The following is a 55597-nucleotide window of genomic DNA, read 5'->3' as shown; positions in this document are numbered from 1 at the left end:
TGCGTGGCGGCCACGCTGACCCAGCCGTCGTGTTCCGGCCGGCCGCGTTCCCGCGCCAGCTGGGCCAGCGCCAGCGCGAAGCGCTCGGCCGCGCTCTGGTGGCGAGCCGCCTGCAGCAGCCGCAGCGTGCCGTCGTAGCGCCGCGCAAACTCGGCCAGCAGCGCGCGGGCGAAGCCGGGCGCCTCGTCCATCAGCCGCGTGTACGGCACGCGGCCGAACACCAGCACCTCGGTGGGGCCACGGGCGACGGCCTCGTACTCTGCCGGCTGCCCTGCCGCGAACGCCGCGAGCCCGAACAGCCGCGGCGGTGCGACGTTCTCGATGACCGACACGCCGCCGTCGGTGCCGGTGAAGCGCGTCTCGATCTCGCCGGCGGCCACCGCGTAGAACGCGGCGGGGCGCTGGCCTTGCACGAACAGGCTGCGCCCGTCACCCAGGCGCCGGCGCGGCACCAGCGCCGGCAACTGCGCGGCCAGGTCGGCAGGCAGCGTCAGGCCTGGGAAGTTGGCGGCAAAAACCCGCCACAGCGCGTCGTCGTCGGGCATGCCGCATTGTCGGCTGGCCGACACAAGCCCGGTGCCTGCCTGCCTATGCTGGCCGCATGGATGGTCACGCTCTTCAGACGCTGCTGCGCCGTTTCGGCGCCGAGGAATGCAGCCAGGAACCGCTCTACATCGCGCTGTGCGCCGTGGCCGCGGACGACGACCGCGCGCTGGCGCTGCTGGCCGAGGCGCCGCCCGAGCAGCGCAAGGCCAACCTGCTGCTGGCGGCGCTGCACGAGCGCGTGCTGGCCGGCGCCGCGCCCGAGCTGGCGGCCTACTACCCCAGCGCCGGCGGCGGGCGCCAGCCCGATGCGGGCCTGGCCGCCGCGCTGCGAGCCTGCCTCGACCGGGAATGGCCCGCGCTGGTGCAACACCTGCGCCACGGGGCGACGCAGACCAACGAGATCGGCCGCTGCGCGGTGATCTGGCCGGCACTGGGGGCGGCGGCGCAGGCGGCCGGGGCGCGACATCTCGCGCTGCTGGACTTCGGCTGCAGCGCAGGGCTCAACCTCGGCGTGGACCGCTACCGGCTGCGCTGGCGCACGGACGACGGCGCCTGGCATGAACGCGGCGGTGCGTCGGTGGCGGTCGAGTCACGCTGGCTGGGCGCGGCGCCGCCGCCGGCCGAGGCCGGCTGGCGCCTTGCGCTGCGCCACGGGCTGGACCCGGCGCCCGTGGATGTCACCGACCCGGCCCGCCTGCGCTGGCTGCAGGCCTGCCTGTGGCCGCACGATGCGCGCCGCCGCGAGCGGCTGGCCGGCGCAGCCGCGCAACTGGCCGACCTGCCCGTGACGCTGACGCAGGCCGAGGACTGCATCGCTGCCATCGAGCCGTGGCTGCGGGGCCTGCCGGCGGGTGTGCAGCCGGTGCTGCTGACGAGCTGGGTGCTGTACTACCTGAACGCGGACGACCTCGCGCGGCTGCGCGCCACCGTCGACCGGCTGGCGTTGAGCCACGGGCTGGCCTGGATCTGCGGTGACCTGCCGGCCCTGAGCGCGCGGGCCGCGCCGCCGCCGATGCCGGTGCTGCCGGCGGGCGAGGCGCCGTCGTCGCTGACGCTGTGGACGCTGCGGCATGCCGAGGCCGGCCGCGCCGCCGAGCGCCCGCTGGCCTGGAGCCACCCGCACGGGCGCTGGGTTTCTTGGCTCTGAATGCGGCTGCCGGCCACGCCCGACAGCCACGTTCAGGGCCTGCTCGGATAATCCCGCCTCCACAAGGAGACACCCCATGTTCCAGCACGTTGACGCCTATGCCGGCGACCCCATCCTGAGCCTGAACGAGGCGTTCCAGAAGGACCCCCGCGCCGGCAAGATCAACCTGTCCATCGGCATCTACTTCGACAACGACGGCCGCATTCCCATGCTGCCGTCGGTGCGCGCCGCCGAGCTGGCCGTCGTCGAGTCCGCCGGTGCACGCCCCTACCTGCCGATGGAAGGCGCGGCCAACTTCCGCAGCGCCGTGCAGGGCCTGCTGTTCGGCGCCGACCACCCGGCCATCGCCGCCGGCCGCATCGCCACCATCCAGGGCGTGGGCTCCAGCGGCGGCCTGAAGGTGGGGGCCGACCTGCTCAAGCGCTACTTCCCCGACAGCAAGGTCTACCTGTCCGACCCGACCTGGGACAACCACCGCGCCGTCTTCGAGGGCTCGGGCCACGTCTGCGAGACCTACCCCTACTACGACCCCGCCACCGGCGGCCTGCGCTTCGACGAGCTGCTGGCGTTCTTCCAGACGCTGCCGCAGCGCAGCGTCGTGCTGATGCATGCCTGCTGCCACAACCCCACCGGTGTGGACCTGACGGCCGACCAGTGGCGCGCGCTGGTGCCCGTCATCCGCGAGCGCCAGCTGCTGCCCTTCCTGGACCTGGCCTACCAGGGCTACGGCGACGGCATCGAGGAAGACGCCTTCGCCGTGCGCCTGCTGGCGGACGAGGGCCTGAGCTTCCTGATCGCCAACAGCTTCTCCAAGAGCATGAGCCTGTACGGCGAGCGCTGCGGTGCGCTCAGCGTCGTCTGCCCCGACGCCGACCAGGCCGCCCGCGTGCTGGGCCAGCTGAAGTTCATGATTCGCCGCAACTACTCCAACCCGCCCATGCATGGCGGTCAGATCGTCGCCAAGGTGCTGACCGACCCCAAGCTGCGCGCGATGTGGGAGGCCGAGGTGGCCGAGATGCGCGGCCGCATCCAGTCCATGCGCCAGGAGCTGTACCGCGTGCTGGCCGCCAAGCTGCCCAACCGCGACTTCAACTACTTCCTGACGCAGCGCGGCATGTTCAGCTACACCGGCCTGACCGCCGACCAGGCCGAGCGGCTGAAGACCGAGTTCGGCGTCTACATCCTGCGCTCGGGCCGCATGTGCGTGGCGGGGCTGAACACCCGCAACGTCGAGGCCACCGCCGAGGCCATTGCCGCCGTGCTCGCCTAAATCTGCCGAGGTTCGGGCCGAGCGCCGGGCCTGCCATGGACCGGAGGCCCATGGCGTTCCGTAGTCACAAGCAGTCCGCAGGGACTGCTTGTGTCCGACTCCACTCCGCAAGCCGGCCCGCCCTGGCGGTGTGCGAGCGGCTTGATGCCGCGAGCATCGCCGCCCCCTCGGGGGGACGACTGGCCTCGCCTGCGTTCAGCGGGGCGAGGCCGGGCGGGGGCACCTCATAACGCGCGGTGATGGCCGCCGCTGCCGGTTTCATTGGCAGCGGCTTCCCCGCGTCCTTACCCTGCCGGCCAGTACAAGAGCCCAGGGTCAGGATGAAGCATTGCGTGGTGATCGGCGGCGGCGTCGTCGGCCTGACGACGGCCTGGGCGCTGCTGCAGCGCGGCCATGCGGTCACGCTGGTCGAGCAGGAGACAGGCGTGGCCCAAGGCGCCAGCCGGGCCAACGGCGGCCAGCTGAGCTACCGCTACGTGTCGCCGCTGGCCGATGCCGGCGTGCCGCTGAAGGCGCTGCGCTGGCTGCTGGACCCCGACGGCCCGCTGCGCTTCAGGCCCGAGTTCGACCGGGCGCAGTGGTCGTGGCTGGTCGCCTTCCTGCGCAACTGCCGCGGCCCGGTCAACCGGCTGGCGACCGAGCGCCTGCTGGCGCTGGGCGCCTTCAGCCAGGCCGCCTTCGCGCGGCTGTGCCACGAGGCGCAGCTGGGCGACGTGATCGCGCTGCGCGCGCCGGGCAAGCTGGTGGTCTACCGGCAGCCCGCCGAGTTCGCCCGCGTCGCGGCGCGCGCGAGCGGCGGTGTGGAGCAGGCGCTGTCGCACGACGACTGCGTGGCGCTGGAGCCGGCGCTCGCTGACACCGAGGCCACGCTGGCCGGCGGCATCTTCACGCCCGGCGAGGCGGTGGCCGACTGCCACGCCTTCTGCGGCGCGCTGCATGAGCGGCTGGCCGCGCACGAACACTTCCGCGGCCGGCTGGGCGCGCGGGTCGACAGCTTTCTCACCGACCGGGCCGGCGTCGTATTCGGCGTTCGCACGACGGCCGGCGATGTGACGGCCGACGCCGTCGTGCTGGCCGCGGGCCTGCACAGCCGCGCGCTGGCCGCCACCGTGGGCGTGCCGCTGCCGCTGTACCCGCTGAAGGGCTACAGCCTCACGGCGCCCATCGGGCCGGGCCACCGTGCGCCGGAGGTCAGCGTGACCGACTTCGAGAAGAAGATCCTCTACGCCCGCATCGGCACCGACCTGCGCGTGGCGGCCATGGTGGACCTCGTCGGCGACGACCTGACGCTGGACCCGCGCCGGCTCGCGTCGCTGCAGCGTTCGGTGCGCGCCACCTTCCCGCACGCGGCCGACTACGACCGCGCCACGCCCTGGGCCGGCCTGCGCCCGGCCACGCCCAGCGGCGCGCCCATCGTGGGCGCCAGCGGCGTGCCCGGCTTGTGGCTCAACGTAGGCCATGGCGCGCTGGGCTTCACGTTCTCGTTCGCGACGGCGGACATCGTGGCCGAGCTGGTGTCGGGCCGCGCCAGCCCGCTGCCGCTGGACGGCCTGTCGCGGTGACCGCCGAGGACCTCGCCCAGGCGCTGCGCGCCGCCGTGCAGGCGCAGCGCTTCGAGCAGACCGCCGATGCGCTGCAGGGCGGGGCGCCGCTGGGCGTCATGCCCAGCATCGACCTGGCCGTCGCCGTGTTCGGCGGCGCCGCGCCGGTGGCTGCCAACGTGCTGTTCTCGCGCGAGCATCCGCAGGGGCTGGTGGCACGCTTTGACGGCGACTCCGGCGCCGTCCACAACATCGCCTTCCAGGCCGATGTGCGCAACGCGGCCGGCGACTCCTTCGCGTGGCAGCCCGGTGCGGACTGGTCGCGCATCGCGTTCCCGCCGTGGTTCGGCCAGGGCCCGCGCTTTGTCGCGCCCTACCCGGCGTCGCTGCTGAAGATGATGGTGGCGGTCGGCGTGGCCCGCCTCGTCGACCAGGGCCGCAGCGACTGGGCGCTGCCCCTGGCGTACCGGAGCCCCCAGGACAGGGCTGTGCCCTGTCCGCCCCCCGAGGGGGTCAAGGAAGCTTGGGGCGGCCCGGCGCTTCCTTGCGCCGGCAGCACCCGCGCGGTGGCGGACTGGTTGTTCGACATGATCACCGTCAGCAGCAACGAGGCCACCTCGGCGCTGGTGGCGCACCTGCATGACCGCGGCGCCATCCGTCGCGAGGGCGGCCGCGAGGTGCACAACGAGCTGCACGACGTGTTCGCGGCCCACGGCCTGCCGGGGCTGATGATCGCCAACACGCAGCCCGACGGCGGCTGGGGCAACGGCGCCGGAGCGGGCGTGGGCCAGATCCAGATGACGGCCTGGGACGCGCTGCGGCTGACGTGGCGGCTGGACGCCGATGCGCCCGCGCAGCCGCCGCTCGTCAGCCCCGCCAGCCGCGCCGTGCTGCGCCGCGCGCTGGATGCGCAGCAGCGCCACGAGATCCTGTCCAGCGAGTCGCTGCGCGCGCTGCCCGGCTGGGTGCCGGGCATCCCGACACACTTCGCGCACAAGACCGGCAACACGCAGAATTACGCCAGCGATGCCGGCATCGTGCACGACGGCGGGCTGCACTACCTGATCGCCGTGACCACCAGCCTGGGCTCGCGCTACGCACCCCATCCGCAGGCTGCGACGACATGGCGGCTGCCGGCGCTCGGCGCGGCCGTGCATGCCCTGCTGAAGGCCGGCGGCTGACGCCGGAACGGGGCGTGGCGGCCCCGTCCATTCGCGCAGGTTATGCCTCGCGCCCAAACCGTGATTGCCAGGAAGCCACGACCCGGGCACGGCCCTCTGGTGGCCGTGGCCCCGCTACGGCAATCATGACGACAGCGAATTTCTTCACAGGAACAACGATGAAACCCACCCGAATTGCCTGCGCCGCCGCGCTGCTGTGCCTCAGTGGTGCCTTGTCGGCCCAAACTGGTGCCGATGCACCGGCCAAGCAGCAACTGCAGAAGGTCACCATCACCGGCTCCAGCATCAAGCGCCTGGCGGACGAGAAGTCCATGCCCATCGAGGTCATCACCGCCACGCAGATCCGCCAGCTCGGCCTGACCAGCGTGGACCAGATCGTCGACAACCTGACCGCCAACGCCGGCAGCATCAACCAGGTCACCAACAACGCCGTGTTCGGCGGCGACGGCGAGAAGACCTTCGGCGGCGCCAACTTCGCCAACCTGCGCGGCCTGGGCCCCACCGGCACGCTGGTGCTGCTGAACGGCCGCCGCGTGTCCACGCACGGCATGAGCGGCGGCGCGGTGGACCTGAACACCATCCCGATGGACGCCATCGAGCGCGTCGAGACGCTGAAGGACGGCGCCTCGGCCATCTACGGCACCGACGCCATCGCCGGCGTCATCAACTTCATCACCAAGACCAGCTACCAGGGCGCGTCGCTGAGCGGCAGCTTTTTCATGCCGGAGGCCTTGGGCGGCGGTCAGACGGCGCGGCTGTCGGGCTCGGTGGGCTGGGGCAACCTGGCCACCGACCGCTTCAACGTGATGGCCACGCTGACGGTCGACAACAACCACATCCTGCGCGGCACCGAGCGCCCCTGGGCCACCGGCTACCAGCCCGACCGGCTGCTGACGCCCGACACCTCCAGCGCCATCCACGCCAACATCATCAACCAGGCCAACACGGCGCTCACGTCCGCCGGCACGACGGTGGGTACGGGCGATGCGACGCGCTACACCAACCTGAACCTGCTGGCCATCCAGGGCCAGTGCGAGGCCATTCCCAACCAGATCCCGCTGGCGCCCAACATCCAGATCTGGGACCTGTTCGGCTACACGCAGGCCAACTCCCGCTACCGCTGCGCGCGCGACTACGGCCGCAACTACATGCTGAAGTCGCCGCAGGAGTCGGTGAACGGGCTGATGCGTGGCACGTTCAAGATCAACGACGCGCACCAGGCCTCGGTCGAGGTCATGGCCTCCACCGTCAAGAACCGCGGCGAGTACTCGCCCATCCAGATCAGCGCCGGCAACACGACGGCCACCGTCAACGGCGTGACGGCCACGTCCAACACGCTGCTGCAGACCACCAGCCCTTACTACCTGAACATGCGCGCGCTCGTGAACGCCGCCCAGTTCGACCCCACCAAGCCCATCGCCTACCGCGTCAACTTCCTGAACGACCTGGGCCTGCGCATCCGCGAGAACGAGACCGACAACCTGCGCGTGCAGACGGCGCTCGACGGCACGATTTGGGGCCTGGACTACTCGGTGGGCGCCGGCTACGGCGAGTCCAAGAGCTCGGCCACGCTGATCAACGGCTTCCCCAACACGAAGAAGCTCGTCGATCTGCTGGCCAGCGGCAAGTACAACCCGTTCATCATGCCGGGCAAGACGCAGACGGCCGACGTGCAGCAGGCCTTCGAGGACATGCAGATGCGCGGCAAGATCTACGACGGCAAGACCAGCGTCAAGACGGTCGACGCGACGATCTCCGGGCCGTTGGGCAACTGGCTGGCCGGCCCGCTGGAGTTCGCGCTGGGCGCCAGCGCGCGGCAGGAGACCTACGAGTTCTCGGGCGCCACCGGCTTCATGTGCGTGGACAGCATCACCGCGACGACGCTGGCCACCTACGACAACAAGACGCTGACCTACGGCTGCCCGGGCAACACGTCGTCGCCGTCGCTGTCGCGCAAGATCGGCGCCGTGTTCGGCGAGTTGGTGGCCCGCCCGATCAAGGACCTGGAAGTGACGCTGCAGGCCCGCTACGACAAGTACCAGGTCATCGGCGGCACCACCAACCCCAAGATCGGCCTCAAGTACCAGCCGCTGGACACGCTGCTGGTGCGTGCTTCCGCCAGCACGGGCTTCCGCGCGCCGACGCCGCAGCAGGTGCGCCAGGGCGTCGTCGAGTCGCAGCTGACGGGCCAGTTCCGTGACCCGGTGCTGTGCGCCGATCAGGCCAACCCCACCGACCCCACGCAGTGCGCACGCCTGAGCCTGCCCTACCGCGCCGGCGGCAACCCGGCGCTGGAACCCGAGACCTCGCGCCAGGCCAGCGCCGGCCTCGTGTTCGCGCCGAATGCGAACTTCCAGGCCTATGCCGACTACTGGCAGGTCACGCTATCGGACCGCATCCGCCAGCTCAGCACCACCGAGATGATCTCGAACTACGACGTCTACAAGGACAACTTCGTTCGCGATCCGGCCACCAACGTCGTGCAGTACCTGCAGGCCGGCTGGGTGAACTCCGCCGGCAGCAAGACCAAGGGCGTGGACTTCGGTGCCAACTACCAGTTCGACGCGCTGCAGGGCCGCATGACCGCCTCGCTGACCGGCACGCGCATGCTCAGCAACAAGGAGCAGACGCGCGACAACGCGCCGTTCATCGAGTACGTCGGCAAGTGGAGCAACACCACGCTGTATGTGCCGCTGAAGCTCAACCTCAGCCTGGGCTACCGCACGGACCTGTGGAACGTGACCCTGTCCGGCAACTACCGCGACGGCTACGAAGACCAGAACCGCGGCCCCACGGCCGCCGGCGGCGCCAACTACACGACAGCCCAGCCGTACACGCGCCGCGTGTCGTCCTACAGCACGTTCAACCTCGTGGGCAGCTACACCGGCATCAAGGGCCTCACGCTGACCGGCTCGCTGATCAACATCGGCGACATCCAGCCGCCGTTCACCTGGCACAACGTCGACAGCGCCGCCGGCACCGGCTGGGACCCGCGCGTGGCCGACCCGCGCGGCCGCACCGTGGGCATCTCCGCGCGCTGGACCATGGAGTAAGCTGGCCCGGCCCCTCTCGCAAGGCCCCGCCCGGGGCCTTTTTCCTGTTCGTCGATTGCCCGCCATGCAACTCATCACCGAAGCGCAGGTCGCCACCGTGCTGGACGCCGACACCGCCCGCCTGGCGCTGCGCGAGGCCTTCCTGCAGCATGGCCGCGGCCGCGCCCAGGTGCTGGCCCGCCACCGCGCCACGGCCACGCAGGATGGCCACGCGCTCGCGATCAGCGCGATGGGCGCCATCCTCGATGCCGACGGCGACCTGCCGGCCGTGCTGGGCACCAAGGTCTACTCGTCGCGTAACGGCCGCTACCACTTCCTCGTCAGCCTGTTCTCGGCCGCCACCGGCGCAGCGCTGGCGACGCTGGAGGCCAACGAGTTCACGCGGCTGCGCACGGCCGCGGCCACGGCCGTCGCCACCGACCTGCTCGCGTTGCCCGACGCGAAGACGCTGGCCGTCTTCGGCGCCGGCATCCAGGCGCGCGCGCATGCCGAGGCGCTGGTGCGGGTGCGGGGCTTCGAGCGCGTGCTGGTCTGCGCGCGCTCGGGCGCCGAGGCCTTCGCGGCCGAGCTGGGCGGCGAGTCGGTCGACGCCGCCACGGCCGCCGCCGAAGCCGATGTGATCGTGACCGCCACGCGCTCGGCCACGCCGCTGTTCGACGGCGGCCTCGTCAAGCCCGGCGCCTTTGTCGCGGCGGTCGGCTCCAGCACCCGTACGGCCCGTGAGCTGGACGACACGCTGCTGGCGCGCGCCGCACTCATCGCCGTCGAATGGCGCACCGCCGCCGAGCTGGAGGCGGGCGACCTCGTCAACTGCCCGCCCGCGCGCTGGACGGAGCTGGGCGAGCTGCTGGCCAGCCCCCGCCTGCGCGGGCCGCGGGACATCGCCGTCTACAAGAGCGTGGGCATCGGCCTGGAAGACGTGGCGCTGGCCCGCGTCGTCGCACGCCGGCTGGGGGTGCTGTGACGCGGGCCTGGCTGTGTGCGGCCGCGCTGCTGCTGGCCGGCTGCGCGACGACGACACCCGTGCCCGACCCCGTGCAGGCCGCGCTCGCCAAGGCCGGCCTGCCCGCCGACAGCCTGGGCTATGTGCTGCAGCCGCTGGACGGCTCGCGGCCCGCCGTCAGCCGCCGGGCCGACGACGCGATGTCGCCCGGCTCGACGATGAAGCTGGTCACGGCCACCGTCGCGCTGGAGCGCCTGGGCATCAACCACCGCGGCCGCACCGAGCTGCTGGCCGCGACGGCGCCGGTCGACGGCGTCATCCCCGGTCCGCTGATCCTGCGCGGCGGCGCCGACCCTGACCTCGACTGGCCCGCGCTGTGGTGGCTGCTGCGCCAGCTGCGCGAGAGCGGCGTGCGTGACATCCGCGGCGGCCTGGTCATCGACCGCACGCTGTTCCACCCGGCGCGGCTGGACGTCGGCCTGCCGCCGTTCGACGACGCGCCCGAGTTCCCCTACAACGTCATCCCCGACGCGCTGCACTTCAACGGCAGCCTGCTGACGCTGGAGCTGCAGGCCACGCCCGACGGCGCCCGCGCGCGCAGCCTGCCCGCGCTGCCCGGGTTGGGCCTGGACGCGAGCGCGATGCGGCCGTCGCCGCGGTTGTGCAAGGACTGGGACGAGGTCTGGCAGCCCGCCGTCGTGCAGCCCGCGGGCGACGGCTGGCAGCTGGCGCTGCAGGGCGGCTTCCCCGCCGGCTGCCAGCAGCGCGTCGCGCTGCAGCTGGTGGATCGCCAGTGGCTGACCGTGCGCGCCGTGCGCCAGCTGTGGGCCGAGCTGGGCGGCACGCTCGGGCCGGGCGACGTGGAGGCGGCCGCGCCGGCCGGCGCCGTCGTGCTGGCCACGCACCGCGGCCGCCCGCTGGCCGAGGTGCTGCGTGGCGTCATGAAGAGCAGCGACAACGCGCTGAGCCGGCTGGTCTACCTGCAGCTCGGCGCGCAGGCTGCGTCGCCCGGCGAGCCGACGCTGGCCGCTGCCGACCGCGCCGTGCGCGCCTGGTTCAACGCGCACCAGCTCGACGACCGCGGGCTGGTGCTGGACAACGGCTCGGGCCTGTCGCGCACCGAACGCATCAGCCCCGCACAGCTGGCCGACGTGTTGCGCGCGGGCCAGCGCGGCGCACAGGCGCCCGAGCTGCTGGGCACGCTGCCCATCGCTGGCGTGGACGGCACGATGTCGCGCCGGCTCAAGGACGGCCCGGCCATGGCCCGAGCGCGGCTCAAGACCGGCACGCTGCGCGACGCGGTGGGCCTGGCCGGCTTCGTGCCGGATGCCCTTGGCAGGCCGTGGGTGTTCGTTGCGCTGCTGAACCACCCCGAGGCCGCTGCCAGGGGGCGGCCGGTGCTGGATGCGCTGGCGGGCTGGGTCGCGGAGCAGCGCTGAGCGGCGCGCGGGCCGGCGCCCGCCACGGTGGGCAGGCCGGCCGGATCGGCCTATCCTCGGTGCTCTCACCAGGGAGCGGCGCAGATGATGAAAGCACCGACGTTCGCGCTGCTGGCGGCGCTGTGGGCGTGGCCGGCACAGGCCCGTGACCTGCGGTTCGTCACCGAGCAGTTCCTGCCCTACACCTCGGCGGTCGAGGGGCGGGCCGTGGGGCCCATGGTGGACGTGCTGCAGGCAGCCTGCGCCCGGCTGGCCTGGCGGTGCGAGATCGAGGTGCTGCCTTGGCGGCGTGCGCTGGGCATGGCGCAGCGCGGCGAGGTGGACGGCATCTTCACCGTCGTGGATTCGCCGGAGCGTCGCCAGTACTTCCACGTGTCGCCACCGGTGGTGGAGGGGCGCTACATGCTGTTCGCCCGCGCCGGCAACGGTCTGCAGTACAGCGGCGACCCGCAGGTGCTGGCCGGCCGCATCATCGGTGCCTACGGGCCGTCGGTCACGGCGCTGACGCTGGAGGCGCTGATCGAGGGCGTGCCGCGCGTGCGCAGTGAAATCGAGCCCGACAACCGCACCGTCATGCGCAAGCTGGCCGCCGGCCGCTACGGCGAAGACGGCGCGGCGCTGGCGAACGAGGCCGTGGCGCAGCTGCTGATCCGCGAGGACGGGCTGAACAACCTGCAGCCGGCCGGGCAGGTGAAGGTGTTCGGCTACGCGTTCGGGCTCAGCCGGCTGAACGTCGATGTGGCGCAGGCCCAGGCCTTCGCCCGCACGCTGGGCGAGCTGTGCCGCACCGGCCGCACGGCGGAGCTGCTGCGGCCCTACGGCCTGCCGGCGTCGGCCTGCGTCAGGTGACGGCGGGCTGCAGCAGCCGCAGTGTGCCGGCCACGGCGTCCAGCTCGGCCGGTGCGCCCACCGGCACCGTCAGCTTGCGCTTGATGTGCCCGATGGCCGCGCCGCGGTAGACGGGAATGTTCAGCGGCAGAAAGTAGTCGTCGAACACCTCGTCCAGCGTCAGGCTGCCATAGCCGTCACCCGGCTCGCACTTCGTGAAGCGGCCCAGCACGACGCCCGTCAGCGACGCGAGTGCCCCGGCCAGCCGCAGCGTGGAGAGGCAGCGGTCGATGCGGTAGATGTACTCGTTGATGTCTTCCAGGAACAGGATTGCGCCGCGGCAGTCCGGGAAGTAGGGCGTGCCGGCCAGCGAGGCCAGCACCGTGAGGTTGCCGCCCACCAGGGGGCCGCGCGCCGTGCCCGGGCGCAGCGTGGTGATGCGCTCTTCGCGCGCGACCAGGTCGTCGCTGGGCTTGACGACCGGGTTGCGCAGCAGGGCCGCCTCGGCGTTCATCGCCACCGCCTTGAAGTTCTGCACCGAGTAGTCGTTCCATTCCGAACCGGCCACGGGGCTGTGGAAGGTGACGAGGCCGGTGCGGCGGTGGATGGCGTTGACGAGGCAGGTCAGGTCGCTGAAGCCGCCGAAGAACTTCGGCTTGGCGGCGATGAGGTCGTAGTCCAGCCGGTCGACGATGCGGTTGCAGCCCGAGCCGCCGGTCAGCGCCAGGACGCCGGCGACGGTGTCGTCCGCGAACATCGCGTTGACGTCGGCGGCGCGCTGCGCATCGGTGCCGGCGAACGGCCCGCGCCTTGCCGCCACGTGCTGGCCCGGCTTGACCTGAAAGCCCAGCGCCTGCAGCGACTCGATGGCCATCCTCAGCGGCTCGCGCTCGAAGGTCGCGTTGGCGGGGCTGACGAGGCCGATCGTGTCGCCCGGGCGCAGGCGGCGCGCCAGCCGTGGGGCAGGGGTGGCGCTGGCCGCGCCGGCCGCGGCCAGCAGGCCCGGTGCGGCGGCGCCGAAGTGCAGTAGTTGGCGGCGGGACGGGTTCATGGCGTTCGCGGGCGGTCGTGAAGAGGGGGCCCCCGCAGGCTTGCGCGCGCGATGCGGGCGGGCTTGCGCGGCATTGTGTGCGCGAAGGGCTGGTCCAATGCGCGCATGAGTGAAGCCGACCTGCCCCCACTGCCCGCCATCGCCCCCGGCCGCTACCGCCACTACAAGGGCGGCGAGTACGAGGTGCTGGCCACCGCCCGCCACAGCGAGACGCTGGAGGCCGTCGTGGTCTACCGGCCGCTGTACAACGACAGCGGCTGGTGGGTGCGGCCGTACGCGATGTTCACCGGCACGGTGGTGGTCGACGGCGTCGAGCGGCCGCGCTTTGCCAGCGTGGGCTGAGCCGCGGCCCGTGGCGGCGCCGTGATTCTTGCCACCCGGCCGTCCAGGCCAATGGCCGCATAGTGCGGGCATGTCTGACGAACCCCTGTTGCCGGCCGCCGTGCCGGGGTTGCCGCTCCCGCCCGCGCCGCCGCGGGCGCCGCCCGATGTGCGCGATGTGATGGCCGCGGCGGGCGGCGCGGTCCGGGCCTGGTGGGGTGACGGCGCACGGGTGCTGGCATGCCGTGCGCCGCGCTGGCCGTCGCAGCCGGCAGGGCCGGCGACGGTGGCGGTGCTGGTTGTCGCCAGCTATCTGCTGCACTTCGGCGCCCAGCGGGCGCTGATGGACGGCGCGCCGGTGCTGGTGTGGCGGGGCTTCCTGGCGGGTTGGGCGGGCATCGCCGTCAACGCCTGGCTGTGCTGGGTGGTGGCCCGCTCCGGCACCGTCGCCGCGGCGGCGACGCTGTTCGCGCTGGGGGCCAGCGCCGGGCTGGTGATGCTGCCCATCAGCATCGGCTTGATCGTGGCCCTGCAGGCCGTCATGGGGCCGTTCGACAGCTGGGCGCTGGGCCTGCAGATGACCGTCTGGCTGCTGCCGTTGTGCTGGATGGGCCTGGCCCAGCTCGTGTTGCTGTGGCGGGCCGCCGGTTCGGCGCTGGCGCGTGCGGCCGCGGTGCTGCTGGTGCCGGTGCCGCTGCTGCTGAACGGCTGGCTGGCACCGCCGGTGTTCTGGTGGACGCCGCCCGCCGCCAGCGCCGAGGCCGGGGCGGATGCCGAACCCGAGACCGGCCTGCCGTTGACCGACGACAGCATCGCCCGGCAGGCCCGCCTGCTGGACGACGCGTTGCGGGCGGTGCGGCCGCCGCAGCCGGGGCGCGTCAACCTCTACGCGGCGACCTACGCGCCCAACGCGTCGGAAGACGTCTTCATGCGCGAGAGCGCCGTGGTGGCGAAGACGATGCGCGAGCGCTTCGGCGCCGAGGGCCGGCTGGTGGAGCTGGTGGCCAACCGCGCCACCAGCGACACGCTGCCCTGGGGTACGCCGGCCAATCTGCGCGCCACCATCGCCCGCCTGGCCGCCGTGATGGACCGCGACCGCGACGTGCTGTTCCTGCACCTCACGTCCCACGGCGGCGCCGACGGCAGGCTCGCCACCGACACCTGGCCGCTGAAGACCGAGGAGATGACGCCCGAACTGCTCAAGCGCTGGCTGGACGAGGCCGGCGTGCGCTGGCGCGTGATCTCGGTGTCGGCCTGCTACTCGGGCAGCTGGATTGCGCCGCTGGCCGGCGACGGCACGCTGGTGATGACGGCGGCCGACGCCGAGCACACGTCCTACGGCTGCGGCAAGCGCTCCGAGCTGACCTTCTTCGGCCGCGCGATGTACGACGAAGAACTGCGCAAGACCCGGTCCTTCACCGAGGCGCATGCCGCCGCGCGCCTCGTCATCGACCAGCGCGAGAGGGCCGCCGGCAAGAAGGACGGCTACTCCAACCCGCAGATCAGCATGGGTGCGGGCATCGAGCCGGTGCTGAAGCGGCTCGCCGACGAGCAGCCGCCGCGTTAGCCCACGCGGGTCCAGTCCATCGACCAGTCCAGCGCCCAGGTCTTGCCGCCATCGCGCGACACGCCCTGCTGCCAGCGGCAGCCGTTGGGCGTGATGCGGTCCCACACGCTGCGGTAGAGCAACGGATTGCCGTTGTCGTCGGACGCCTCCTCGAAGACGCCGGCGCCGCCCTCGAAGCTGCCCATCAGGCCTTGCGCACCCAGCTCGCCGGCGGCGCCGTTGACCCAGAAGTCGCGCCACTGCGCCTGCTTCACGTCCAGCAGCCGCAGGCCCATGCCGCTGAACTGGCGCGCCGGGATGCGCAGTTCCTCCACGCTGCAGATGCCGGCGAGCAGGCCGTGCACGGTGGCTTCGCCATCGAAGACGTCCCAGCGCCCGTCGCGGCGGCGGTGGTTGACGATCTTCCAGCGGCCGGTCAGGAAGTCGAAGTCGCCGGGCCTGCCGGGCGTGCGTGCGGCGGGCAGCGCGCCCGTCATGGCCGGCCCGGGCTGCGGTTCGGCGGCTTCGGCGGCGGTGGCGCCGGCCAGGCCCAGCGCGGCGGCGGCCTGCAGCAGTTGGCGGCGGTGGAGGTCGGAAGTCGTGGTCATGGGTAGCCCCGGAACGTTGAAGCCCCCATGCTGCGACCTCAAAGCTGACAGGCGGCGTCAGGTTTTTCTGGGCACACTGGCGCCATGCGAGCGAGCCGCCTGCTGTCCATCCTGATCCTGCTGCAGCTGCGGCCGCAGGTCACGGCGCCGGCGCTGGCGCGCGAGTTCGAGGTGTCGGTGCGCACCATCCTGCGCGACATCGACGAGCTGTCGGCCGCCGGCGTGCCGGTCTATGCCGAGCGCGGCCGGGGCGGCGGCTTCCGGCTGCGCGAGGGGGCATTCGCGACGCGGCTCAACGGCCTGCTGGGCGACGAGGCGCAGGCGCTGCCGCTGCTGGGCCTGCCGGGTGCGGCCAGCGAGCTGGGGCTGGGCAGCGCGTCGCAGCGGCTGCGCGTGAAGCTGCAGTCGGCGCTGCCGGGCGACACGGCCGCGCTGGCCGGCCGGCTGCAGGCGCGGCTGCATGTGGACCCGCTGGACTGGTACCAGGGCGGCGAGCCGGCCGCCCACCTGCCGGCGCTGGCGCAGGCGGTGCTGGAATGCCGCGTCGTCGAGTTGGTCTACCTGAGCTGGAAGGGCGAGCGCCGCTGGCGCGCGCAGCCGCTGGGGTTGGTGCTGAAGGGCGGCGCCTGGTATGCCGTCGTCAGGTCGGGCGCGCGCACGATGACGCTGAAGGTCGCCAACGTGCAGTCGCTGGCCGTGGGTGGCGAGACCTTCGAGCGGCCCGACGACTTCGAGCTGGCGACGTGGTGGCAGGCCTCGCTGCAGCGCTTCGAGCGCGAACTGCGGCCGGCCGTGGCGACGCTGCAGCTCACCGCCGAAGGCCGGCGCCGGCTGGCCGAGCAGGGCCGCTACGCGGCGCAGGCCGTGGCCGCCGCCGCGGTGGACGCGCAGGGGCTGGCGCGCGTGCGGCTGCCCATCGAGAGCGTGGCCCAGGCGGCGCGGCTGGTGCTGTCGCTGGCGCCCGAGGCCCGGGCGCTGGAGCCGCCCGAACTGCGCTCGCAGGTGGCCGCGTGGGCGGCCCGGCTGGCGCGGCAGCACAAGGCATAGTCACTCCATGCACATCGCCCTCGAATCGCCCGACCAGCCCGACGTCATCGCCCTCATCACCGAGCTGGACGCCTATCAGGACTCGCTGTACCCGCCCGAGAGCCGGCATGCGCTGGACCTGGCTTCGCTGAAGCAGCCGCACGTGGTTTTCGCGGTCGCGCGCGATGCTGGCGGGCTGGCGGTGGGCTGCGGCGCCATCGTGCTGGGGGCCGAGTTCGGCGAGCTCAAGCGCATGTTCGTCAGCCCGCGGGCCCGTGGCCACGGCCTGGCGCGCCGCCTGCTGGCGCTGCTGGAGGCCGAGGCCGCGACCCGGGGCTGCCGCGTCGTCACGCTGGAGACGGGCCCCTACCAGCCCGAGGCGCTGGGCCTGTACGCCGCCTGTGGCTTCGAGCGCTGCGGCCCGTTCGGCGGCTATGCGGACGACCCGCTCAGCGTCTTCATGCAGAAGCCGCTGCTCACAGCACCCGTGGCAGGTCGCGCCTGACCGCCACGCGGTCGCCGTAGTCGAAATGCCACCACTCGGTGGCGATGCCGTGGAAGCCGGCCTCGCGCATCGCGGCGCGCAGCCAGCCGCGCTCGACGAGCTGCTGGGCGGTCAGCAGCCCCAGCGCCAGGTGCTCGGCTTCGTGGTCGGGGTGGGAGGTGAGCGTCATCTCGTCGAAGCCCGACCCCATGTCGACCTCGCGGCCCTGCGGGTCCAGCAGCGTCAGGTCTACGGCCATGCCGAAGCTGTGGATGGAGCCGCGCTCGGGCGGGGCCAGGTACATCGTCAGCGGCGTGCCCTGCAGCTCGTCCCACAGGCGCTGCTGCACACGCTGCGGGCGCAGCGCGTCCAGCACCAGCAGCCGCCAGCCGGGGCGGCGCGCGTGCAGCCACGCGGCGGCATGCTCCAGCGCGTCGGCGGCCTCGCGGCGTAGCCAGTGGCAGTCGATGCCGGCGTAGACGGGGTGGCCGACGAAGTTGTCGGCCGTGGCGTAGCGCAGGTCCACGGCGATGCCGTGGCGTAGCGTGTCCAGCCGGCGGAAGTGCGGGTGGCTGGCGATGTCTTCGATGCGGACGGTGTCGGCCATCAGGGCAGGCGGGCGAGGTGTTCGTGGGCGGCCGCGGTGATGAACTTCACCAGCCGGCGCGAGGCCTGGCCCAGCGGCGCGCTGGCGGCGCTGAGCAGGTAGAGGTGGACGCTGACCTGCGGCGCCAGCGCGCGCACGCGGACCTTGGTGGTGTCGGCGCTCGCGGCGGTGAACGGGTCCACCAGCGTCATGCCCACGCCGGCCTCCACCAGCGCGCGGGCGAGCTGGTAGGTCTGCACGGTGATGCGGCTGGCCAGCGTCTGGCCCAGCGCCTCGCCGGCGTGGTGCAGCAGGCTGGCGAGCGGGTCGTCGCTGTGCAGGCCAACGATCTCGGTGCGGATGTCGGCCAGGTCCAGCGGGCCGTCGCCACGCGCCTCGGGGCTGGCCAGCGGGCACAGCGCCACCATCGCGCCGCTGGCGATGACCTCGGCCTTGATCCCAGGGTGGCGCGGGTCCTGCAGCGACAGCGCCAGGTCGGCCTCGCCCAGCAGCAGCGCCGACACGATCTCGCGCGTGTGGTGCGTGGCCAGCGAACAGTTGGCCTGCGGGAAGGCCTTGCACCAGGGTGTCATCGCGGCCGGCACGATGGCGGTGGCCAGCGCCGGCGTGGCCACCAGCCGCACCTGCTCGGTCTCGCCGCTCTTCAGGTTGGCGGCCAGGCGGCGGATGCCGACGAGGTCGCGGTTGAGCTTGTCGATCTCGACGAACAACCGCTGCGCCTCGGGCGTTGGGTAGAGCTTGCCGCGCACGCGGTCGAACAGCGCCATGCCCAGCTGCAGCTCGCAGTGCTGCAGCACCTTGGTGACGGCCGGCTGCGAGATGTGCAGCAGCTGCGCGGCACCGCTGATGGTGCCGGCCTGCATGATGGCGTGGAAGACCTCGATATGTCGGAGCCTCATGGTGCCCCCGGCCCAGCGCAAACGCTGGTCCGCCCCCCGAGGGGGCCGGCCGACTGCCGGGCCAGGAGCCCGGCCGCCAGCCGTGAGGGCCGGCTTGGGACGGCCCGGCGCTCGGCCCGTGAAGGCACTACGGCCACGGTGCTCATTTCCGGTAAACGCCTTCGAAGTCGACGGAGCCGTTCGGCGCCATCTTGAAGCCCACCACGTCCTTGCGGATCGGGATGTAGACGGTGGAGTGCGCCATCGTGATCCACGGCCGTTCGCGCTTGAAGATCTCCTGCGCCTTCTCGTACATCGCATGGCGCTTGGCGGCGTCGGGCGTGGCGCGGGCGTCGTCGATGAGCTTGTCGAACTCGGCGTTGCAGAACTTGATGCCGCCCTTGCTGGTTGCACAGCTGAGGTTGGGCGTCAGGAAGTCGTCGGCATCGCCGGTCTCGCCGCTCCAGCCGCTCATGTAGACGTTGTGCTCGCCGTTGTTGGCGCGCTTGAGGTACTCACCCCACTCATAGGTCTTGATGCTGGCCTTGACGCCGATCTTGGCCCAGTCCTGCTGGATGAGCTGGGCCATCAGCTGGCCGTTGGGGTTGGTGGGCCGTTGCACGGGCAGGGCCCACAGGTCGATCTCGAAGCCGTTGGGGTAACCGGCCTTGGCCAGCAGCGCCTTGGCCTTGGCGGGGTCGAACTCGTTCTTCAGCTTCTTGTTGTAGCCGGGGATGGCGGGCGGAAAGGCGCTGACGGCCTGCATCGCGTCGCCGCGCGGGAACAGCGCCTTGAAGATCGCGTCGCGGTCGATGGCGATGTCCAGCGCTTCGCGGACCTCACGGCGGTCGGTGGGCGGCTTCTTCAGGTTGAAGCTCAGATAGGAGATGTTCAGCGCCTGGATCTTCTCGATGCTGACGTTGGGGTTGCCGCTGAGCGAGGCGATGTCCACATCGCGCAGCGCCGCCGTCACGTGGCATTCGCCGGCGGCGATCTTCTGCACGCGCACATTGGGCTCGCGGCTGATGCTGAACACCAGCGTCGGCGTGGGCTGCTTGCCGCCCCAGTAGTCGGGGTTGGCCGTCATGCGCAGCACGTCGTCCTTGGCATAGCTCTTGAACATGAACGGCCCGGTGCCCACCGGCTGCACATTGATCTGGCTGGCCTTGCCGGTCTTCAGCAGCTGCGCGGCGTACTCGGCGGAATGGATGCCGGCAAAGGCGAACGCGAAGTTGGCGACGAAGGTGACGTTGGGCTGCTTCAGCCGGAAGCGCACCGTCATGTCGTCCACCCGGTCGATGCCGGCGATGAGCTTGGCCAGGCCCAGGTTCTGCGGGTAGATGAAGTTGGCCGGGAAGGCCTTGTTGAACGGGTGGCTGGGGTCGATGAAGCGCGAGAACGTGAACATCACGTCGTCGGCGTTGAAGTCACGCGTGGGCTTGAACCACGGCGTGCTGTGGAACTTCACGCCCGGGCGCAGCTTGAAGGTGAAGCTCTTCGCGTCGGGCGAGATCTCCCAGCTCGTGGCCAGCTTGGGCGTCAGCTCGGTCGTGGGCCGCTTGAAGCCCAGCAGCCCGTCAAACATCTGGCTGCCAACGATGTTGGTGCTGGCGCTGTCCCACAGGCCGGGGTCGAAGCCCTCGGGGCTGGCGTCGGCGCAGTAGATCAGCGGCTTGCCCTGGGCCAGCACGGCGGCGGGCAGCAGGGTGAGGGCGGCGGAAAGCAGGAACGGTGCGGTCTTCATGGCGACGGGAAGCGGGTGCGGGCCAGCGGATTGTTGGGCGTGCCCGGGCGGGCGCAAGCGCTGCCAACGGCGTGGGGCATAACAAAAGCTTATACGCAGTGGCGGTCCACAATCGTCGGCATGTGGACCGGCTTCCAACCCCTGACCTTCCAGCGCGACGGCGTCGCGCTGTTCGCCCGCCAGGGCGGCCCGACGGCGTCCGGGCGCGAGCCGCTGCTGCTGTTGCACGGCCATCCGCAGACGATGGCCATGTGGCACCGCGTCGCGCCGGTGCTGGCGCAGACGCGGCGCGTCGTGCTGATGGACTTGCGCGGCTACGGCGACAGCGACCGGCCGCCGGCCGGCGAGGGCAGCGCGGCGTACGCCAAGCGCGAGATGGCGCTGGACGCCGTGGCGCTGATGCGCTCGCTGGGCCACGAGCGCTTTGCCGTGCTGGCGCACGACCGTGGCGCGCGCGTGGCGCATCGGCTGGCGCTGGACCACCCCGCCGCCGTCACGCGGCTGATGTTGCTGGACATCGCGCCCACGCTGGCCATGTACGAGGGCACGACCGAGGCCTTCGCGCGTGGCTACTGGCATTGGTTCTTCCTGATCCAGCCGGCGCCGCGCCCTGAGCGCTTCATCGAGGCCGACCCGCTGGCCTATCTGCGCGAGGGTATGGGCCGCGCTGGTGACTTTTTCCAACCCGAAGCCTGGGCCGAGTACGAGCGCTGCATTGCCCGCCCAGGTTCCGCTGCCGGCATCTGTGGCGACTACCGCGCCGGTGCCGGCATCGACCTGGACCACGACCGCGCCGACCGCGCCGCCGGCCGGCGTGTCACCGCGCCGCTGCGCGTGCTGTGGGGCGCCGACGGCGTCGTCGGCCGCTGCTTCGACCCGCTCGCGCTGTGGCGCGACGCCGCCGACAACGTCAGTGGCCGCGCCGTGGACAGCGGCCACTACATCGCCGAGCAGGCCGCTGACGTGGTGCTGGCCGAGGCGGCAGAGTTTTTCTTCGAGGATTTGTGATGCAGAGGATTGCAGTATTGGCCGGTGACGGCATTGGCCAGGAAACCATGCCCGAGGGGCTGCGCGTGATGCGTGCCGTGGCCGAGCGCTTCGGCCTGCCTTTGCGCTTCGAGGAGTTCGACTTCGCCAACTGCCGCTACTACGAGCAGCACGGCCAGATGATGCCCAGCGACTGGAAAGACCAGATCGGCGGCCATGACGCCATCTTCTACGGTGCCGTCGGCTGGCCCGCGACGGTGCCCGACCATGTCAGCCTGTGGGGCTCGCTGCTGCAGTTCCGCCGCGAGTTCGACCAGTACGTGAACCTGCGCCCCGCGCGGCTGATGCCCGGCGTGCGCTCGCCGCTGGCCGGTCGCCAGCCGGGCGACATCGACATGTGGATCGTCCGCGAGAACACCGAGGGCGAGTACTCCTCGGTCGGCGGGCGCATGTACCCCGGCACCGAGCGCGAGATCGTGCTGCAGGAGACCGTGATGAGCCGCGTCGGCGTGGACCGCGTGCTGCGCTTCGCCTTCGAGCTGGCCGCCTCGCGGCCGCGCGCCCGGCTGACGTCGGCCACCAAGAGCAATGGCATCGCCATCACGATGCCGTACTGGGACGAGCGCGTGGAGGCCATGGCCGCGCAGTACCCCGGTGTCGGCGTCGACAAGTTCCACATCGACATCCTGTGTGCCCACTTCGTGCAGCGGCCGCAGCACTTCGACGTGGTGGTGGCCAGCAACCTATTCGGCGACATCCTGTCCGACCTCGGCCCCGCCTGCACCGGCACCATCGCCATCGCGCCGTCGGCCAACCTGAACCCGACGCGCGAGTGGCCCAGCCTGTTCGAGCCGGTGCATGGCTCGGCGCCGGACATCGCCGGGAAGGGCATCGCCAACCCCATCGGCCAGATCTGGGCCGGCGCCATGATGCTGGACTTCCTCGGCCACCGCGCCGCGCATGACGCCGTCATGGCGGCCATCGAGACGGTGCTGGCCGACCCCGCCGCGCCGAAGACGCGCGACCTGGGCGGCAGCGCCTCTTGCACCCAGCTGGGCCAGGCCATCGCCGAGGCTGCGAAAATCGGCGCATGAAGCCCATCGCCTACACCCGCGCCAAAGACCTGCCCGCCACGCTGCAGCAACGCATCGCCGTCCTGGACGGCGCGATGGGCACCATGATCCAGCGCTACAAGCTCGGCGAGGCCGACTACCGCGGCGAGCGCTTCAAGGACCACGGCAAGGACCTGAAGGGCAACAACGAGCTGCTGCTGTTCACGCGGCCCGACGTCATCCGCGAGATCCACGAGCAGTACCTTGCCGCCGGCGCCGACCTCATCGAGACCAACACCTTCGGCGCCACGTCCGTCGCGCAGGAAGACTACGACCTGCCCGAGCTGGCCTACGAGATGAACGTCGTCGCCGCGCAGATCGCCCGCGCCGCCTGCGACAAGTACTCGACGCCCGACAAGCCGCGCTACGTGGCCGGCGCGCTGGGCCCCACGCCGCGCACCGCGTCCATCAGCCCTGACGTCAACGACCCCGGCGCCCGCAACATCGACTTCGACACGCTGCGCGACGCCTACTACGAGCAGGCCAAGGGGCTGCTCGAGGGCGGCGCCGACGTGTTCCTCATCGAGACCATCTTCGACACGCTGAACGCCAAGGCCGCCATCTTCGCGGTGGACCAGCTGATGGAAGACACCGGCGAGCGCCTGCCCGTCATCATCTCGGGCACCGTGACTGACGCGTCCGGCCGCATCCTGTCGGGCCAGACGGTCACCGCCTTCTGGCACTCGGTGCGCCACGCGCGGCCCATCGCCATCGGCCTGAACTGCGCCTTGGGCGCCACGCTGATGCGGCCCTACATCGAGGAGCTGGCCAAGGTGGCGGGTGACGTGGCGGTCAGCTGCTACCCCAATGCCGGCCTGCCCAACCCGATGAGCGACACCGGCTTCGACGAGACGCCGGACGTCACCGCGCGGCTGGTGGGCGAGTTCGCGCAGGCCGGCTTCCTGAACATCGCCGGCGGCTGCTGCGGCACCACGCCCGACCACATCGCGGCCATCGCCAAGGCCGTGTCGGCCTACAAGCCGCGCGTTCACGGCGACAAGTTCTTCAGCCAGATGCTGGACGCCGCCTGAGCGGCCGCGGTCGCGCAGAATGGCGGCTTCATCCGCCCTGTCCGCCTTGTGCGCCACCGCCATGACACAACCCGCCCTGCTGCTGATCGCCGCCACCGCCGCCCTGCTGACCTCCGCCGCCCACGCCGCCCCCAAGCCCTGCGACGAGCTGAAGGCCGAGATCGCGGCCAAGCTGGACGAGAAGGGCGTGAAGGGCTACGAGATCGCTGCCGTCGACAACGACAAGGTGGGCGACGCCAAGGTCATCGGCAGCTGCGACGGCGGCACCAAGAAGCTGACTTACGTGCGCAAGTGAGCCGGCGGCCATGAGCCTGTACCGGGACCACCTCGCCACGCTGCAGCGCCAGGCCGAAAGCGCGCTGGCACGCACCGGGCACGACGCGCTGCTGATCGCCTCGGGCATCGAGAAGTACGCTTTCCTCGACGACCGGCCCTACCTGTTCCAGCCCAACCCGCACTTCAAGCACTGGCTGCCGCTGACGAACCATCCGCATTCGTGGATCGCCGTGCGGCCGGGCCGCAAGCCGCGGGTCGTGTACTACCAGCCCGACGACTACTGGCATGTACCGCCCGAGGCGCCCAGCGGCGAGTGGGTGGAGGCGGTCGAGCTGGTCGTCATCCGCGAGCCCGAGGATGCCGCGAAGGCGCTGGCCGACCTCGTCACCCCGCGCACGGCCGTCATCGGCGAAGCGGACGCGGGGCTGCCTGGCCTCGTGCCCAACAACCCCGAGCTGCTGCTGAACCTGCTGCACTGGGCGCGCGGCGTGAAGACGCCGTACGAGCTGACCCAGATGCGCGCCGCGCAGCGCCGGGCGGTGCCGGGCCATGTGGCCGCACGAGCGGCCTTCCTGCGCGGCGACAGCGAGGCCGGCATCCACCGCGCCTACCTTGTCGCCACCGGCCACACCGACCGCGACCTGCCGTACACCAACATCATCGGTCTCAACGAGCACGCCGCGGTGCTGCACTACCAGTACCAGGACGAGCGCCCGCCGGCCGAGCCGCGCAGCTTCCTCATCGACGCCGGCGCGCAGGTCAACGGCTATGCCAGCGACATCACGCGCACCTGGGTCAATGCAGATGTCGCGGGCCACGACGAGTTCGCCGCGCTGGTGGCCGCGATGGAGCGCGAGCAGCTGGCGCTGGTGGACGAGGTGCGCGAGGGCGTGGACTACCGCGACATCCACCTCAGCACGCACCGCCGCGTGGCCCGCGTGCTGCGCGAGGCCGGTCTCGTGCGCATGAGCGACGAGGCCATGGTGGCCGAGGGCGTCACCAAGCCGTTCTTCCCGCATGGCATCGGCCACCTGCTGGGCCTGCAGGTGCACGACGTGGGCGGCTTCATGGCCAGCGAGGAAGGCGGCGTGGCGGACAAGCCCGAGGGCCACCGCTACCTGCGCCTGACGCGGCCGCTGCAGGCCGGCATGGTGGTCACCATCGAGCCGGGGCTGTACTTCATCCCCACGCTGCTGCGCCGGCTGCGCGAGTCGCCCCAGGCGGCCCACGTGGACTGGGCGGCGGTGGAGCGGCTGTCGCGCTACGGCGGCATCCGCATCGAGGACGACGTGGCCTGCCGCGCTGGCGGTGAGCCGCCCGAGAACCTGACGCGGGACGCGTTCGCGGCTACGGCCTGACGGCCGGGTCGCCGTACAGCACGCCGCGGCCGTGCGTGCCGACGTAGACGCGGCCGAACACCTTGGGGTCGCCGCTGACCTGCAGGATCAGCCCCCACTGGTGCGCGTCGTCGTTGATGCGCTGCCAGCTGGTGGCTGAGTCGGTGGAGCGGAACAGGCCGTAGCGGCCGGCCACGGTGCCGGCGAGGACCAGCGCCGGGGCCTTGCTGCGCGGCGCCGCGCGGCCGAGGCCGAAGGCGTGGATCTCGCTGACGCCGGGCAGGCGCTGGAACGCGCCGCCGTCGCCGGCACGGTACAGGCCGTGGAACGCGGCCAGCCACAGCACGCCCTCGCGGCCGGGCTCGGCGTAGAGCCGGTCCTGGCCGCCGCGGTCGTCGCCGCGCTTGCTCTGGTTGTGGCTGCCCGGCGCGGTGCGCGTGACGGGGCCGTCCGGCAGCGCCAGCGGACGGGCGGTGAACGTGAGGCCGGCGTCGCGGCTGCTGAACAGGCGGTCGTCGAACAGCGCCATCGCGTGGAAGCGCTGCGGGTTCACGCGGTCGGCGATGACGCGGGTGCCGGCCGGCAGGCCTTGCACCGGCGTCCAGGTGTCGCCGCGGTCGTGGGTGACGTGGGGCGTGCCGCCCTTGGGCGTCCAGACCCAGGCGCGGCCGTCGGCGGACACGGCGATGAAGCCGTCGCCGGGCAGCTTGCCGGCGGGCACCGTGGCGGGTTCGCGCCAGCTGGCGCCGCCGTCGAGCGAATAGCCCAGGTTCTTCGTGCCGCCGTCGCGGGCGTTGCCGATGCGCACGATCACCTCGGGCGCGGCCTCGGCGCCGGTCACGTCGTGCGTGTTGCCGAAGAAGGGCGGCTTGGGGTTGCCGGCGGCGGGCTGGTCCAGGTCGGTGTGCACGAAGCCCGAGTAGTCGCCGATGGCCGTCACCAGCGGCACGCCCTGCGTCGGGCTGTGCAGCGCCAGCGCGACGGTTTCCTCTATGCCGCGGGACATGACCTGCCAGCGCGTGGGGCGGCCACGGTCGGCGTCCGTCAGGTTCAGCGTCTCCCAGCCGCCGTAGCCGGTGGTGAACAGCGCGTGGTCGGGGTTGGCGGGGTTGATGCGGACGTCGTAGAGCCAGTGCAGGTGGGTGTCGGCCACGTAGGGCGCGGCGGACGCGTCGAAGCTCGCGGTCTTGAACAGCTCGGTCCACGTGGCGCCGGCGTCGGTGCTGCGGAACAGCTGGTCACCCGCGCCGCGGCCGGCCGTGCTGGCGAGCAGGCGCTGCGGGTGCGCCGGGTCAACGGCCACGGTGGCGTAGCCGAAGGGGTCGGTGGCGCCGGGGCGGGCGGGCGTGATGTCGGCCCAGGTGTCGGTGCGCGGGTCCAGCCGCCAGACGCTGCCGTCGGTCATGCGGTGGGGGCCGGGCTCGCTGGCGAAGGCCAGGTAGAGCCGGCCGTCGCCCGCCAGCGCGGCGCGCATGGGGCGGTGTTGCGTGGGCGCGCCGGGCACGGGCCGCCAGCTGGCGCCGGCGTCCGTGCTGCGCCACAGGCCGGGCCGGCCGACGACGGACACGCCGGCGTAGACCGTGCGGCTGGGCTGGCCGCGCGCGCCGCTGGCCGGGTCGAACAGCACGAAGTTGATCGTCGCCTTGCCGTCGCTGCCGCCCCAGCCGGGGCGCGGGCCGTCGCTGGCGTCGCGCTGCCAGGCGGCGTCGGGGAAGCTGTCGACGCGCTGCAGGCTGCGGCCGGCGTCGGTGCTGCGCCACAGCCCTGTGGTGCGGCTGGCCAGGTAGAGCACGCGGCCGTCGTTGGGGTCCACGGCCAGCCGCTCGCCGTTGCCGCGGCCGCCTTCGTTGCCGCCCAGCGGGAAGGGCAGCGCGGTGCGCTGGAAGGTCTTGCCGCGGTCCGCCGAGCGCAGCAGCGCGCCGTTGGGCACGCCGGCGACCGTGTAGGTGCCGCAGGCGAGGAGCAGCACGTCGGGGTCGTTCGGGTCCACGGCCAGGCTCTCCACGCCCATCAGGTTCACGTCCTTCAGCGCCAGCCCGTCCAGCAGCGGCGTCCAGGTGCCGGTGGCGGTGTCGCGGCGGTAGGCGCCGCCCATGTCGGTGCGGGCGTACATCAGGCCCGGCACGGCCGGGTGCAGCGCGAAGCCGCTGACGAAGCCGCCGCCGACGATGGCGACGGGCTTCCAGGCGTAGGCCGGGTCGGCTGCGGGCGCGGCGGGCGCACCGGTGGCCAGCGCGAGCTGCGCACCCAGCAGCGCGCCCAGCAGGGGTTTGAAGGGGTTCATGTCTCCAGCGTCTTCTTGTTCAAGTGCCGGCATCGTCCATTTGTTCGCGTGTCGAACAAATACGGTTTACCCGGAGGAACGGGCGGCGGCGGGCGACCGTCGGGCCAGGGTTCCCGGCAGGTCACCCGTCGGCGGGACATGGGATACTTGCTGGAACGACAGGCCGCAAAAAATGGAATTACATTCCATTTTCAAGGAGACAGCACGCATGAGCCACCCGATCTCGTTGAAGCACACGCTGAGCTACGGCAGCGCGAACCTGCTGGGCAGTGGCGCGCTGGCCATCGCCGGGGCCTGGCTGCTGTACTTCTACACGACGTTCTGCGGGCTGACCGTGGTGGAGGCCGCCACGATCTTCTCGGTGGCCAGCATCCTGGACGCGATCAGCAACCCCGTGATGGGGTACATCAGCGACAACTTCTACAACACCCGGCTGGGCCGGCGGTTCGGGCGGCGGCGGTTCTTCATCCTGATCGGCATTCCGCTGGTGCTGCTGTATCCGCTGATGTGGGTGGAGGGGTTCGGGTTCTGGTACTACCTCGGCATGTACGCGCTGTTCGAGCTGGTCTACACGTCCATCATGGTGCCGTACGAGACGCTGGCCACCGAGATGACGACGGACTTCGCGGTGCGCTCCAAGCTCACGGGCTCCAAGGCGATGTTCGGCAAGGCGGCCAACTTCCTGGCGGCGTTCATCCCTGCGCAGCTGTTCCTCGTCTACAGCAAGGAGTCGGCCACGCCCTTCCTGCTGATGGGCATCATCTACGCCGCCATCATGTGCGCGGCGATGGCGGCGCTGTACTTCAATTCCTGGGAGCGCCCGGCCCACGAGGTGGTGCAGGAGCGTGCCGGCAGCCTGTGGCAGGCGCTGAAGAAGCTCGGCGCGGACATGCTGTCCACCTTCCACCTGAAGATCTTCCGCAAGCACCTGGGCATGTACCTGCTGGGGTTCGGTGCGGAATGGCTGTTCGCATCGATCTTCACCTACTTCATCGTGTTCGTGATGGAGCAGGACAAGTCGGTCGTCGGCTACCTGAACAGCTTCAGCTCGGTGATGCAGCTGATCTCGACGATGGCGTTCATCGGCCTGTGCATCAAGTTCGGTTTTGCGCGGCCCTACCGCATCGCGCTGCTGGTGGTCTGCGGCAGCGTGCTGGCCTACACCGCGCTGCACTTCCTGGGCTGGTCCAAGCAGACGACCGCCATCGCGCTGTTCGCCATCACGGCCGTGTTCGGGCTGGGCACGGGCGGCGTGTACTACATCCCCTGGACGGTCTACACCTTCCTGGCCGACGTGGACGAGGTGCTGACGGGCCGCCGCCGGGAGGGCATCTACGCCGGCGCGATGACGTTTGCCGGCAAGATCACACGCTCGGTCATCGTGTTCGCAATGGGCTGGGTGCTGGGCGAGTTCGGCTTCCTGTCCGGCCAGGCCGCGCAGCCGGAGAGCGCCGTCAACGCCATCGTCGGCGTGTTCTCGCTGGGCGTCATCGGCCTGGGCCTGGGCGGCATCTACTACACCTACCAGATGAAGCTGGACCGCCAGAACCACGCGGTGCTGCTGGCGGAGATCGACCGCATCAAGGCCGGCGGCCGCATCGCCGACGCGCCGCCCGAGGCCCGCGCCGTGGCGGAGGAGCTGACCGGCTGGAAGTACGAGCAGTGCTGGGGCAACAACAAGCTGGCACCCAAGGACAGCCCGGTGCACGCGCGCGCCTGAGCGCAGGCCGCGGGTCAGCGGCGTAGCTCGGCCGCGATGAGTCCGTCGCAGGCGGCTTCCACCAGGTCCAGCACGGTCTCGAACCCGGCCGCGCCGCCGTAGTACGGGTCCGGCACATGGCGCTGGCCGAGGTGCGGCGCGTAGTCCAGCAGCAGTTTCAGGCGCTGCCGCCGGGACGGCGGGCACAGCCTCTGGGCGTGGGCGAGGTTGTCGCCGTCCATCGCCAGCACAAGGTCGAAACGGTCGAAGTCCGCGGCCACCAGCTGGCGGGCGCGCAGCGGGCTGAGGTCGTAGCCGCGCTTGCGCGCATGCTCCTGGCTGCGTTCGTCCGGCGGCGCGCCGACGTGGTAGCCATGCGTGCCGGCGGAGTCCACCTCGACGTCCAGCCCCGCCGCGGCCAGCTTGGCGCGCATGACGCCATCGGCCGTCGGGCTGCGGCAGATGTTGCCCATGCAGAAGAAGAGGATGCGTCGGATCGTCATACGGGCTGCATTTTCCAGCGGACCGGTGCCGAGCCGCCCCAAGCCGGCCCGCAGGCGATGTGCAAGCGGCTCAATGCCGCTTGCATCGCCGTCCCCTCGGGGGACCGCCTAGACGCGCCTGCGTTCAGCAGAGCGGGTCTGGGCGAGGGGCGCCTTCAAAACCGCATGTCGGCGCGCAGCGAGATGACCCGGAAGGTCTTGTTGCGCGACCAGCTCTCGGTCAGGTACTCGCGCTGGGTGACGCTGTTGATGCTGGTGCCCACCGAGCTGTCCTCGGCGTCGCGCGGCAGCAGGTTGGCCATGGACAGCCGCCAGTTGATGCCGTCGCGCACCGAGCCGCTGCTCCAGGACAGGTAGGCGTCGAACTGGTGGCGGGCCGTCTGGTCGCGGCGCAGCGTCTCGGTCACCTGCTCGCGGCTGGCGGGCACGTAGTTCACGTTGAAGCCGCTGCCGAAGCTCAGCCCCCAGGCCTTCCAGCGGTGGTCCAGCCCGAAGTTCAGGCTGCCGCGCGGCTGCTGGTCGATGCGGTTGCTGTTGCCCGGCAGGCCCTGCACCCTGTTCTTGAAGACGGCGGCGTTGAAGCGCAGCAGCATCATCTGCAGCTCGGCCGGCGCGTCCTCCCACAGCTCGTCCATGCGGGCCTTGAACTCGAACTCCATCCCCATGCGTTGCGCGCGGCCGAGGTTGCGCGGCCGGCTGACCCAGCGCTGCGCGCTGTCCCAGCTCACCGTCTCCAGCTGCACGTCGCTGCGGATCAGGTTCTTGATGTCGCGCAGGAAGGCGCTGCCCGAAATGATGCCGCCGGTGGGCAGCCAGTGTTCCAGGCTGAGGTCGGCGCCGGTGGCCAGCTCGGGCTTCAGGGCCGGGTTGCCGGCGCGGTCGGCGTGGGTCTGGTAGTTGGGGCCGTCGGGGTAGGTGGTGTTGATGGTGGGGCGCGCCACCAGGTCGTTGAGGTTGGGCGCGCGGTAGCTGCGCGTGAGCGCCAGGCGCACCTGGTCCTTGGGGAAGGCTGCGGGCTTCCAGAGGATGTGGAACAGCGGCGAGGTGACCTGCGAGACGTTGCGCGTCTCGGGCAGCATGCCCGCCGCGGCGGCCGTGGTGGCGATGCGCTCGTAGCGCAGGCCCGCGTAGAACGCCCACTGCTTGCTGGGGCTCCACTCGTCCTGCGTGAAGGCCGCGAAGCGCTCGTTGCGCGAGGCCAGCAGGTTGCCGAAGCGCGCCAGGCCCGGCAGCGGCGCGCCGTTGACCAGCGTGTCCACCACCTGCGTGCGCTGGCTGCGCTCGGCCTCGGCGCCGGTGACCCACTGGTGCTCCTGGGCGGTCTTCAGGCTCCAGCGGCCGCCGAGGCTGGTCTGGTCTTCCTCCACCGTGCTGCGGTCCTGCTGCGCGCGGTCGGTGGTGACGCCGGCCAGGGTCTGCGTGTCGCGGCGGTCGCTGCGGCGGGTGTTCTTGGTGGTGCCGGTGCCCAGCCGCAGGTTGAAGCTCTCACCCAGCTGGGGCCGGTAGTCGGCCGACATGTTTAGGCGCAGATGGTGGTTGCGCGCGTCGTTCTGGGTATGCACGTCGCGAAACCGCGTGCCCTCGGAGTTGAACTGGCTGCTGCCGTCGCTCTGCGACAGGAAGAACGACGGCGTCAGGTTGAAGCTCAGCGTGTCGCTGTACTTCCAGCGCAGCCGGGCGTTGCCGTTCAGGCTGGTGTTCTGGTTCTCGCTGGTGCCGAGCTGCGTGTTCTGCTCGACGACCTCGCCGGTCTGCGTGTCCGTGCGGCGATTGCCCGAGTCGACGTTGTTGAAGAAGCGGCGCACGGCGCCGTTCGTGGAGATGGCGCCGACGAACTCGTCGTTGTTGGGGCCGCCCCACTTGAGGTTGCGGGTCCAGCTGGCGTCGGCCTGCGGCTCGTTGCGGTCCCAGCCCAGGCCCACGCGCACCTCGTGGTTGGACTTCTGCAGCGGCTCGCGCAGCACGATGTTGATGGTGCCCGCAATGGCCCGCGTGCCGGTGGCGGCGGTGGGGGCGCGGTAGATCTCGATGCGCTCGATCTGGTCGGGCGGCAAGTCCTCCACGGCGAAGCCCGGCGGCGGGCGCTCCTCGTCGATGAGGATCTGCGTGGCGCCGCCGCCCATGCCGCGCATGCGGATGTCGCCGCCACGGCCAGGGCGGCCGCCCAGCGTCACACCCGGCAGCCGGCGCAGCACGTCGCCCAGCACGACGTCGCCGTACTTCTCCAGGTCCTCGCGTTCGATGACGATCTTGCTGGCCGTGCTGTTGCGGCGACGGCTGTTGGCCGTCGGGCCGCTGCTGACCTCCACGCGGTCCAGCTTGTTGCCCGTGGCGGCCGGTGCCGGCGCCGCAGCCGGTGCGGCCGGTGCGGCCGGCGTGGCCGGCGTGGCCGCTGGGGCAGGCGGGGTGGGCGTCGGGGCCTGGGCCACACCCGGCAGGCTGACGGCGCAGAGACAGGGCGCGGCCAGCGCGAGGAGGAGGCGGCTCATGGCCGCGCATTCTTGCGGAGCCCGTTAACACCTGCTCACGTAAAGCGCTCATTTACATGAGCGCCCGCGAGCGGTGTGATCAGAACCGCCAGCCCAGGCCCACGCTGGCCAGCGTCGGGTTGACCTTGAACTTGCCGGCCGATGCACCGTTGGAATAGACGGTCGTGCCCAGGTTCACCTTCTTCAGGTCGAAGTTCAGGTAGGTGCCCTTCGTGATCTCCACGTCGGCGCCGATCTGGGCGGCCAGGCCGAAGCTGTTGTGCTTGATGCCGGGCTTGAGCGCCGCCTGCACCGCGGGCGCGAACTCGACGGACGAGAAGTTCGTGTAGTTCACGCCGGCGCCCACGTAGGGGCGGAAGGTGGCGTTGGGGGCGAAGTGGTACTGCAGCGTCAGCGTGGGCGGCAGGTGCTTGAGCGAGCCGATCTCGGTGCCGTTGGAGTACAGCTTCTGCTTCTGCGGGTAGGTCAGGATCAGCTCGGCCGCGATGTTGGGCGTGATGAAGTAGCTGAAGTCGACCTCGGGGAACGTCTTGTTGTTGATGGACAGGCCCAGGCCGGTGCTGTCCTTGTTGGCCGAGTCCAGGTGCAGCGCGCGCACGCGGACCATCAGCGAACCCTCCTCGGCCTGCGCGGGTTGCAGGGCGAAGACAGCGGCGGCAGCGATGGCGGCCAGGCGGAGGGCGGGGGAGAACTTCATCAATGACTCCTGGTGAATGGGACGTGTCCCGATGAAGTCATTGAACGCGCCGGACGCCCGGCGCGATTTGAGGCAACACAAGGTCGCGCGCGGCGGCGCGGCGGTCAGTGCTGCAGCTTGCGGTGGATCAAGCTTTGTGAGCGGGCCGAGCGACGGGCCGCTCCCTAGCCGGCCCGCCGTGGGCGATGTGCTTGCCGGTCGATCCGGCAAGCATCGCCGTCCCCTTGGGGGCTGAGGCCGGACAGGACAAGTCCTGAGGACTTGTCGTGCCTGCCGAAGGGCAGCCGCTCCGTCGGCTGCGCGGTCTGCAAGACCGACCGGACCGCCCGCGTTCAGCGGGGCGGGCGGGGCGAGGGGTCAACTGTTCTTGCCGAGGCGTTGGCACAACGCCAGCGTCAGCGCGCTCTGGTTCAGCGTGTAGAAGTGGATGCCCGGCGCGCCACCGGCGATGAGGCGCTCGCACAGCTTGGTGACCACATCCAGGCCGAACGCGCGGATGCTGGCCGCGTCGTCCATGAAGCCTTCCATCTTCATCTGCACCCAGCGCGGGATCTCGATGCCGTCGCGCTGCGCGAACTGCGCAATGCGGCCGTAGTTGTGGAAGGGCATGATGCCCGGCGTGATCGGCTGCGTGACGCCCAGGCGCCGCGCCTCGTCGACGAAGTGGAAGTAGGCGTCGGCGTTGAAGAAGAATTGCGTGATCGCGCCATCGGCGCCGGCGCGCATCTTGTCGGCGAAGTGCTGCAGGTCGCGCGCGGCATAGCGCTGCTGCGGGTGCGTCTCGGGGTAGGCGGCCACCTCGATGTGCCAGTCCTTGCCCTGGGTCTCGCGGATGAAGCTGACCAGCTCCGACGCGTAGCGGAACTCGCCCGCCGTGGCCGTGCCGCTGGGCAGGTCGCCGCGCAGCGCGACGACGCGGCGGATGCCGCGCTCGCGGTAGGTGGCCAGGATCTCGGCGATGTTCTCGCGCGTGGAGCCCACGCAGCTGAGGTGCGGCGCGGCGTCGAAGCCGGCGCCGGCGATGTCCATCACCGCCGACAGCGTCTTGTCGCGCGTGGAGCCGCCGGCGCCGTAGGTCACGCTGAAGTACTGGGGCTTGAGCGCGCCCAGCTCCTGCACGACGGTCTTGAGCTTCTCGACGCCCACGGGCGTGTTGGGCGGGAAGAATTCGAAGGAGACGGGCGTGTTCATCGGGACGCGTGTAGAAAGAATTCGCGGTTGCCATCACCGCCGGTGATGGGGCTGTCGAAGTAGTCCAGCACCTGGAGGCCCAGTGCCGTGCAGGCCAGCCGCACGCGGGCTTCCAGGCGGGGGTAGTCGGCCTCGTCCTTGACGAGGCCGCGCTTGTCCAGCGCCTGCGGGCCCAGCTCGAACTGCGGCTTGATCAGCACCAGCAGGTGGCCGTGCGCCTCCAGCCAGGGCAGCAGCTCGGGCAGGCTGCCCACCATGGAGATGAAGCTCAGGTCGCCCACGATCAGCGAGAAGCCGCCCGTGGGCGCGTGCGCTCGCAACGCCCCCAGCTCGCGCACGTGCACGCCTTCCAGCGCCGTCACGTGCGGTTCGGCCCGCAGCCGCGCATGCAGCTGGCCATGGCCCACATCCACGCCGACGACATGGCGCGCCCCGCGGGCCAGCAGGCAGTCGGTGAAGCCGCCGGTGCTCTGGCCGACGTCCAGCACCGTGTGGTGCGAGACGTCGAAACCCGTGCGGTCCAGCGCGCCTTCGAGCTTGAGCCCGCCGCGCGACACGTAGCGCAGCTCCGCGTCATCGGTGACACGCAGCTGCGCGGTCTCGGGCAGGTCCTCGCCGGCCTTCTTCAGGGTGGCCCAGCCGGTGGGCGAGGCCCATTCAGCGGCGCCGTTGCTGATGAGGCGCTGGGCCACCGAGCGGGTCGGGGCCAGGCCCTGGGCGACGAGGAGCTGGTCAGCGCGCATCGGCGATCAGTAGCGGTAGGTGTCCGGCTTGTAGGGGCCGGCCTTGTCCACGCCGATGTAGGCGGCCTGCTCTTCGGTCAGCTCGGTCAGCTGCGCGTTCAGCGTGGTCAGCTGCAGGCGGGCGACCTTCTCGTCCAGGTGCTTGGGCAGCACGTAGACCTCGCCGACCTTGTAGTTGTCCTTGTGCGCGAACAGCTCGATCTGCGCGATGGTCTGGTTGGCGAACGACGAGCTCATCACGTAGCTCGGGTGGCCCGTGCCGCAGCCCAGGTTCACCAGGCGGCCCTTGGCCAGCAGGATGATGCGCTTGCCGTCCGGGAAGATGACGTGGTCGACCTGCGGCTTGATCTCTTCCCACTGGTACTTCTCGAGCGACGCGACGTCGATCTCGTTGTCGAAGTGGCCGATGTTGCAGACGATGGCGTTGTTCTTCATCGCGGCCATGTGCTCGTGGCGGATGACGTTCTTGTTGCCGGTCGTGGTCACGAAGATGTCGGCCTTGTCGGCGGCGTACTCCATCGTCACGACGCGGTAGCCTTCCATCGCCGCCTGCAGCGCGCAGATGGGGTCGATCTCGGTCACCCAGACCTGGGCCGACAGCGCGCGCAGCGCCTGTGCCGAGCCCTTGCCCACGTCGCCGTAGCCGGCCACGACGGCGATCTTGCCGGCCACCATCACGTCGGTGGCGCGCTTGATGCCGTCCACCAGCGATTCGCGGCAGCCGTAGAGGTTGTCGAACTTGCTCTTCGTGACGCTGTCGTTCACGTTGATGGCGCGGAACAGCAGCGTGCCCTTGGCGGCCATTTCCTTCAGGCGGTGCACGCCGGTGGTGGTCTCTTCCGTCACGCCGATGATCTCGGCGCTCTTGCGGGTGTACCAGGTGGCGTCCTCGGCGACCTTCTTCTTGATCGCCGCGAACAGGATGCGCTCTTCCTCGCTGCCGGGGTTGGCCAGCACGGACAGGTCCTTCTCGGCCTTCTGGCCCAGGTGCATCAGCAGCGTCGCGTCACCGCCGTCGTCCAGGATCATGTTGGGGCCTTCGCCCGGCTCACCCTTGCCGGCGAACTCGAAGATGCGGTGGGTGTAGTCCCAGTAGTCTTCCAGCGTCTCGCCCTTGTAGGCGAACACGGGCGTGCCGACGGCAGCCAGCGCGGCGGCGGCGTGGTCCTGCGTCGAGAAGATGTTGCAGCTGGCCCAGCGCACTTCGGCGCCCAGCGCCTGCAGCGTCTCCACCAGCACGGCCGTCTGGATGGTCATGTGCAGCGAGCCGGCGACGCGCGCGCCCTTGAGCGGCTGCGACGCGGCGTACTCCTTGCGGATGGCCATCAGCGCCGGCATCTCGTGCTCGGCGATCTTGATTTCCTTGCGGCCCCAGTCGGCCAGCGACAGGTCCTTGACGATGTGGGCGGGGAGGTTGGCGGTCATGTCGGCTCCTTCAGGGAATGAAGCCGCTGACGACGGGTGCGGGGGAGTTCAGGCCTCACCCCGACCTAAGGTCAGCGGGTGAGCGCGGTTGCAGGGGGTCAACATTCCGAGCCTGGCCTCAAGGGGTGCTGAGGTTGCAACGCTCCTCGGAAGCCGCAGATTCTATCCAGCCCGCCCGGTGTCGTGGCAATCCACCGGTGCCGCCGGGTGCCAACAAATCGTCGCGCGGGGCGCCGAACTTCGCCGACCTCAAGACGCTTCAGCGCGGCAGAGGCGCGAAGCGGTCCGGCCGCCCGCGCTCCAGCTGGCGCAGACGCCGCTCCAGGCCGGCGAGGTCCGTCACGCCGTGCAGGTCCGTCGGTGCCGGCGCGTCGTCGCGCCGCCAGCACCGCGCCCACCCTGCAAGCCAGCGGAGGGGCGCCAGGGGCAGGGGAGAGTGGGCGGGTTGCAGGGTGGCGGGTGGCATCGGGCGGTCCATCGGTGAGTGCTTGCCACGATAGGCAGCGGCCGCAGGTCCGCCAAGGCACAGCGTGGTGGGCGCCGGCAGGGCCTGTATCAGCGCCGGTGCTGACACAGGCCCACCTCAGCCGCCGCCGCGCAGCTGGCCCACGTCCATGCGCGGCGGTGCACCGAACAGGCGCCGGTACTCGCGGCTGAACTGCGACGGGCTCTCGTAGCCGACGCGGTGCGCGGCGCTCGCGGCGTCCAGCCCATCGGCCAGCATCAGCCGGCGCGCGTGCTGCAGCCGCAGCGACTTCTGGAACTGCAGCGGCGACAGCGCGGTCAGCTGCTTGAAGCGCTGATGCAGCGTCGACGGGCTCATGTGCGCCAGCGCCGCCAGCTCGGCGATGGACAGCGGCTCGGCGAAGCGGCGCGTCAGCTGCTCGATGACGCGGTTGAGCCGGCGTGCCATGCCGTCGCCCTGCGCCAGCGCGCGCAGCCGCGGGCCCAGCGGCCCCGTCAGCACCCGGTAGAAGATCTCGCGCTGCACCAGCGGCGCCAGCGTCTTGAGGTCTTGCGGGCTGTGCAGCAGCTGCAGCAGCCGCTGCGCGGCGTCCAGCAGCGGCGCGGTGACCGGCGCGACGTGCAGGCCGGCGTCGGCGCCCGCAGCGTCCGTGGCCGCGTCGCCGTCCAGCAGCAGCTCGGCCAGCGCCTGCGTCTCGCAGCTCAGCCGCAGGCAGACATAGGGTTTGTCGAGGCTGGCCTCCACGACCTGCCCGCGCGGCAGCGCCGTCACCGGCACCAGCAGGCACTGCATGGCGTCGTAGTCGACGACGCGGTCGCCCAGCCGCGCCTGCTTGCGGCCCTGCAGCACCAGCACCAGGCCGGGTTCATAGATGGCCGGCACCGGCAACGCCGGCGCGCTGGCGCGGATCAGCCGCAGCCAGGGCAGGGCGGTCGCGTGGTGCCCGTCGGCAGGCGCATGCGCCAGCGCAAGCGCAACGGTGCGCGCGCGCAGGGCCTGGAGGTCGTCGTCGGTTGGCATGCGGCCGATTGTGCAAACGCAGCGGTGGCTCCGGGGCGAAGCCGGCCGAGGGCGCGGAGGATCGGGCAATCATGCGCCAGCTTTGTGCTGGGCGGCAGCGGCACGCGTTTCCTAAGCTGCCGCCATTCCGTTGACGATGCACGCAAGGAGTTCCGTGATGACGCAAACCCACTTCCCCCGCCGCCGCCTCGGCACCACCGGCCCCGAGGTCTCTGCCCTGGGCCTGGGCTGCATGGGCATGTCCGATTTCTACGGCCCGGCGGACGACGAGCAGTCGCTGGCGGTGCTGAACCGTGCGCTGGACATCGGCATCAACTTTCTCGACACCGCGGACATGTACGGCATCGGCGCCAATGAGCGGCTGCTGCGGCGCCTGCTGCTGGCGCGCCGCGGCGAGGTCGTGCTGGCCACCAAGTTCGGCCATGTGCGCAGCACGGACGGCGCCGTCACCCGCATCGACGGCAGCCCGGCCTACGTGCGCCAGGCCTGCGATGCGAGCCTGGACCGGCTGGGCGTGGACCACATCGACCTCTACTACCAGCACCGCGTCGACAAGACCGTACCCATCGAGGAGACCGTCGGCGCGATGGCCGAGTTGGTGAAGGCCGGCAAGGTGCGCCACCTCGGGCTGTCCGAAGCCTCGGCCGCGACGATCCGCCGCGCGCACGCCGTGCACCCCATCGCCGCCGTGCAGACGGAGTATTCGATGTGGAGCCGCGACGTCGAGGCCGAGGTCCTGCCCACCTGCCGCGAGCTGGGCATTGCGCTGGTGCCCTACAGCCCGCTGGGCCGCGGCTTCCTGACCGGCGCCATTCGTTCGGCCGACCAGCTCGCCGCGGACGACCGCCGCCGCATCCACCCGCGCTTCCAGGGCGAGAACCTCGACCACAACCTCGCGCTCGCCGATTCGCTGGCTGTGCTGGCCGAGGAATGGCGTTGCACGCCCGCCCAGCTTGCACTGGCCTGGCTGCTGGACCGGGGCGACGACATCGTGCCCATCCCCGGCACGCGCAGCGTCAAACGCCTGGACGAGAACGCGCGGGCCGCCGGCATCCAGCTGGACGACGGCCGGCGCGAGCGCATTGCGGCGCTGCTGCAGCGTCATGCCATCGCCGGCACGCGTTACCCGGCAGCGCAGATGGGGGCGGTCAACGTCTAGGTCGACGCGGCCGCGCTGCGGTAGGCCCAGAACCGCGGCAGGCACAAGCCCGTTGCGATGACGCCCACCAGGCAGATCGAGCCGCCGACCCAGATCGCCGGCGCCACGCCCCAGGCATCGGCCATGAAGCCGGCCCGTGCGTTGCCGATGAGCGGCCCGGTCAGGTAGCTGATCATCTCGATGCCGGCGAGCCGGCCGCGCAGCGTGTTCGGGATGGTCTCGTTCCAGATCGTGCCGCGGAACACGCCGCTGACCATGTCCGCCGCGCCGGCCACGGCCAGGCAGGCCAGGCCCAGCAGCAGGCCGGGCGCAAAGCCCAGCGCCACGATGCCCAGCGCCCACACCGCCGCCGCGATGACGACGGCGCGGCCGTGGCGGCTGACCTTGCCGGTCCAGCCGCTGAACAGGCCGATCAGCAGTGCGCCCACCGACATCGCCGACAGCAGCCAGCCGACCGATTCGGTGCGGCCGTCGGCCGCCGCCATCGCCGGGAACAGCGCGACCGGGAAGGCGAACGCCATCGCGACGATGTCGACGATGTAGGTGCCCATCAGCACGGGCCGCTTCCATGCGAAACGCAGCCCTTCGGCCAGATCGGCCAGCAGGTGCGGGCGCCCGCCCGGCGTGTCCACCGTGCCGATCGCGTCGCGCGGGATGCGCGCGATGAAGAACAGCGCGGCGAGAAAGGTGACGCCGTCGAAGACGTACGCGCCGACGGCCCCCCACTTCGCCAGCAGCAGCCCGGCCAGCGCGGGCCCGGCCACCATGCCCACCGTACCGCGCACCGAGGAAAGCGCCGCGACGGCCGAAAACTCCTCGGGCCTCGCGAGTTTCTGCGTCAGCGCCTCCAGCGCCGGCCGGTGGAAGCCGCTGGCGCCCTGCAGCACGGCCACCAGCGCGTAGATGGCCAGCACGCTGGGTGCCGCGCCCAGCGCATTCGCCAGCAACCCCAGCAGGCACAGCGCCATCAGCGCCTCGGAGCCGATCAGCAGCCGCTTGCGGTCCACCCGGTCTGCCACCGCGCCGCCCAGCAGGCCGCAGGCGACGACGGGGATCAGCTGCACCAGGCCCAGCAGGCCCACCTGGGCGTTGGAATGCGTCAGCTCGTACAGCTGCCACGGCACGGCCACATAGCTGACCATGGTGCCCAGCCCGGAGATGAACTGGCTGGCGAAGAGGCGGCGGAAGGCGAGGTTGCGGCGCAGCGGGCCGACGTCGAGCAGCATCAGCCGCCGAGCCCCAGGAAGACGTGCAGGCGGTCGATCTCTTCCGCCAGCGCGTCCTTGAACGCGGCATCCCGTGGCGCCCTGCCGGCCACGTAGCCGCACTCGACCTTCAACTCGCCGCCCTTCACGCCGGCATTTGCCCAGCCGACGACCTGATCCCGCCACAGCAGCGGCAGCGCGTAGTGCCCGCGCACGCGCTTGGCCGCCGGGGTGTAGGCCTCGAAGCGGTAGGCCCAACCCCACAGCAGCTCGAAGCGGCGGCGGTCCCAGACGACTGGGTCGAACGGCGCCAGCAGCCGCACCTGGGCCGGGACGCGCCAGCCGCGTGCCGGGTCCTCGCCCGCGGGCCAGTACCAGTCGACGCCATCCACGCGCGCGCCGGCCAGGCGCTCCCTGGCGCGTGCGAGCGTCGGCTTGCGCAGCTCCTGCCACTGGCGCGCGCCGCTGGCCAGCATGCTGATCAGCGTGGACAGGCTGCCGGCCGGCAGCGGCGCGTACTTCTGGATCACCACGTCGGCCAGCGCGTCCATCGCGGCCTGCGGGTCGGGATGCGGTTGCCAGGGCTGCGCGAGCCGGTAGACGCGCGTGCCGCTGTCGCGCCGCACGACGTCCAGGTGGCCGCGGAAGTGCAGCCCGTCCAGCAGCTCGGTGGACAGCCGGCTGTTGCCGCCGAACCAGTTCTTCACCGGCCCGTGGCCCAGCGCGGCGTCGACGTCGGCGGGGTGGGCTTCGCCCAGCCGCTGTACCTCCGCCAGCACGGCGTCGGCCAGCTTCCAGCGCGGTGCGTCCCACGCGAGCCGGGCCGTGCGCGGATGCATCAGCGCGCGCAGCGTGGGTGTCACGAAGCCGTAGTTGATGAAGAAGTCTTCCTGCAGGTCCAGCCGCGGGTAGCGGCGCTCCAGGTCGCCGGCCCGGTAGCCCTTGACGCGGTGGCGCAGCGTCAGGTCCTGCGCGCGCGCCGGGGCGCGCAGCGGGTCGGCCTGCACAAAGCCGCCCAGCCTCTCGACGGCCTTGACGAGCGTCGTCGGCGCGAACAGGCTGCGCGCCACGGCGTGGCGGCGCAGGGCGGCAAGGTCAACGGGTGTGGGCATGCAGATCGGCGTGGGCGTGGCGCAGCAGTGTCTGGGCGTCCTGGCCATCGTCGGGGTAGAGGGCGACGCCGAAGCCGGCGCCGGGCGACGGCGCGTCGGCCACGCTGGCCACGCTGGCCAGGCTGGGCAGCGGCAGCTGCATCGCGGCTTCCAGGTGGGTGCGGGCGGCCTCGGCGTCGGCGCGGTTGTCGACGGACTCCAGCAGCAGCAGGAACTCATCGCCGCCGTAGCGAGCCACGATGTCGCCGATGCGCACGCCGGCGCGCAGCCGCTGGCCGGCCTCCTTCAACACCGCGTCACCCACGCCGTGGCCCAGCCGGGCGTTGACGTCGCCCAGGCTGCGCAGCGTCACGCGCATGATGGCGAACGGCCAGCGGTCGCCGCGGCGGCGATGCTGCAGGATGCGGTCGTCGATGCGGTGCAGGATGGCGCTGCGGTTGGACAGGCCGGTGAGCTGGTCGGTCAGCAGCCGGGTCTGCATGTCGGCCAGGCCGCGTGCCAGGTCGCCCAGCGCGTCGGTGCGGCCGGCGTCGGGCGGCGCGTCCAGCACGCCGTCGCCCACGCGTCGGGCCGCGTCGGTCAGCCGGCGCAGCTCGCGCGTGACCAGGTGCAACGCCGCCCAGCCCAGTGCCAGCGCCGCCAGCGCCGCGATGCCCGCGAGCACCGCAGCCTGCATGAAGCCCTGCTGCACGCCGGACAGGAAGCTGCTGCGCGGCGCGGCCACGATGACGCGCCAGTCCAGCCCCAGCGCCGGGTCCAGGCGGACGTGGCTGACCTGCACGGCGCGGCCGTCCCCGTCCTCGAAACTGAAGGTGCCGGCCGTGCGCGAGCGGGCTTCACGCTGCACCGCGTCGAAGCTGCGGGCCACCAGCGCGTCGCTGCTGCGGGCGGCGTTGAGGCGGTCCTGCGGGCCGCTCAGGTAGGCGCCGCGCGACACGCCCACCAGGCCGCCGTCCGGCTCCACGACCATCGCCACGGCATCCTCGCCCAGCGTCTGACGCGCCAGCAGCGTGCCCAGTTGCTTGAGCGACACGTCGGTGGCGGCCACGCCCTCGGGCTCGCCGGCGTCGTTCAGCACGCGCTTGGTGCGCGTGACGACCAGGTCCTGGGTCTTGAAGTCCACGTACACCGGCGTCCAGCCCAGCGCGGCGGGCGACGCCAGCGTGCGCTGGAACCAGGGCCGCTCGCGCGGGTCGAACACCTGTTCCTCCGTCAGGGGCGAGCGCAGCGCGCCGTTGATGCCGCTGAACCGATAGAGCGTGCGCGGGCCGGTGTCGGCGGTGCGCAGGCGCAGCTCGGCCTCGTGCTCGGAGAAACGCCACAGCCCGATGAAGCGGCCGCGGCGGTCGCCGTAATAGACGTAGTTGTTCTGCGCCAGGTGAACCGAGGTGGCCAGCCAGAAGCGCTCGCGCAGCAGCTCGCGCTCGCGTTCGAGGTTGTCGGGTGCCGGCAGCCCGGTGGGCGCGGCCGTCTCCAGCACGGCCTCGGCGCCGCCCAGCTGGCGCTCCAGCGACACGGCGATGCGGCCTGCGGCCTCGGCTGCCAGCCGGCCGGACAGCTGCTCCACGCTGTCGCGGGCGGCCTGCCAGCACAGCAGCCCCGCCGGCAGCGCCAGCCCGAGCACCAGCAGCACGGGCGGCAGGGTCAGCAGGCTGCGCAGGCTCAGGCGGTCGGTCAGCGTCCTCGGGATCAAGGGCAGGGCTCGGCGTGGGGCGGGCGGTGGGACGGGCGCAGGTTAGCAGGCCCGGGCGGTGGCGGCCCATCCCCTGGCGCCGCCCGCCGGGATGCCGGGCGGCGGCGCACTAGAATTCAAGGTTGTTTTGCGGTGGCCCCGGCCGCCCGACCCTCAAGGAAATCATCGTGTTCATCTCCAACGCCTACGCCCAGGCCGCCGCTCCGGCCGCCAGCCCTGAATCCGGCCTGCTTGGCATGCTGCCGCTGGTGCTGATGTTCGTTGTGCTCTATTTCGTCATGATCCGGCCGCAGATGAAGCGCCAGAAGGAGCACAAGGCCATGATCGAGGCGTTGGCCAAGGGCGACGAAGTGGTCACGGCCGGCGGCATCGTCGGCAAGGTCAGCAAGCTGGGCGACAGCTTTGTCCATATCGAGGTCGCCAGCGGTGTCGAGCTGCAGCTGCAGCGCAGCGCCATCACCCAGGTTCTCCCTAAGGGAAGCTTGAAGTAAACGGCCGCGCGCCCACCTCCCGGGCCACCACGCCGTCCGGGCGCTGACAAGGAAGTCCCATGAACCGCTATCCGCTCTGGAAGTACGCGATCCTGCTCGTCGCGCTGCTGATCGGCACTCTCTACACGCTGCCCAACCTGTTCGGCGAGGCGCCTGCGGTGCAGGTGTCCAGCGCCAAGGTCACCGTCAAGGTCGACCAGACGCTGCAGTCCCGCATCGAGGCCGCACTGCAGCAGGCCGGCGTCACGGCGGACTACGTGCAGTTCGACGGCAGTTCCATCAAGGCCCGCTTCGGCGATACCGACACGCAGCTCAAGGCCAAGGATGCGATCAACAAGGCCCTGAACCCCGACGCCAACGAGCCGAGCTACATCGTCGCGCTGAACCTGCTGTCGCGCTCGCCCCAGTGGCTGACGGCGCTGCATGCCAACCCCATGTACCTGGGCCTGGACCTGCGCGGCGGCGTGCATTTCCTGATGCAGGTGGACATGAAGGCGGCCCTCACGAAGAAGGCCGAGGCGTTGACGGGCGACGTGCGCTCCATGCTGCGCGAGAAGAACATCCGTCACGCCGGCATCAGCCGCGACGGCAACACGGTGCTGGTGGCCTTCCGCGACGCGGAGCAGCGCGCCGCGGCGATCGACCTGCTGAAGCTCCAGCTGCCCGACGTCACGTGGACGCCCCAGGCCGACGGTGGCCTGGCCGGCGCGCTGAGCCCGCAGGCGCAGACCGCCGTGCAGGACGCCGCCATCAAGCAGAACATCACGACGCTGCACAACCGCGTCAACGAACTGGGCGTGGCCGAGCCGGTCATCCAGCAGCAGGGCCGCGACCGCGTCGTCGTGCAACTGCCCGGCGTGCAGGACTCCGCCAAGGCGCAGGACATCATCGGCCGCACCGCCACGCTGGAGCTGCGCATGGTGGACGACAGCGCCGAGGCCATCGAGGCGCTCAAGGGCAACGGCCCCGTGCCGTTCGGCACCGAGCGCTTCATGGACCGTGGCTTCGGCCCCATCATCGTCAAGCGCCAGGTCATCCTGACCGGTGACAGCCTGAACGACGCGCAGTCCGGCTTCGACGAGAACCACAACCCGGCCGTGCACCTGACCGTCGACGCCAAGGGCGCCCGGATCATGAAGGAGGTCTCGCGCGAGAACGTCGGCAAGCGCATGGCCATCCTGCTGTTCGAGAAGGGCAAGGGCGAGGTCGTCACGGCGCCCAAGATCAACTCCGAGCTGGGCAACCGCTTCCAGATCTCCGGCGCGATGACCGCGCAGGAAGCCAGCGACACGGCCCTGCTGCTGCGCGCCGGCTCGCTGGCCGCGCCGATGGAGATCATCGAGTCGCGCACCATCGGCCCGAGCCTGGGCAAGGAGAACATCGAGAAGGGCATCGCCAGCGTGACCTGGGGCTTCGTCGCCGTGGCCGCGTTCATGTGCGTGTACTACCTGCTGTTCGGCGTGTTCTCGTCGCTGGCGCTGGGCTTCAACGTGCTGCTGCTGGTGGCCGCGCTGTCGCTGATGCAGGCCACGCTGAGCCTGCCCGGCATCGCCGCCATGGCGCTGGCGCTGGGCATGGCCATCGACTCCAACGTGCTGATCAACGAGCGCATCCGCGAGGAACTGCGCGGTGGCGTGTCGCCGCAGCAGGCCATCCACCTCGGCTACGAGCGCGCCTTCGCGACCATCCTGGACTCCAACGTGACGACGCTGATCGCCGGTGTCGCGCTGCTGGTGTTCGGCTCCGGCCCCATCAAGGGCTTTGCCGTCGTGCATTGCCTGGGCATCCTGACCTCGATGTTCTCGTCCGTCGTGTTCTCGCGCGGTCTCGTGAACCTTTGGTACGGCCGCCAGAAGAAGCTCAAGAGCGTGTCGATCGGGCAGATCTGGAAGCCCGAAGCCGAAACGACCGACGTCGCCGCCAAGGCCTAAAGAGAAAACGACATGGAACTCTTTCGCATCAAGCGCGACCTGCCGCTGATGAAGCATGCGTTGATCTTCAACGTCATCTCCTTCGTCACCTTCGCCGCCGCCGTGTTCTTCCTGGTCACGCGCGGGCTGCATTTCTCCATCGAGTTCACCGGCGGCACCGTCATCGAGGTGGCTTACCCGCAGGCGGCCGAGATCGAGAAGACCCGCCTGATCATCGAGAAGATGGGCTATGGCGAGGTTCAGGTGCAGAACTTCGGCTCGTCGCGCGACGTGATGATCCGCCTGCCCGTGCGTGCCGGCGAGAAGCAGACCGAGGTGGTCGGCAAGGTCTTCGGCGAACTGTGCAAGGCCGAGTCCGGCACTGTCAGCGAGCACCAGGAGGTGACGGCCCAGGGCGAGCAGGTCAGCAAGCAGATCTGCAAGACCGCCGCCGGCGCCGAGCCCATCAAGCTGTCGCGCTCCGAGGTCGTCGGCCCGGCCGTCGGTGCCGAGCTGGCCGTGGACGCCGCCAAGGCGCTGGCCATGACCATCGTCGGCATCGTCATCTACCTGGCGATCCGCTTCGAGTGGAAGTTCGCGCTGGCCGGCATCATCGCCAACCTGCACGACGTGGTCATCATTCTGGGCTTCTTCGCCTTCTTCCAGTGGGAGTTTTCGCTGGCGGTGCTGGCGGCCATCCTGGCGGTGCTGGGCTACTCGGTGAACGAGTCCGTCGTCATCTTCGACCGGGTGCGCGAGGCCTTCCGCAAGTTCCGCAAGATGAACACGCACGAGGTCATCGACCACGCGATCACGTCGACGATGAGCCGCACCATCATCACCCACGGCTCCACGCAGCTGATGGTGGTGTCCATGCTGCTGTTCGGCGGCCCGACGCTGCATTACTTTGCCGTCGCGCTGACCATCGGCATCCTGTTCGGCATCTACTCGTCCGTGTTCGTCGCGGCGGCCCTTGCGATGTGGCTGGGCGTCAAGCGCGAGGACCTGGTGAAGACGTCTGCCACGGCAAACCGGGACGACCCCAACGACCCGAACGCCGGGGCCGTCGTGTAGAGTGACCTTCAACGCCCACTTCCGCCGCGCAGCCCCGACGCCCCCATGACCGCCGCCCGCAACCAGGCCCTGGCCACGCAGGCACGGCGCGTCTACCTCGAAGCCCTGGTGCGCGGCATGACGCCGCTGGTGGCCGCGGTGGGGCAGGGTGCCGGCAACCTGCTGTCTCAGGGAGCGCCGCATGCGGTGATGATGGCGCGGCGCGACGCGGTGCAGGCTTGGCAGAAGCTGGGCCCGAACTGGCAGATGGCCATCGTCGGCGCGCTGCGCCACGCGGCCCAGCACGGCGTCTCCGACAACGCCCGTGAGCACGAGCCCAGCGCGCAGGCGCAGTCGCAGAAGATGAGCCTGGTGGACGACTCCACCATCGAGCGCGAGATCACCAGCTCGCGGCTGGCGCTGGTCATGATGGACCGTGCCACCTGGGAGTTCACCGACCTGCGCACCCGCATGCAGGCGCTGGAGGCCCACGACGACCTCGAGCCGCTGGACCTGCTGCGCGCCCACGTCGTGGCGCGTATCGCGCTGGACGCCTGGACCCGCGTTGGGCTGGACGCCAACATCTGGCAGTTGCTGCACCACGAGCTGCACGAGGAGTTCGCGCAGCTCATCAGCGAGGCCTACCACGAGACCAACCGCTGGCTGATTGCGCAGAAGGTGCTGCCCGAGGTGGACCTGCGGCCCTTCATCCGCCGCACGGCCCAGGCCGCCAAGGATGCGGCCGCCGCGGCTGGCGGCGCGCCGGCAGCCGTGCCGGCGCCCGTGTCGTCCCCCCCCGCGTCGGGCCTGGCGCCGCTGACGGTGCCCGCCGGCGGAGGCGACCTGCCGCGCAGCCGGGCCAGCTCGCAGGCCGACGAAGTGATGGCGCAGCTGCAGCGCGTGCTGGCCCGCCACGTGCCCGGCTTCCCGGTCACCAAGAGCCAGGTGCCGGCCCGCCCGGGCGGCGGCAAGCCCAGCCTGGCCGGCCTGGGCGGCGGCGGTGCCATGCCCGCGGCAGGCGAGGCCGCGGCCGCCAGGCCGTCGCTGGCCGACGCCGCCCCGCCGGTGAACCCGGCCTCGCCGCGGCTCATGGGGGCCATCAAGCATGCGCAGGAGTCGTTCCAGCGCCGCGCGGCGCCCGCCGTCAGCGGCAGCGGCGCCGGCAGCATGGGCGACAGCGCGCAGAGCGCCCCGCGCCAGTTGGAGGAGATCGGCGCCCGCAACCAGGCCTTCAAGCAGGTCCTCAAGCAGGCTGCCAACACGCCGGCCGAGCGCGCCACCATCGAGATCGTCGCGATGATGTTCCAGAGCATCCTGACCGAGGAGCGCATCCCGGCCTCGGTGCGGGTCTGGTTTGCGCGGCTGCAGATGCCGGTGCTGCGCGTGGCCGTCTCCGAGCCCGACTTCTTTGCCGCCGCCGACCACCCGGCGCGCCGCCTCATCGACCGCATGGGCGCCTGCGTCATGGGTTTCAACGCCGCGCAGAACACCGGCCCGGGCGCCGAGCGCGCCAGCGGCGATGCGCTGGAGCGCGAGATCAAGCGCGTCGTGCAGGTCGTCGAAGCCTACCCGGACACCGGCCGGCGCGTGTTCACCACCGTGCTGACCGAGTTCGAGAAGTTCCTCGACCACTACTTCGAGAACGAGAACCAGGCCTCCAAGCGCGGTGTGTCGCTGGCCCAGCAGGTCGAGCAGCGCGAGACGCTGGCCATCCAGTACACCATCGAGCTGCGCAAGATGCTGTCCGAGGTGCCGGTGCAGGACGGCGTGCGCGACTTCCTGTTCCACGTCTGGGCCGACGTGCTGGCCGTCACCGCCGTGCGCTCGGGCGCCCAGGCCGACGTGACCAAGGCCATGAAGCGCGCCGCGGCCGACCTGATCTGGAGCGCCAGCGCCAAGTCCTCCCGCGAGGAGCGCGCCGACGTCATCCGCCGCCTGCCGCCGCTGCTGAAGACGCTGCGCGACGGCATGAGCCACGCCGGCCTGGCCCTGGACAAGCAGGATGAGCACGTGCGCCAGCTCAACAACGCGCTGGCCGCAGCCTTCACCGCCAAGACGGCCGCCATCCCGCGCGAGCGCCTGGACGAGCTGATGGACCAGCTGGAAACGCTGGAAGCCATGCTGCCCGAGGACCTGGAAGGCGACAGCCACGTCGACGAGATGCTGGTGCGCGACTTGTCCGGGCACGAGTCCGACGGCATGGAGGTCGTTGCAGAAGGCGGCTCCGCGCCGACGCCCGCCATGGTCGCCTGGGCGCGCGAGCTGCAGGTGGGCGGCTGGTTCATGCTGGACTACCGCGGCCGCAACGAGCAGGTGCAGCTCGCCTGGCGCGGCCTGCGCAAGCAGCTGGCCCTCTTCGTCACGCCCAAGGGCCGTGGCGTGCTGTTCTCGCTGAATCGCATGGCCGCCTTCCTGCAGGCCGGCCTGCTGCTGCCGGCCCAGGACGAGGCCCTCACCGTGCAGGCCACGCGCAAGGCGCTGGCCAAGCTGGATGCCGACCCGAACCAGCTGCTGAAATGAAAACGGCGCCAGGGGCGCCGTTTTTTCTCAGTGGATCAGCCGATCCTCGGGGGCGACGAACAACTCGTCGAGGATGAGCGCATCGGGCTCCTCGCCCAGGCTCCAGAACACCATCAGCACGATGATCTTCAGGTCTTCCAGGTCCATCGGCGCGCCGGGGATGGCCATCGCGCGGTCGATGACCATCTCGCGCATGGGCCCGGGCAGCACGCCGGCGGATTCCAGGAAACTGACGAAGCCGATGGACGCCTCGCCCAGGTGCTCCACCTCGGCGGCGGAGTAGACGCGCAGCGCGTGCTCGCTCTGCTCACCGTGGTAGGCGTCGCCGGCCACGGCCAGGCCTTCGAGCCAGTTCAGCGCCTCCTGGATCTCGTCGTTCTCGAAGCCCACCGCCGTCAGCTTGCGCGTCAGTTGCGCCGTGTCGGGGCAGGCGTCGGGACGCCAGTAGGTCTCGTAGAGATAAACCAGGACATCGAACATCGTGAGGGGATGATAGCCCAGCGTTTCGGCGCGTCCGGCTGCGAATAACCCCCCGGATCGGTCCCTCATGTCCGCAGTTAAGCTCGCTATCCCCTGCGACGCCGCTGGAACAGCTGGCCCGCCAGCCGGGCGACCTCGCCGTCCAGTTCCAGCTCCAGCAGCGCCGCGCTCAGCTCGGCGGCCGGCCAGCCGCTGCGGGCCATCAAGGCGTCCAGGCTGACGGGGTCGAAGCCCATCGCATCCAGCAGCGCCTGTTGTTCGTGTGGCGTTTCCACCGCCTCCGGCGCCGCGGCGATCGGGGCGCCCAGCGGCGGCAGTTCCTCCAGCACGTCTTCCGCCGACTCGACGAGCTTGGCGCCCTGGCGGATCAGCGCATGGCAGCCGCGCGCCTGCGGCGAATGGATGGAGCCGGGGATGGCGAACACCTCGCGACCGGCCTCGGCAGCCTGTCGCGCCGTGATCAGCGAGCCCGACTGCACGGCGGCCTCCACGACCAGGCAGCCGCGCGTGAGCCCGGCAATGATGCGATTGCGCTTGGGGAAGTTGGCCGGCAGTACCGGCGTGCCCAGCGAGTACTCGCTGACGATGAGGCCGCCGCCGGCCAGCAGCCGGCCGGCGAGTTTCTCGTTGCGGCGCGGGTAGACCTGGTCCAGCCCGGTGCCGACGACGGCGACAGTGGCGCCGGCGGCATCCAGCGCGCCCTCGTGTGCGGCGGCGTCCACGCCCAGCGCCAGGCCCGACACGATGGTGTAGCCCGCCCGGGCCAGTGCGCGCGCGAACGCGCGGGCGTTGTCGCCGCCCTGCGCGGTGGGGTTGCGGCTGCCGACGATGGCCAGCGACGGGGTGCTCAGCAGCTCGCGCCGGCCCTGCAGCCACAGCAGCAGCGGCGGGTCGGCGGTGGCGAGCAGTTGCGCCGGGTAGTCGGGGTCTCCCAGCGTCAGCAGCGCATGGCCCGGTTCTGCCAGCCAGGCTTCGGCCTTGGGGATGAGCTCGGTCAGGTGTTCCGGCGGCCGGTTGAAGGCTTCGCGCTGCTTGGGCGGCAGCGCCTGGTCCAGCGCGGCGGCCGGCAGCTGGAACACGGCCTCTGCGCTGCCCGCCATGGCCAGCAGCCGCCGCGCGGCGCCCGGGCCGACGCTTTCGGTCAGCCGCAGCCAGGCGGCCAGCTCGGCCGGGGAGAGCATCAGGGCTGCGTGAAGCGGTCGCCCGGCTTGACGGGCTCTTTCACGGAGATGATCAGCGCGTAGGACACGCGCTCGTAGACCTCGAACACGAACAGGATGCCGTGGCGCTCGTCGGGCAGCTTGATGTCCTGCGGGCGGTCCTGCGTCTTGTCCTTCATCGCGACGCCGTCGCGCCACAGCGCGAAGACGTGGCCGCGCTCGACGCCGTCGCGCTTGCCGCGGTTCAGCGCGACGATCTGGTTCTGGCCGGCGTTGATGGCCTCGCCGTAGATGGCCGCGATCTGACCCGCCATCGGCCGCTCGGGCGCGTGCGGCACATAACGCTCCAGATTGCGCTGCGGCGCGGGGGCCAGGCGGTCGCCGACGCCCACTTCCTGCTTCACCTGCCGGATCTGCAGCGTCGCGGGCACGATCTCGGTGCTCTTGCCGTCGGCGCTCTTGCGGTCCTCGCCCGGGCGCACCAGGTCGGCGGTGCCAACGTAGGGGGCCTCGTAGCCGAGGATCTCGCTGGTGGTCGGGTCGCGCAGCACGCGCGAGGTGCGGAAGATGCGGAAGTCCGTCGCGCCGCGGAAGTCGCCGCGGGCATAGGCGGTGTCGCCCTTGCCCAGCAGCACATGGCCTTCCTGCGTGGCGACGATGCGCGGCGCGGTGGCCAGCGCGTCGGTGTCGAAGACGACGGCGTCGGTCAGGAAGGGCTGGATCAGGTGCAGCGGGATGGTCGGGATGGGGTTGCTGTCCAGCGCCGAGATGCGCATTTGCGGGCGCAGCTTGACGGTGTCGCCCGCCGCGCCGCCGCCCACGCGCTGGCCGAACTGCAGCCGTGCGCGGCCATCCGTCTTCACGAGGTGCAGGATCTGGCCCGGGTAGATCAGGTGCGGGTTGCGGATCTGGTCGCGATTCATTCCCCACAGCTCCGGCCAGCGCCACGGGCTCTTCAGGAACAGCTTGGAGATGTCCCACAGCGTGTCGCCGGGCACGACGGTGTGGCTGTCCGGCGCATCGGGCGCCAGCTCGGACAGCGGCACGCCGGCGCTGGCGACCTGGTCCGCGACGCGGCGCTGTTCGGGGCTGATGGGGAGCTGGCTGGCTTGGGCCCAGGCCGAGGTCGTCGCAAGGGTCAGGCAGGCCGCAAGGACAGCGAGTTGGGCGGGGCGGGCAGCGGGCATCAGGCGCGGTCTCCGAAGGGATTGCCGGATCGGCGAAAATCTGGGCGATTCTGCCCGCAATCCCCGGGGGCAACCAACAACCGCCAGCGCTCGTTTGCGAGTGCTTACAAGGTGCCATGGCCCAACTGCACATCCTCCGTTATCCCGATCCGCGCCTGCACACGGTCGCCAAGCCCGTGGCCGAGGTCGACGCGCGCATCCGCCAGCTCGTCGACGACATGCTGGAGACCATGTACGCCGCCGACGGTGTGGGCCTGGCCGCCACGCAGGTGGACGTGCACGAGCGCGTCATCGTCATCGACACGTCGCAGGAGCGCGACACGCCGCGCGTGCTGATCAACCCCGAGATCGTGAAGGCCAGCGAGCGCATGGTGGAGGGCGAGGAAGGCTGTCTGTCCGTGCCGCAGATCTATGACAAGGTGCCCCGCCACGCCGAGGTGACCGTGCGCGCGACCAACCGCGACGGCGAGGTCTACGAGTTCGACGCCGACGGCCTGCTGGCCGTGTGCGTGCAGCACGAGATGGACCACCTGATGGGCAAGGTGTTCGTGGAGTACCTGAGCCTGATGAAGCGCGACCGCATCAAGACCAAGATGATCAAGAAGACGCGCGAGGAAGAGGCTGAGGCGCGCCGCCGCCCGTCGCGCTTCTGACCGCCGGCTCGCCATCCATGAGAGTCGTCTTCGCCGGCACGCCGGAATTCGCCGCCGTCGCGCTGGACGCGTTGCTCGCCAACGGCTTCACCGTGCCGCTGGTGCTGACCCAGCCCGACCGCCCGGCCGGCCGCGGCATGAAGCTGCAGGCTTCCGCCGTGAAGCAGCGCGCCGTGGCGGCCGGCATCCCCGTGGCGCAGCCGCAGGGCCTGAAGCTGGACGGCAGGTACGCCACGGACGCGGCGGCGGCCCGCGAGGCGCTGCTGGCGGCGGATGCCGACGTGATGGTGGTGGCCGCCTATGGCCTGATCCTGCCGCAGTGGGTGTTGGACCTGCCGCGCAAGGGGTGCCTGAACATCCACGCGTCGCTGCTGCCACGCTGGCGCGGCGCGGCGCCCATCCACCGCGCCATCGAGGCCGGCGACGCCGAGACCGGCATCACCATCATGCAGATGGACGCCGGGCTGGACACGGGCGACATGCTGCTTATCGGCCGCGAGGCCATCCGTTCCGATGACACGACGGCGGCGCTGCACGACCGGCTGGCCGCGCAGGGCGGCCGCCTCATCGTCCAGGCGCTGCAGGCCGCCCAACTGACGCGCACGCCGCAGCCGGCCGAGGGGGTCACGTACGCGCACAAGATCGAGAAGGCCGAGAGCGCCATCGTCTGGACGCAGCCCGCGGCCGAGATCGAGCGGCGGCTGCGCGCGTTCGACCCCTTCCCGGGCGGCGTTGCGACGCTGGCCGGCGAGGCGGTCAAGGTCTGGCGCGCGGAGCTGGCCGAGGGCCGCGGCACGCCGGGCGAGGTCATCGCGCCGGGCCCGGTGGTCGCCTGCGGCGAGGGTGCGCTGCGCCTGACCGAGCTGCAGCGCGCCGGCGGCAAGCGCGGCCCGGCGACGGCCTTCCTGCAGGCCCGGCCCATCGCCGTGGGCGAGCGCTTCGACGCCTGAGCGCTTGAAAAGCGGCCGGCATGGCACCATCTGCCACGCCGTTGTCCACCCTCCCGGAGCCCGCTGCATGTTCAACCTCGTGAAGACCGCCGTGCTGATGGCCGCCATCACGGCGCTGTTCATGGCCGTCGGCGCCATGGTGGGCGGCCAGACCGGCATGCTGATCGCGCTGGTCATCGCCGTCGGCATGAACTTCTTCAGCTACTGGTTCTCGGCGGACATGGTGCTGAAGATGTACAACGCCCGCGAGGTCGACGCGGCGTCGGCACCGCAGTTCTACGGCATGGTGTCGGAGTTGGCGCAGCGCGCCAACCTGCCCATGCCGCGCGTCTACCTCATCGACGAGGCGGCGCCCAACGCCTTCGCCACCGGCCGCAACCCCGAGCATGCGGCCGTCGCCGCGACGACGGGCATCCTGCGCGTGCTGTCTGAGCGCGAGCTGCGCGGCGTCATGGCGCACGAGCTGGCGCACGTGGCGCACCGCGACATCCTCATCAGTACCGTCAGCGCGACGATGGCCGGCGCGATCTCGATGCTGGCGAACTTCGCGACCTTCTTCGGCGGCCGTGACGAACGTGGCCGGCCCGCCAACCTGCTGGCCGGCATCGCCGTCGCCATCCTCGCGCCGCTGGCCGCCAGCCTGATCCAGATGGCCATCAGCCGCGCGCGCGAGTTCGAGGCCGACCGCGGCGGTGCCGAGATCTCGGGCGACCCGGCCGCGCTGGCGTCGGCGCTGGACAAGATCCACCGCTACGCGCAAGGCATTCCGATGGCGCCGGCCGAGGCCCATCCCGAGACGGCGCAGATGATGATCATGAACCCGCTGTCCGGCGGTGGATTGCGCGGCCTGTTCTCCACGCACCCGTCCACCGAGGAACGCGTCGCGCGGCTGCTGGCCATGGCCCGGCGCTGACTCAAGTTGCCGCCGCGCACGCCGATACCTGAACTCATGAAGCGCCTTCTGCTTGCCCTGCCCCTGCTCGCCGCCCTGAGTGCCTGCGAGCAGCTGGGCATCGACGACCCCGCCAAGGTGGCCGCCGCCAAGGAGGCCGAGGGCAAGGCCATCGGCAGCGCCTGCCGGCATGCGATGCGCGCCATCGAGGACTGCTACGTGCTCAATCCCAAGGCGCAGAAGGCTGCCGTCTACGCCGGCTGGCGCGAGATGGACGAGTACATGCGCGAGAACAAGCTCGAAGGCATCGCGCCCGTCGTGCCGCGCCCCGGCGCCAAGCCGGCGCAGCCGGCCGACGAGGAAGAGGCCAAGCCGGCCGACAAGACCGACAAGGCCAAGGCCGCCGCGCACTGACCAGCGCGCGCAGTCGCATCTCAGGCCGTCAATCCTGCGGGTCGTCGCGCCGGGCAGGGCAGGTGCCGGGCGGCTGGGCAACATGCCGTCCATCGCAACCCTGATGGAGCCCGCCATGAACACCGCCACCACCCGCCGCTTCTTCGCCCTGGGCCTCGTTTCCGCCGCGCTGTGTGGCTCCGCTCAAGCCTGGAGCTGGAACAAGGGCGAACGGGTCACCGGCAGCGGCGACGTGACGACCGAGGCGCGCCCGGTCGGCAGCTTCGACGGCGTGTCGGTCAGCGGCGACTTCAATGTGCAGATCCGCCAGGGCTCGGGCAACAAGCTGGAGGTCAAGGCCGACCGCAACCTGCTGCCCTACATCGAGACCGAGCTGGACGGCCGCACGCTGCGCATCCAGCCGAAGAAGGGCTTCAGCCTGTCCACGTCGACGACGCCCAGCTTCACCATCGAGATGCCCACGCTGCGTGCGCTGTCGGTGGCCGGCTCCGGCAACATCAAGGTCGAGACGATGAAGACGGGCGGCGTCGAGGCGGCCATCGCGGGCTCGGGCGACATCCGCTTCGCCAACCTCGACGCCGAGAAGCTGGCCATGAAGGTCAGCGGTAGCGGCGACATCGTCGTGGCCGGCCGTGCCGGCATGGCGTCGGTCAGCATCGCCGGCAGCGGCGACGTGAAGGCCGCGGACTTTGCCGCCGACGAGGTCAAGGTCAGCATCGCCGGCAGCGGCGACGCGCAGGTCAACGCGACGAGGAAGCTCAGCGTGTCCATCGCCGGCTCGGGCGACGTGAAGTACGTCGGTTCGCCGGAGATCAGCTCGTCGATTGCCGGGAGCGGCAAGGTGCGCCGGATCGGTCAGTGAGGGTGCAGGCGGCCGTGGCGGCGCCTGGCCACCCCGGCGACCACGCCCGCGAGGCCCAGGGCCAGCATCAGGCTGCTGGCGGGCTCCGGGACGGCGGCCAGCGGCTGCCGTGACATCGTGATCGTGGCCCAGAGGTCGACTCGACCGGCGCCACCCCAGCTGCCACCGTCGCCCGCGTAGGTCCAGGCCTCCAGCGTGCCGTACTGCCAGTTGCCGTCGTACCAGTACGAGGCCGTGCCGAGCTGCCCCAGCACGCTGCCCGAGCTGCCGTTGAGCGCCAGCGGCGTGGCGTAGTGCCCCTCCGACAGCGACAGCATGGCCGACAGGTTCACGTCCCCGGACTGCGGCGAGGCCGTCAGCGTCCAGTCGATGCGGTAGTACAT

50 protein-coding genes and 1 riboswitch (2 of these 51 only partly in view) are annotated in these 55597 nt (G+C 71.2%); of the genes, 28 read left to right on the top strand and 22 right to left on the bottom strand.

Annotated features, from left to right (window positions below; translation table 11 throughout):
* A protein-coding gene (locus ACG04Q_RS22090; RefSeq protein WP_394513640.1) for a Crp/Fnr family transcriptional regulator crosses the window boundary here: on the bottom strand, positions 1-545 show its 5' portion. The gene continues 124 nt to the left of window position 1, outside the view; only the first 545 of its 669 coding nucleotides appear in the window; the start codon lies at positions 543-545; the stop codon falls past the left edge of the window.
* A 56-nt stretch (positions 546-601) separates the two neighbouring features.
* On the opposite strand from ACG04Q_RS22090, the gene ACG04Q_RS22085 reads away from it, so the two are divergent.
* From ACG04Q_RS22085 to ACG04Q_RS22050, 8 genes are all read left to right on the top strand, one after another.
* Entirely contained in the window at positions 602-1693 is a 1092-nt protein-coding gene (locus ACG04Q_RS22085) for a DUF2332 domain-containing protein (protein ID WP_394513639.1), read from the top strand.
* A gap of 76 nt (positions 1694-1769) precedes the next feature.
* Positions 1770-2963 (top strand): amino acid aminotransferase, encoded by a 1194-nt coding sequence (locus ACG04Q_RS22080; protein ID WP_394513638.1) that lies wholly within the window; start codon positions 1770-1772, stop codon positions 2961-2963.
* A gap of 320 nt (positions 2964-3283) precedes the next feature.
* The gene (locus ACG04Q_RS22075) at positions 3284-4525 is read left to right on the top strand and encodes a D-amino acid dehydrogenase (RefSeq protein WP_394513636.1); all 1242 of its coding nucleotides are present in this window, start codon (positions 3284-3286) and stop codon (positions 4523-4525) included.
* Positions 4522-5685, top strand: coding sequence for a serine hydrolase (locus ACG04Q_RS22070; RefSeq protein WP_394513635.1), 1164 nt, complete (start codon positions 4522-4524; stop codon positions 5683-5685). Before ACG04Q_RS22075 ends, ACG04Q_RS22070 begins: the two co-directional genes overlap by 4 nt.
* Positions 5686-5843: 158 nt before the next feature.
* On the top strand, positions 5844-8738 hold the full coding sequence (locus ACG04Q_RS22065; RefSeq protein WP_394513633.1) for a TonB-dependent receptor domain-containing protein: 2895 nt from the start codon (positions 5844-5846) through the stop codon (positions 8736-8738).
* Between the two features lie 64 nt (positions 8739-8802).
* Positions 8803-9702 (top strand): ornithine cyclodeaminase family protein, encoded by a 900-nt coding sequence (locus ACG04Q_RS22060; RefSeq protein ID WP_394513631.1) that lies wholly within the window; start codon positions 8803-8805, stop codon positions 9700-9702.
* Positions 9699-11120, top strand: a complete 1422-nt coding sequence (dacB, locus tag ACG04Q_RS22055; RefSeq protein WP_394513630.1) for a D-alanyl-D-alanine carboxypeptidase/D-alanyl-D-alanine endopeptidase — start codon at positions 9699-9701, stop codon at positions 11118-11120. The genes ACG04Q_RS22060 and dacB overlap by 4 nt, the downstream gene beginning before the upstream one ends.
* Positions 11121-11204: 84 nt before the next feature.
* Positions 11205-11969, top strand: a complete 765-nt coding sequence (locus tag ACG04Q_RS22050; RefSeq protein ID WP_394513628.1) for a substrate-binding periplasmic protein — start codon at positions 11205-11207, stop codon at positions 11967-11969.
* On the opposite strand, the gene ACG04Q_RS22045 is transcribed toward ACG04Q_RS22050, so the two are convergent.
* A complete protein-coding gene (locus tag ACG04Q_RS22045) occupies positions 11962-12999 on the bottom strand; it encodes a S66 peptidase family protein (protein WP_394513627.1) in 1038 nt (345 codons plus the stop codon). The genes ACG04Q_RS22050 and ACG04Q_RS22045 overlap by 8 nt on opposite strands.
* 105 nt (positions 13000-13104) lie before the next feature.
* Between ACG04Q_RS22045 and ACG04Q_RS22040 the strand changes: the two genes are divergently transcribed.
* Together ACG04Q_RS22040 and ACG04Q_RS22035 are read left to right on the top strand one after the other, a co-directional pair.
* Positions 13105-13341 (top strand): DUF1653 domain-containing protein, encoded by a 237-nt coding sequence (locus tag ACG04Q_RS22040; RefSeq protein ID WP_394513626.1) that lies wholly within the window; start codon positions 13105-13107, stop codon positions 13339-13341.
* A 70-nt stretch (positions 13342-13411) separates the two neighbouring features.
* Positions 13412-14887, top strand: coding sequence for a C13 family peptidase (locus ACG04Q_RS22035; protein ID WP_394513625.1), 1476 nt, complete (start codon positions 13412-13414; stop codon positions 14885-14887).
* On the opposite strand, the gene ACG04Q_RS22030 is transcribed toward ACG04Q_RS22035, so the two are convergent.
* The gene (locus tag ACG04Q_RS22030) at positions 14884-15474 is read right to left on the bottom strand and encodes a twin-arginine translocation signal domain-containing protein (RefSeq protein ID WP_394513624.1); all 591 of its coding nucleotides are present in this window, start codon (positions 15472-15474) and stop codon (positions 14884-14886) included. The two genes, ACG04Q_RS22035 and ACG04Q_RS22030, sit on opposite strands and share 4 nt — an antisense overlap.
* An 84-nt stretch (positions 15475-15558) precedes the next feature.
* On the opposite strand from ACG04Q_RS22030, the gene ACG04Q_RS22025 reads away from it, so the two are divergent.
* Together ACG04Q_RS22025 and ACG04Q_RS22020 are read left to right on the top strand one after the other, a co-directional pair.
* Positions 15559-16521, top strand: a complete 963-nt coding sequence (locus ACG04Q_RS22025; protein WP_394513623.1) for a helix-turn-helix transcriptional regulator — start codon at positions 15559-15561, stop codon at positions 16519-16521.
* Between the two features lie 7 nt (positions 16522-16528).
* Positions 16529-17005: a GNAT family N-acetyltransferase gene (locus tag ACG04Q_RS22020; RefSeq protein ID WP_394513621.1), complete on the top strand. Its 477-nt coding sequence runs from the start codon at positions 16529-16531 to the stop codon at positions 17003-17005.
* Here the strand turns inward: ACG04Q_RS22020 and ACG04Q_RS22015 are convergent.
* The 3 genes from ACG04Q_RS22015 to ACG04Q_RS22005 form a co-directional block, all read right to left on the bottom strand.
* Positions 16977-17591, bottom strand: coding sequence for a M15 family metallopeptidase (locus ACG04Q_RS22015; protein ID WP_394513620.1), 615 nt, complete (start codon positions 17589-17591; stop codon positions 16977-16979). The two genes, ACG04Q_RS22020 and ACG04Q_RS22015, sit on opposite strands and share 29 nt — an antisense overlap.
* Positions 17591-18490, bottom strand: a complete 900-nt coding sequence (locus ACG04Q_RS22010) for a LysR family transcriptional regulator (RefSeq protein WP_394513618.1) — start codon at positions 18488-18490, stop codon at positions 17591-17593. The genes ACG04Q_RS22015 and ACG04Q_RS22010 overlap by 1 nt, the downstream gene beginning before the upstream one ends.
* 142 nt (positions 18491-18632) lie before the next feature.
* Entirely contained in the window at positions 18633-20213 is a 1581-nt protein-coding gene (locus ACG04Q_RS22005) for an ABC transporter substrate-binding protein (protein ID WP_394513617.1), read from the bottom strand.
* A 120-nt stretch (positions 20214-20333) separates the two neighbouring features.
* Here ACG04Q_RS22005 and ACG04Q_RS22000 point away from each other — a divergent pair, with 120 nt between their 5' ends.
* The 5 genes from ACG04Q_RS22000 to pepQ all read left to right on the top strand — a co-directional run bounded on the left by ACG04Q_RS22000 (position 20334) and on the right by pepQ (position 24977).
* The gene (locus ACG04Q_RS22000) at positions 20334-21221 is read left to right on the top strand and encodes an alpha/beta hydrolase (protein ID WP_394513616.1); all 888 of its coding nucleotides are present in this window, start codon (positions 20334-20336) and stop codon (positions 21219-21221) included.
* On the top strand, positions 21221-22294 hold the full coding sequence (locus ACG04Q_RS21995) for a tartrate dehydrogenase (protein WP_394513615.1): 1074 nt from the start codon (positions 21221-21223) through the stop codon (positions 22292-22294). The genes ACG04Q_RS22000 and ACG04Q_RS21995 overlap by 1 nt, the downstream gene beginning before the upstream one ends.
* Positions 22291-23343 (top strand): homocysteine S-methyltransferase family protein, encoded by a 1053-nt coding sequence (locus ACG04Q_RS21990; RefSeq protein WP_394513614.1) that lies wholly within the window; start codon positions 22291-22293, stop codon positions 23341-23343. The genes ACG04Q_RS21995 and ACG04Q_RS21990 overlap by 4 nt, the downstream gene beginning before the upstream one ends.
* Before the next feature lie 61 nt (positions 23344-23404).
* On the top strand, positions 23405-23638 hold the full coding sequence (locus tag ACG04Q_RS21985) for a DUF1161 domain-containing protein (protein WP_394513612.1): 234 nt from the start codon (positions 23405-23407) through the stop codon (positions 23636-23638).
* Between the two features lie 10 nt (positions 23639-23648).
* On the top strand, positions 23649-24977 hold the full coding sequence (pepQ, locus tag ACG04Q_RS21980) for a Xaa-Pro dipeptidase (RefSeq protein WP_394513611.1): 1329 nt from the start codon (positions 23649-23651) through the stop codon (positions 24975-24977).
* Here pepQ and ACG04Q_RS21975 read toward each other — a convergent pair.
* Positions 24967-27240 (bottom strand): WD40/YVTN/BNR-like repeat-containing protein, encoded by a 2274-nt coding sequence (locus tag ACG04Q_RS21975; RefSeq protein WP_394513610.1) that lies wholly within the window; start codon positions 27238-27240, stop codon positions 24967-24969. The genes pepQ and ACG04Q_RS21975 overlap by 11 nt on opposite strands.
* A 208-nt stretch (positions 27241-27448) precedes the next feature.
* Between ACG04Q_RS21975 and ACG04Q_RS21970 the strand changes: the two genes are divergently transcribed.
* Positions 27449-28960: an MFS transporter gene (locus ACG04Q_RS21970; RefSeq protein WP_394513609.1), complete on the top strand. Its 1512-nt coding sequence runs from the start codon at positions 27449-27451 to the stop codon at positions 28958-28960.
* Between the two features lie 14 nt (positions 28961-28974).
* Here ACG04Q_RS21970 and ACG04Q_RS21965 read toward each other — a convergent pair whose 3' ends face one another.
* The 8 genes from ACG04Q_RS21965 to ACG04Q_RS21930 form a co-directional block, all read right to left on the bottom strand.
* Positions 28975-29442 (bottom strand): low molecular weight protein-tyrosine-phosphatase, encoded by a 468-nt coding sequence (locus ACG04Q_RS21965; RefSeq protein ID WP_394513607.1) that lies wholly within the window; start codon positions 29440-29442, stop codon positions 28975-28977.
* A 155-nt stretch (positions 29443-29597) separates the two neighbouring features.
* Complete coding sequence (locus ACG04Q_RS21960) at positions 29598-31931, bottom strand: TonB-dependent receptor plug domain-containing protein (protein ID WP_394513606.1); 2334 nt, start codon at positions 31929-31931, stop codon at positions 29598-29600.
* A 79-nt stretch (positions 31932-32010) separates the two neighbouring features.
* Positions 32011-32628 carry an OmpW/AlkL family protein gene (locus ACG04Q_RS21955; RefSeq protein WP_394513605.1) on the bottom strand — a complete coding sequence of 206 codons (618 nt, stop codon included), beginning with the start codon at positions 32626-32628 and terminating at the stop codon, positions 32011-32013.
* 357 nt (positions 32629-32985) lie between these two features.
* Positions 32986-33819 carry a methylenetetrahydrofolate reductase [NAD(P)H] gene (metF, locus tag ACG04Q_RS21950; protein WP_394513604.1) on the bottom strand — a complete coding sequence of 278 codons (834 nt, stop codon included), beginning with the start codon at positions 33817-33819 and terminating at the stop codon, positions 32986-32988.
* Positions 33816-34562: a TlyA family RNA methyltransferase gene (locus ACG04Q_RS21945; RefSeq protein WP_394513603.1), complete on the bottom strand. Its 747-nt coding sequence runs from the start codon at positions 34560-34562 to the stop codon at positions 33816-33818. The genes metF and ACG04Q_RS21945 overlap by 4 nt, the downstream gene beginning before the upstream one ends.
* Positions 34563-34568: 6 nt before the next feature.
* The gene (gene ahcY, locus ACG04Q_RS21940; RefSeq protein ID WP_394513602.1) at positions 34569-35987 is read right to left on the bottom strand and encodes an adenosylhomocysteinase; all 1419 of its coding nucleotides are present in this window, start codon (positions 35985-35987) and stop codon (positions 34569-34571) included.
* Between the two features lie 73 nt (positions 35988-36060).
* A riboswitch (S-adenosyl-L-homocysteine riboswitch) is annotated at positions 36061-36141 on the bottom strand.
* Positions 36142-36246: 105 nt separating this feature from the next.
* Positions 36247-36453: a hypothetical protein gene (locus tag ACG04Q_RS21935; protein ID WP_394513601.1), complete on the bottom strand. Its 207-nt coding sequence runs from the start codon at positions 36451-36453 to the stop codon at positions 36247-36249.
* A gap of 117 nt (positions 36454-36570) precedes the next feature.
* On the bottom strand, positions 36571-37473 hold the full coding sequence (locus tag ACG04Q_RS21930) for an AraC family transcriptional regulator (protein ID WP_394513600.1): 903 nt from the start codon (positions 37471-37473) through the stop codon (positions 36571-36573).
* 157 nt (positions 37474-37630) lie between these two features.
* Between ACG04Q_RS21930 and ACG04Q_RS21925 the strand changes: the two genes are divergently transcribed.
* Positions 37631-38632, top strand: a complete 1002-nt coding sequence (locus ACG04Q_RS21925) for an aldo/keto reductase (RefSeq protein WP_394513599.1) — start codon at positions 37631-37633, stop codon at positions 38630-38632.
* On the opposite strand, the gene ACG04Q_RS21920 is transcribed toward ACG04Q_RS21925, so the two are convergent.
* Genes ACG04Q_RS21920 through ACG04Q_RS21910 form a run of 3 tightly spaced genes read right to left on the bottom strand, consistent with a single transcriptional unit; the run spans position 38629 to position 42642 of the window.
* Positions 38629-39858, bottom strand: coding sequence for an MFS transporter (locus ACG04Q_RS21920; RefSeq protein ID WP_394513598.1), 1230 nt, complete (start codon positions 39856-39858; stop codon positions 38629-38631). The two genes, ACG04Q_RS21925 and ACG04Q_RS21920, sit on opposite strands and share 4 nt — an antisense overlap.
* Positions 39858-40949, bottom strand: coding sequence for a DNA glycosylase AlkZ-like family protein (locus ACG04Q_RS21915; RefSeq protein WP_394513597.1), 1092 nt, complete (start codon positions 40947-40949; stop codon positions 39858-39860). The genes ACG04Q_RS21920 and ACG04Q_RS21915 overlap by 1 nt, the downstream gene beginning before the upstream one ends.
* A complete protein-coding gene (locus ACG04Q_RS21910; protein WP_394513596.1) occupies positions 40933-42642 on the bottom strand; it encodes a diguanylate cyclase domain-containing protein in 1710 nt (569 codons plus the stop codon). Before ACG04Q_RS21910 ends, ACG04Q_RS21915 begins: the two co-directional genes overlap by 17 nt.
* 167 nt (positions 42643-42809) lie before the next feature.
* Between ACG04Q_RS21910 and yajC the strand changes: the two genes are divergently transcribed.
* Genes yajC through ACG04Q_RS21890 form a run of 4 tightly spaced genes read left to right on the top strand, consistent with a single transcriptional unit; the run spans position 42810 to position 48616 of the window.
* Complete coding sequence (gene yajC, locus ACG04Q_RS21905; RefSeq protein ID WP_394513595.1) at positions 42810-43133, top strand: preprotein translocase subunit YajC; 324 nt, start codon at positions 42810-42812, stop codon at positions 43131-43133.
* A 59-nt stretch (positions 43134-43192) separates the two neighbouring features.
* A complete protein-coding gene (gene secD, locus ACG04Q_RS21900) occupies positions 43193-45064 on the top strand; it encodes a protein translocase subunit SecD (RefSeq protein WP_394513594.1) in 1872 nt (623 codons plus the stop codon).
* 12 nt (positions 45065-45076) lie between these two features.
* Positions 45077-46117, top strand: a complete 1041-nt coding sequence (gene secF, locus ACG04Q_RS21895; RefSeq protein WP_394513593.1) for a protein translocase subunit SecF — start codon at positions 45077-45079, stop codon at positions 46115-46117.
* Positions 46118-46162: 45 nt separating this feature from the next.
* Complete coding sequence (locus tag ACG04Q_RS21890) at positions 46163-48616, top strand: DUF1631 family protein (protein WP_394513592.1); 2454 nt, start codon at positions 46163-46165, stop codon at positions 48614-48616.
* Positions 48617-48643: 27 nt separating this feature from the next.
* Here ACG04Q_RS21890 and ACG04Q_RS21885 read toward each other — a convergent pair whose 3' ends face one another.
* The 3 genes from ACG04Q_RS21885 to ACG04Q_RS21875 form a co-directional block, all read right to left on the bottom strand.
* Positions 48644-49096, bottom strand: a complete 453-nt coding sequence (locus ACG04Q_RS21885; RefSeq protein ID WP_394513591.1) for a Smg family protein — start codon at positions 49094-49096, stop codon at positions 48644-48646.
* An 86-nt stretch (positions 49097-49182) separates the two neighbouring features.
* Positions 49183-50277, bottom strand: coding sequence for a DNA-processing protein DprA (gene dprA / locus ACG04Q_RS21880; RefSeq protein WP_394513590.1), 1095 nt, complete (start codon positions 50275-50277; stop codon positions 49183-49185).
* Positions 50277-51443, bottom strand: a complete 1167-nt coding sequence (locus ACG04Q_RS21875; protein ID WP_394513589.1) for a LysM peptidoglycan-binding domain-containing protein — start codon at positions 51441-51443, stop codon at positions 50277-50279. The genes dprA and ACG04Q_RS21875 overlap by 1 nt, the downstream gene beginning before the upstream one ends.
* A gap of 116 nt (positions 51444-51559) precedes the next feature.
* Here ACG04Q_RS21875 and def point away from each other — a divergent pair, with 116 nt between their 5' ends.
* The 5 genes from def (at position 51560) to ACG04Q_RS21850 (ending at position 55214) form a co-directional block, all read left to right on the top strand.
* Positions 51560-52096 (top strand): peptide deformylase, encoded by a 537-nt coding sequence (gene def, locus ACG04Q_RS21870; RefSeq protein WP_394513588.1) that lies wholly within the window; start codon positions 51560-51562, stop codon positions 52094-52096.
* 17 nt (positions 52097-52113) lie between these two features.
* Entirely contained in the window at positions 52114-53046 is a 933-nt protein-coding gene (fmt, locus tag ACG04Q_RS21865; protein WP_394513587.1) for a methionyl-tRNA formyltransferase, read from the top strand.
* Positions 53047-53113: 67 nt separating this feature from the next.
* Entirely contained in the window at positions 53114-53959 is an 846-nt protein-coding gene (gene htpX, locus ACG04Q_RS21860) for a zinc metalloprotease HtpX (protein ID WP_394513586.1), read from the top strand.
* A 36-nt stretch (positions 53960-53995) separates the two neighbouring features.
* On the top strand, positions 53996-54352 hold the full coding sequence (locus ACG04Q_RS21855) for a hypothetical protein (protein ID WP_394513585.1): 357 nt from the start codon (positions 53996-53998) through the stop codon (positions 54350-54352).
* Positions 54353-54467: 115 nt separating this feature from the next.
* On the top strand, positions 54468-55214 hold the full coding sequence (locus ACG04Q_RS21850) for a head GIN domain-containing protein (protein WP_394513584.1): 747 nt from the start codon (positions 54468-54470) through the stop codon (positions 55212-55214).
* Here ACG04Q_RS21850 and ACG04Q_RS21845 read toward each other — a convergent pair.
* Positions 55208-55597, bottom strand: partial view of a PEP-CTERM sorting domain-containing protein gene (locus ACG04Q_RS21845; protein ID WP_394513583.1) — the end only. It continues 456 nt past the right edge of the window; the window shows 390 of its 846 coding nt (coding positions 457-846); its start codon lies beyond the right edge, outside the window; its stop codon occupies positions 55208-55210. The two genes, ACG04Q_RS21850 and ACG04Q_RS21845, sit on opposite strands and share 7 nt — an antisense overlap.

The organism is Pelomonas lactea (assembly GCF_043555885.1).
Taxonomy (GTDB): Bacteria; Pseudomonadota; Gammaproteobacteria; order Burkholderiales; family Burkholderiaceae_C; genus Pelomonas; species Pelomonas lactea.
This window is presented reverse-complemented; position numbering and strand designations above follow the sequence as displayed.

Bases quoted from the DNA above. Each gene is read 5' to 3' on its own strand.
- ACG04Q_RS22085 (WP_394513639.1), top strand. From the start codon at position 602: ATGGATGGTCACGCTCTTCAGACGCTGCTGCGCCGTTTCGGCGCCGAG.
- ACG04Q_RS22080 (WP_394513638.1), top strand. From the start codon at position 1,770: ATGTTCCAGCACGTTGACGCCTATGCCGGCGACCCCATCCTGAGCCTG.
- ACG04Q_RS22075 (WP_394513636.1), top strand. From the start codon at position 3,284: ATGAAGCATTGCGTGGTGATCGGCGGCGGCGTCGTCGGCCTGACGACG.
- ACG04Q_RS22065 (WP_394513633.1), top strand. From the start codon at position 5,844: ATGAAACCCACCCGAATTGCCTGCGCCGCCGCGCTGCTGTGCCTCAGT.
- ACG04Q_RS22060 (WP_394513631.1), top strand. From the start codon at position 8,803: ATGCAACTCATCACCGAAGCGCAGGTCGCCACCGTGCTGGACGCCGAC.
- ACG04Q_RS22050 (WP_394513628.1), top strand. From the start codon at position 11,205: ATGATGAAAGCACCGACGTTCGCGCTGCTGGCGGCGCTGTGGGCGTGG.
- ACG04Q_RS22045 (WP_394513627.1), bottom strand. From the start codon at position 12,999: ATGAACCCGTCCCGCCGCCAACTACTGCACTTCGGCGCCGCCGCACCG.
- ACG04Q_RS22040 (WP_394513626.1), top strand. From the start codon at position 13,105: ATGAGTGAAGCCGACCTGCCCCCACTGCCCGCCATCGCCCCCGGCCGC.
- ACG04Q_RS22035 (WP_394513625.1), top strand. From the start codon at position 13,412: ATGTCTGACGAACCCCTGTTGCCGGCCGCCGTGCCGGGGTTGCCGCTC.
- ACG04Q_RS22030 (WP_394513624.1), bottom strand. From the start codon at position 15,474: ATGACCACGACTTCCGACCTCCACCGCCGCCAACTGCTGCAGGCCGCC.
- ACG04Q_RS22025 (WP_394513623.1), top strand. From the start codon at position 15,559: ATGCGAGCGAGCCGCCTGCTGTCCATCCTGATCCTGCTGCAGCTGCGG.
- ACG04Q_RS22020 (WP_394513621.1), top strand. From the start codon at position 16,529: ATGCACATCGCCCTCGAATCGCCCGACCAGCCCGACGTCATCGCCCTC.
- ACG04Q_RS22015 (WP_394513620.1), bottom strand. From the start codon at position 17,591: ATGGCCGACACCGTCCGCATCGAAGACATCGCCAGCCACCCGCACTTC.
- ACG04Q_RS22010 (WP_394513618.1), bottom strand. From the start codon at position 18,490: ATGAGGCTCCGACATATCGAGGTCTTCCACGCCATCATGCAGGCCGGC.
- ACG04Q_RS22005 (WP_394513617.1), bottom strand. From the start codon at position 20,213: ATGAAGACCGCACCGTTCCTGCTTTCCGCCGCCCTCACCCTGCTGCCC.
- ACG04Q_RS22000 (WP_394513616.1), top strand. From the start codon at position 20,334: ATGTGGACCGGCTTCCAACCCCTGACCTTCCAGCGCGACGGCGTCGCG.
- ACG04Q_RS21995 (WP_394513615.1), top strand. From the start codon at position 21,221: ATGCAGAGGATTGCAGTATTGGCCGGTGACGGCATTGGCCAGGAAACC.
- ACG04Q_RS21990 (WP_394513614.1), top strand. From the start codon at position 22,291: ATGAAGCCCATCGCCTACACCCGCGCCAAAGACCTGCCCGCCACGCTG.
- ACG04Q_RS21985 (WP_394513612.1), top strand. From the start codon at position 23,405: ATGACACAACCCGCCCTGCTGCTGATCGCCGCCACCGCCGCCCTGCTG.
- pepQ (WP_394513611.1), top strand. From the start codon at position 23,649: ATGAGCCTGTACCGGGACCACCTCGCCACGCTGCAGCGCCAGGCCGAA.
- ACG04Q_RS21975 (WP_394513610.1), bottom strand. From the start codon at position 27,240: ATGAACCCCTTCAAACCCCTGCTGGGCGCGCTGCTGGGTGCGCAGCTC.
- ACG04Q_RS21970 (WP_394513609.1), top strand. From the start codon at position 27,449: ATGAGCCACCCGATCTCGTTGAAGCACACGCTGAGCTACGGCAGCGCG.
- ACG04Q_RS21965 (WP_394513607.1), bottom strand. From the start codon at position 29,442: ATGACGATCCGACGCATCCTCTTCTTCTGCATGGGCAACATCTGCCGC.
- ACG04Q_RS21960 (WP_394513606.1), bottom strand. From the start codon at position 31,931: ATGAGCCGCCTCCTCCTCGCGCTGGCCGCGCCCTGTCTCTGCGCCGTC.
- ACG04Q_RS21955 (WP_394513605.1), bottom strand. From the start codon at position 32,628: ATGAAGTTCTCCCCCGCCCTCCGCCTGGCCGCCATCGCTGCCGCCGCT.
- metF (WP_394513604.1), bottom strand. From the start codon at position 33,819: ATGAACACGCCCGTCTCCTTCGAATTCTTCCCGCCCAACACGCCCGTG.
- ACG04Q_RS21945 (WP_394513603.1), bottom strand. From the start codon at position 34,562: ATGCGCGCTGACCAGCTCCTCGTCGCCCAGGGCCTGGCCCCGACCCGC.
- ahcY (WP_394513602.1), bottom strand. From the start codon at position 35,987: ATGACCGCCAACCTCCCCGCCCACATCGTCAAGGACCTGTCGCTGGCC.
- ACG04Q_RS21935 (WP_394513601.1), bottom strand. From the start codon at position 36,453: ATGCCACCCGCCACCCTGCAACCCGCCCACTCTCCCCTGCCCCTGGCG.
- ACG04Q_RS21930 (WP_394513600.1), bottom strand. From the start codon at position 37,473: ATGCCAACCGACGACGACCTCCAGGCCCTGCGCGCGCGCACCGTTGCG.
- ACG04Q_RS21925 (WP_394513599.1), top strand. From the start codon at position 37,631: ATGACGCAAACCCACTTCCCCCGCCGCCGCCTCGGCACCACCGGCCCC.
- ACG04Q_RS21920 (WP_394513598.1), bottom strand. From the start codon at position 39,858: ATGCTGCTCGACGTCGGCCCGCTGCGCCGCAACCTCGCCTTCCGCCGC.
- ACG04Q_RS21915 (WP_394513597.1), bottom strand. From the start codon at position 40,949: ATGCCCACACCCGTTGACCTTGCCGCCCTGCGCCGCCACGCCGTGGCG.
- secD (WP_394513594.1), top strand. From the start codon at position 43,193: ATGAACCGCTATCCGCTCTGGAAGTACGCGATCCTGCTCGTCGCGCTG.
- secF (WP_394513593.1), top strand. From the start codon at position 45,077: ATGGAACTCTTTCGCATCAAGCGCGACCTGCCGCTGATGAAGCATGCG.
- ACG04Q_RS21890 (WP_394513592.1), top strand. From the start codon at position 46,163: ATGACCGCCGCCCGCAACCAGGCCCTGGCCACGCAGGCACGGCGCGTC.
- ACG04Q_RS21885 (WP_394513591.1), bottom strand. From the start codon at position 49,096: ATGTTCGATGTCCTGGTTTATCTCTACGAGACCTACTGGCGTCCCGAC.
- dprA (WP_394513590.1), bottom strand. From the start codon at position 50,277: ATGCTCTCCCCGGCCGAGCTGGCCGCCTGGCTGCGGCTGACCGAAAGC.
- ACG04Q_RS21875 (WP_394513589.1), bottom strand. From the start codon at position 51,443: ATGCCCGCTGCCCGCCCCGCCCAACTCGCTGTCCTTGCGGCCTGCCTG.
- def (WP_394513588.1), top strand. From the start codon at position 51,560: ATGGCCCAACTGCACATCCTCCGTTATCCCGATCCGCGCCTGCACACG.
- fmt (WP_394513587.1), top strand. From the start codon at position 52,114: ATGAGAGTCGTCTTCGCCGGCACGCCGGAATTCGCCGCCGTCGCGCTG.
- htpX (WP_394513586.1), top strand. From the start codon at position 53,114: ATGTTCAACCTCGTGAAGACCGCCGTGCTGATGGCCGCCATCACGGCG.
- ACG04Q_RS21855 (WP_394513585.1), top strand. From the start codon at position 53,996: ATGAAGCGCCTTCTGCTTGCCCTGCCCCTGCTCGCCGCCCTGAGTGCC.
- ACG04Q_RS21850 (WP_394513584.1), top strand. From the start codon at position 54,468: ATGAACACCGCCACCACCCGCCGCTTCTTCGCCCTGGGCCTCGTTTCC.